General features: G+C 72.9%; 54 protein-coding genes and 1 pseudogene (2 of these 55 running past the window's edge). 32 read left to right on the top strand and 23 right to left on the bottom strand.

From position 1 onward, the window contains the following. On the top strand, positions 1 to 960 hold the 3' portion of the coding sequence (locus tag Nocox_RS11050) for a serine hydrolase domain-containing protein (RefSeq protein ID WP_020545429.1). It extends 276 nt beyond the left edge of the window; the window shows 960 of its 1,236 coding nt (coding positions 277-1,236); its start codon lies beyond the left edge, outside the window; it ends in the stop codon at positions 958 to 960. Between the two features lie 33 nt (positions 961 to 993). On the opposite strand, the gene Nocox_RS11045 is transcribed toward Nocox_RS11050, so the two are convergent. Next, positions 994 to 1,767: an isoprenyl transferase gene (locus Nocox_RS11045; RefSeq protein ID WP_020545428.1), complete on the bottom strand. Its 774-nt coding sequence runs from the start codon at positions 1,765 to 1,767 to the stop codon at positions 994 to 996. Continuing rightward, positions 1,764 to 2,498, bottom strand: coding sequence for a DNA repair protein RecO (recO, locus tag Nocox_RS11040; RefSeq protein ID WP_026214815.1), 735 nt, complete (start codon positions 2,496 to 2,498; stop codon positions 1,764 to 1,766). The genes Nocox_RS11045 and recO overlap by 4 nt, the downstream gene beginning before the upstream one ends. A gap of 151 nt (positions 2,499 to 2,649) precedes the next feature. Here recO and Nocox_RS43675 point away from each other — a divergent pair, with 151 nt between their 5' ends. From Nocox_RS43675 to Nocox_RS11020, 4 genes are all read left to right on the top strand, one after another. Continuing rightward, positions 2,650 to 4,182: a CDP-alcohol phosphatidyltransferase family protein gene (locus Nocox_RS43675; protein WP_020545426.1), complete on the top strand. Its 1,533-nt coding sequence runs from the start codon at positions 2,650 to 2,652 to the stop codon at positions 4,180 to 4,182. Beyond that, on the top strand, positions 4,179 to 4,898 hold the full coding sequence (locus Nocox_RS43670) for a DUF5941 domain-containing protein (RefSeq protein ID WP_020545425.1): 720 nt from the start codon (positions 4,179 to 4,181) through the stop codon (positions 4,896 to 4,898). The genes Nocox_RS43675 and Nocox_RS43670 overlap by 4 nt, the downstream gene beginning before the upstream one ends. A 222-nt stretch (positions 4,899 to 5,120) precedes the next feature. Then, positions 5,121 to 6,533: a glycoside hydrolase family 16 protein gene (locus Nocox_RS11025; protein ID WP_026214814.1), complete on the top strand. Its 1,413-nt coding sequence runs from the start codon at positions 5,121 to 5,123 to the stop codon at positions 6,531 to 6,533. Between the two features lie 129 nt (positions 6,534 to 6,662). Next, complete coding sequence (locus Nocox_RS11020; RefSeq protein ID WP_020545423.1) at positions 6,663 to 7,283, top strand: 2OG-Fe(II) oxygenase family protein; 621 nt, start codon at positions 6,663 to 6,665, stop codon at positions 7,281 to 7,283. Here the strand turns inward: Nocox_RS11020 and Nocox_RS43940 are convergent. Then, entirely contained in the window at positions 7,280 to 9,628 is a 2,349-nt protein-coding gene (locus Nocox_RS43940; protein ID WP_020545422.1) for a GH1 family beta-glucosidase, read from the bottom strand. The genes Nocox_RS11020 and Nocox_RS43940 overlap by 4 nt on opposite strands. Positions 9,629 to 9,721: 93 nt before the next feature. Here Nocox_RS43940 and Nocox_RS11010 point away from each other — a divergent pair, with 93 nt between their 5' ends. The 3 genes from Nocox_RS11010 to rocD all read left to right on the top strand — a co-directional run bounded on the left by Nocox_RS11010 (position 9,722) and on the right by rocD (position 12,325). Continuing rightward, complete coding sequence (locus Nocox_RS11010) at positions 9,722 to 10,195, top strand: Lrp/AsnC family transcriptional regulator (RefSeq protein WP_020545421.1); 474 nt, start codon at positions 9,722 to 9,724, stop codon at positions 10,193 to 10,195. A 113-nt stretch (positions 10,196 to 10,308) separates the two neighbouring features. After that, a complete protein-coding gene (ddaH, locus tag Nocox_RS11005; protein ID WP_020545420.1) occupies positions 10,309 to 11,106 on the top strand; it encodes a dimethylargininase in 798 nt (265 codons plus the stop codon). 1 nt (position 11,107) lies between these two features. Continuing rightward, on the top strand, positions 11,108 to 12,325 hold the full coding sequence (gene rocD, locus Nocox_RS11000) for an ornithine--oxo-acid transaminase (RefSeq protein ID WP_020545419.1): 1,218 nt from the start codon (positions 11,108 to 11,110) through the stop codon (positions 12,323 to 12,325). A gap of 30 nt (positions 12,326 to 12,355) precedes the next feature. Here the strand turns inward: rocD and Nocox_RS10995 are convergent, their stop codons facing one another. Continuing rightward, positions 12,356 to 13,912 (bottom strand): alkaline phosphatase D family protein, encoded by a 1,557-nt coding sequence (locus tag Nocox_RS10995; RefSeq protein WP_063711676.1) that lies wholly within the window; start codon positions 13,910 to 13,912, stop codon positions 12,356 to 12,358. A 214-nt stretch (positions 13,913 to 14,126) separates the two neighbouring features. Between Nocox_RS10995 and Nocox_RS10990 the strand changes: the two genes are divergently transcribed. Further along, entirely contained in the window at positions 14,127 to 15,404 is a 1,278-nt protein-coding gene (locus Nocox_RS10990; RefSeq protein ID WP_020545417.1) for a Glu/Leu/Phe/Val family dehydrogenase, read from the top strand. Between the two features lie 79 nt (positions 15,405 to 15,483). Here the strand turns inward: Nocox_RS10990 and Nocox_RS10985 are convergent, their stop codons facing one another. After that, positions 15,484 to 15,930 (bottom strand): MarR family winged helix-turn-helix transcriptional regulator, encoded by a 447-nt coding sequence (locus Nocox_RS10985; protein WP_020545416.1) that lies wholly within the window; start codon positions 15,928 to 15,930, stop codon positions 15,484 to 15,486. Between the two features lie 152 nt (positions 15,931 to 16,082). Here Nocox_RS10985 and Nocox_RS10980 point away from each other — a divergent pair. The 5 genes and pseudogenes from Nocox_RS10980 to Nocox_RS10960 form a co-directional block, all read left to right on the top strand. After that, positions 16,083 to 17,282, top strand: a pseudogene (locus tag Nocox_RS10980) (RNA-guided endonuclease InsQ/TnpB family protein); the annotation flags it as partial. 87 nt (positions 17,283 to 17,369) lie between these two features. After that, on the top strand, positions 17,370 to 18,449 hold the full coding sequence (locus Nocox_RS10975; RefSeq protein WP_033408419.1) for a substrate-binding domain-containing protein: 1,080 nt from the start codon (positions 17,370 to 17,372) through the stop codon (positions 18,447 to 18,449). A 55-nt stretch (positions 18,450 to 18,504) separates the two neighbouring features. Beyond that, entirely contained in the window at positions 18,505 to 19,872 is a 1,368-nt protein-coding gene (locus Nocox_RS10970) for an APC family permease (protein ID WP_020541877.1), read from the top strand. Continuing rightward, the gene (locus Nocox_RS10965) at positions 19,869 to 20,873 is read left to right on the top strand and encodes an acetamidase/formamidase family protein (protein ID WP_020541876.1); all 1,005 of its coding nucleotides are present in this window, start codon (positions 19,869 to 19,871) and stop codon (positions 20,871 to 20,873) included. The genes Nocox_RS10970 and Nocox_RS10965 overlap by 4 nt, the downstream gene beginning before the upstream one ends. A 55-nt stretch (positions 20,874 to 20,928) precedes the next feature. Beyond that, the gene (locus Nocox_RS10960; RefSeq protein WP_157382898.1) at positions 20,929 to 21,753 is read left to right on the top strand and encodes a trypsin-like serine peptidase; all 825 of its coding nucleotides are present in this window, start codon (positions 20,929 to 20,931) and stop codon (positions 21,751 to 21,753) included. A 28-nt stretch (positions 21,754 to 21,781) separates the two neighbouring features. On the opposite strand, the gene Nocox_RS10955 is transcribed toward Nocox_RS10960, so the two are convergent. Genes Nocox_RS10955 through Nocox_RS10945 form a run of 3 tightly spaced genes read right to left on the bottom strand, consistent with a single transcriptional unit; the run spans position 21,782 to position 23,933 of the window. Beyond that, positions 21,782 to 22,669: a Gfo/Idh/MocA family protein gene (locus tag Nocox_RS10955; protein WP_020541874.1), complete on the bottom strand. Its 888-nt coding sequence runs from the start codon at positions 22,667 to 22,669 to the stop codon at positions 21,782 to 21,784. Further along, positions 22,666 to 23,577, bottom strand: a complete 912-nt coding sequence (locus Nocox_RS10950; RefSeq protein ID WP_026214060.1) for an NAD-dependent epimerase/dehydratase family protein — start codon at positions 23,575 to 23,577, stop codon at positions 22,666 to 22,668. Before Nocox_RS10950 ends, Nocox_RS10955 begins: the two co-directional genes overlap by 4 nt. A 2-nt stretch (positions 23,578 to 23,579) precedes the next feature. After that, entirely contained in the window at positions 23,580 to 23,933 is a 354-nt protein-coding gene (locus Nocox_RS10945; RefSeq protein ID WP_020541872.1) for a YrdB family protein, read from the bottom strand. 119 nt (positions 23,934 to 24,052) lie between these two features. On the opposite strand from Nocox_RS10945, the gene Nocox_RS10940 reads away from it, so the two are divergent. Continuing rightward, positions 24,053 to 24,754 carry a TetR/AcrR family transcriptional regulator gene (locus Nocox_RS10940; protein ID WP_020541871.1) on the top strand — a complete coding sequence of 234 codons (702 nt, stop codon included), beginning with the start codon at positions 24,053 to 24,055 and terminating at the stop codon, positions 24,752 to 24,754. A gap of 62 nt (positions 24,755 to 24,816) precedes the next feature. On the opposite strand, the gene Nocox_RS10935 is transcribed toward Nocox_RS10940, so the two are convergent. Genes Nocox_RS10935 through Nocox_RS10925 form a run of 3 tightly spaced genes read right to left on the bottom strand, consistent with a single transcriptional unit; the run spans position 24,817 to position 29,191 of the window. Continuing rightward, positions 24,817 to 25,413: a TetR/AcrR family transcriptional regulator gene (locus tag Nocox_RS10935; protein ID WP_020541870.1), complete on the bottom strand. Its 597-nt coding sequence runs from the start codon at positions 25,411 to 25,413 to the stop codon at positions 24,817 to 24,819. A gap of 5 nt (positions 25,414 to 25,418) precedes the next feature. Continuing rightward, positions 25,419 to 27,797 carry a PEP/pyruvate-binding domain-containing protein gene (locus Nocox_RS10930; protein WP_020541869.1) on the bottom strand — a complete coding sequence of 793 codons (2,379 nt, stop codon included), beginning with the start codon at positions 27,795 to 27,797 and terminating at the stop codon, positions 25,419 to 25,421. Next, the gene (locus tag Nocox_RS10925; protein ID WP_033408415.1) at positions 27,794 to 29,191 is read right to left on the bottom strand and encodes an MFS transporter; all 1,398 of its coding nucleotides are present in this window, start codon (positions 29,189 to 29,191) and stop codon (positions 27,794 to 27,796) included. The genes Nocox_RS10930 and Nocox_RS10925 overlap by 4 nt, the downstream gene beginning before the upstream one ends. 142 nt (positions 29,192 to 29,333) lie before the next feature. Between Nocox_RS10925 and Nocox_RS10920 the strand changes: the two genes are divergently transcribed. After that, complete coding sequence (locus Nocox_RS10920) at positions 29,334 to 29,903, top strand: dihydrofolate reductase family protein (protein WP_020541867.1); 570 nt, start codon at positions 29,334 to 29,336, stop codon at positions 29,901 to 29,903. Between the two features lie 80 nt (positions 29,904 to 29,983). On the opposite strand, the gene leuA is transcribed toward Nocox_RS10920, so the two are convergent. The 3 genes from leuA to Nocox_RS10910 all read right to left on the bottom strand — a co-directional run bounded on the left by leuA (position 29,984) and on the right by Nocox_RS10910 (position 32,517). After that, complete coding sequence (leuA, locus tag Nocox_RS10915; RefSeq protein WP_020541866.1) at positions 29,984 to 31,690, bottom strand: 2-isopropylmalate synthase; 1,707 nt, start codon at positions 31,688 to 31,690, stop codon at positions 29,984 to 29,986. Between the two features lie 195 nt (positions 31,691 to 31,885). Next, the gene (locus Nocox_RS43935) at positions 31,886 to 32,023 is read right to left on the bottom strand and encodes a hypothetical protein (RefSeq protein WP_020541865.1); all 138 of its coding nucleotides are present in this window, start codon (positions 32,021 to 32,023) and stop codon (positions 31,886 to 31,888) included. Next, a complete protein-coding gene (locus Nocox_RS10910) occupies positions 32,017 to 32,517 on the bottom strand; it encodes a hypothetical protein (RefSeq protein WP_343224377.1) in 501 nt (166 codons plus the stop codon). Before Nocox_RS10910 ends, Nocox_RS43935 begins: the two co-directional genes overlap by 7 nt. Before the next feature lie 37 nt (positions 32,518 to 32,554). Here Nocox_RS10910 and Nocox_RS10905 point away from each other — a divergent pair, with 37 nt between their 5' ends. The 6 genes from Nocox_RS10905 to Nocox_RS10880 all read left to right on the top strand — a co-directional run bounded on the left by Nocox_RS10905 (position 32,555) and on the right by Nocox_RS10880 (position 39,704). Beyond that, positions 32,555 to 32,800 carry a DUF2630 family protein gene (locus Nocox_RS10905; RefSeq protein WP_020541864.1) on the top strand — a complete coding sequence of 82 codons (246 nt, stop codon included), beginning with the start codon at positions 32,555 to 32,557 and terminating at the stop codon, positions 32,798 to 32,800. Between the two features lie 163 nt (positions 32,801 to 32,963). After that, positions 32,964 to 33,938, top strand: a complete 975-nt coding sequence (locus Nocox_RS10900; RefSeq protein WP_020541863.1) for a GNAT family N-acetyltransferase — start codon at positions 32,964 to 32,966, stop codon at positions 33,936 to 33,938. Between the two features lie 41 nt (positions 33,939 to 33,979). Beyond that, positions 33,980 to 36,256, top strand: coding sequence for a glycoside hydrolase family 6 protein (locus tag Nocox_RS10895; RefSeq protein ID WP_051112491.1), 2,277 nt, complete (start codon positions 33,980 to 33,982; stop codon positions 36,254 to 36,256). A gap of 125 nt (positions 36,257 to 36,381) precedes the next feature. Beyond that, a complete protein-coding gene (locus tag Nocox_RS10890; protein WP_020541862.1) occupies positions 36,382 to 37,707 on the top strand; it encodes an MFS transporter in 1,326 nt (441 codons plus the stop codon). Between the two features lie 9 nt (positions 37,708 to 37,716). After that, positions 37,717 to 38,382, top strand: a complete 666-nt coding sequence (locus Nocox_RS10885) for a response regulator transcription factor (RefSeq protein WP_020541861.1) — start codon at positions 37,717 to 37,719, stop codon at positions 38,380 to 38,382. Next, positions 38,379 to 39,704 (top strand): sensor histidine kinase, encoded by a 1,326-nt coding sequence (locus tag Nocox_RS10880; RefSeq protein ID WP_020541860.1) that lies wholly within the window; start codon positions 38,379 to 38,381, stop codon positions 39,702 to 39,704. Before Nocox_RS10885 ends, Nocox_RS10880 begins: the two co-directional genes overlap by 4 nt. Positions 39,705 to 39,812: 108 nt before the next feature. On the opposite strand, the gene Nocox_RS42940 is transcribed toward Nocox_RS10880, so the two are convergent. Then, on the bottom strand, positions 39,813 to 39,998 hold the full coding sequence (locus Nocox_RS42940) for a hypothetical protein (RefSeq protein WP_246649941.1): 186 nt from the start codon (positions 39,996 to 39,998) through the stop codon (positions 39,813 to 39,815). A gap of 51 nt (positions 39,999 to 40,049) precedes the next feature. Between Nocox_RS42940 and Nocox_RS42935 the strand changes: the two genes are divergently transcribed. Then, the gene (locus Nocox_RS42935; RefSeq protein ID WP_246649851.1) at positions 40,050 to 40,190 is read left to right on the top strand and encodes a hypothetical protein; all 141 of its coding nucleotides are present in this window, start codon (positions 40,050 to 40,052) and stop codon (positions 40,188 to 40,190) included. 6 nt (positions 40,191 to 40,196) lie between these two features. Here the strand turns inward: Nocox_RS42935 and Nocox_RS10870 are convergent, their stop codons facing one another. Next, positions 40,197 to 41,105, bottom strand: coding sequence for a TAXI family TRAP transporter solute-binding subunit (locus Nocox_RS10870; protein WP_033408413.1), 909 nt, complete (start codon positions 41,103 to 41,105; stop codon positions 40,197 to 40,199). Between the two features lie 74 nt (positions 41,106 to 41,179). Between Nocox_RS10870 and Nocox_RS10865 the strand changes: the two genes are divergently transcribed. Together Nocox_RS10865 and Nocox_RS43665 are read left to right on the top strand one after the other, a co-directional pair. Further along, positions 41,180 to 41,866 (top strand): Mut7-C ubiquitin/RNAse domain-containing protein, encoded by a 687-nt coding sequence (locus Nocox_RS10865; RefSeq protein WP_246649850.1) that lies wholly within the window; start codon positions 41,180 to 41,182, stop codon positions 41,864 to 41,866. 98 nt (positions 41,867 to 41,964) lie between these two features. Next, a complete protein-coding gene (locus Nocox_RS43665) occupies positions 41,965 to 44,538 on the top strand; it encodes an AfsR/SARP family transcriptional regulator (RefSeq protein ID WP_020541856.1) in 2,574 nt (857 codons plus the stop codon). A gap of 32 nt (positions 44,539 to 44,570) precedes the next feature. Here the strand turns inward: Nocox_RS43665 and urtE are convergent, their stop codons facing one another. Genes urtE through urtA form a run of 5 tightly spaced genes read right to left on the bottom strand, consistent with a single transcriptional unit; the run spans position 44,571 to position 49,055 of the window. Continuing rightward, a complete protein-coding gene (gene urtE / locus Nocox_RS10855) occupies positions 44,571 to 45,263 on the bottom strand; it encodes an urea ABC transporter ATP-binding subunit UrtE (RefSeq protein ID WP_033408410.1) in 693 nt (230 codons plus the stop codon). Continuing rightward, positions 45,238 to 45,990 carry an urea ABC transporter ATP-binding protein UrtD gene (gene urtD, locus Nocox_RS10850; protein WP_020541854.1) on the bottom strand — a complete coding sequence of 251 codons (753 nt, stop codon included), beginning with the start codon at positions 45,988 to 45,990 and terminating at the stop codon, positions 45,238 to 45,240. The genes urtE and urtD overlap by 26 nt, the downstream gene beginning before the upstream one ends. Then, positions 45,974 to 47,005: an urea ABC transporter permease subunit UrtC gene (gene urtC / locus Nocox_RS10845; RefSeq protein WP_020541853.1), complete on the bottom strand. Its 1,032-nt coding sequence runs from the start codon at positions 47,003 to 47,005 to the stop codon at positions 45,974 to 45,976. Before urtC ends, urtD begins: the two co-directional genes overlap by 17 nt. Then, positions 47,002 to 47,850 carry an urea ABC transporter permease subunit UrtB gene (gene urtB, locus Nocox_RS10840; protein WP_026214056.1) on the bottom strand — a complete coding sequence of 283 codons (849 nt, stop codon included), beginning with the start codon at positions 47,848 to 47,850 and terminating at the stop codon, positions 47,002 to 47,004. Before urtB ends, urtC begins: the two co-directional genes overlap by 4 nt. Next, entirely contained in the window at positions 47,850 to 49,055 is a 1,206-nt protein-coding gene (gene urtA / locus Nocox_RS10835) for an urea ABC transporter substrate-binding protein (protein WP_020541851.1), read from the bottom strand. Before urtA ends, urtB begins: the two co-directional genes overlap by 1 nt. A gap of 197 nt (positions 49,056 to 49,252) precedes the next feature. Between urtA and Nocox_RS10830 the strand changes: the two genes are divergently transcribed. Genes Nocox_RS10830 through Nocox_RS10800 form a run of 7 tightly spaced genes read left to right on the top strand, consistent with a single transcriptional unit; the run spans position 49,253 to position 54,318 of the window. Next, positions 49,253 to 49,555, top strand: coding sequence for an urease subunit gamma (locus Nocox_RS10830; RefSeq protein WP_020541850.1), 303 nt, complete (start codon positions 49,253 to 49,255; stop codon positions 49,553 to 49,555). Continuing rightward, positions 49,552 to 49,863: an urease subunit beta gene (locus tag Nocox_RS10825; RefSeq protein WP_020541849.1), complete on the top strand. Its 312-nt coding sequence runs from the start codon at positions 49,552 to 49,554 to the stop codon at positions 49,861 to 49,863. Before Nocox_RS10830 ends, Nocox_RS10825 begins: the two co-directional genes overlap by 4 nt. Then, positions 49,856 to 51,565: an urease subunit alpha gene (locus Nocox_RS10820; RefSeq protein WP_020541848.1), complete on the top strand. Its 1,710-nt coding sequence runs from the start codon at positions 49,856 to 49,858 to the stop codon at positions 51,563 to 51,565. Before Nocox_RS10825 ends, Nocox_RS10820 begins: the two co-directional genes overlap by 8 nt. A 7-nt stretch (positions 51,566 to 51,572) precedes the next feature. Then, positions 51,573 to 52,256 (top strand): urease accessory protein UreF, encoded by a 684-nt coding sequence (locus Nocox_RS10815; protein WP_020541847.1) that lies wholly within the window; start codon positions 51,573 to 51,575, stop codon positions 52,254 to 52,256. 13 nt (positions 52,257 to 52,269) lie between these two features. Further along, positions 52,270 to 52,944, top strand: coding sequence for an urease accessory protein UreG (gene ureG / locus Nocox_RS10810; protein WP_020541846.1), 675 nt, complete (start codon positions 52,270 to 52,272; stop codon positions 52,942 to 52,944). A 59-nt stretch (positions 52,945 to 53,003) separates the two neighbouring features. Then, a complete protein-coding gene (locus Nocox_RS10805) occupies positions 53,004 to 53,837 on the top strand; it encodes an urease accessory protein UreD (RefSeq protein ID WP_020541845.1) in 834 nt (277 codons plus the stop codon). A 4-nt stretch (positions 53,838 to 53,841) separates the two neighbouring features. Continuing rightward, on the top strand, positions 53,842 to 54,318 hold the full coding sequence (locus Nocox_RS10800; RefSeq protein ID WP_020541844.1) for a hypothetical protein: 477 nt from the start codon (positions 53,842 to 53,844) through the stop codon (positions 54,316 to 54,318). On the opposite strand, the gene era is transcribed toward Nocox_RS10800, so the two are convergent. Then, positions 54,309 to 55,217, bottom strand: a complete 909-nt coding sequence (gene era / locus Nocox_RS10795; RefSeq protein WP_246649767.1) for a GTPase Era — start codon at positions 55,215 to 55,217, stop codon at positions 54,309 to 54,311. The two genes, Nocox_RS10800 and era, sit on opposite strands and share 10 nt — an antisense overlap. Positions 55,218 to 55,231: 14 nt before the next feature. After that, positions 55,232 to 55,697 carry the 3' portion of an NUDIX domain-containing protein gene (locus Nocox_RS10790; RefSeq protein ID WP_020541842.1) on the bottom strand. Its footprint extends 14 nt past the window's final position, so only the last 466 of its 480 coding nucleotides appear in the window; its start codon lies off the right edge, out of view; it ends in the stop codon at positions 55,232 to 55,234.

Genomic DNA, 55,697 nt, shown 5'->3' with positions numbered 1-55,697 from the left:
TCGTTGTTCCGGATCGCCAGTCTGAGCAAGAACATCACCTCGGCCGCCGTCATGCGCCTGGTGCAGGACGGCGAGCTGAGCCTGTCGGCCAAGGTCACCCAGGTGCTCGGCCTCACCCCGGCCGACACCCGGATGGAGCAGGTCACCGTGCTCCGCCTGATGCAGCACCTCGGCGGCTTCGACCGCGACGTCTCCAAGGACCCGCTCTTCCTGGACCGCACCATCTCGGCCACGCTCGGCGTGCCGCTGCCGATCGAGCACGACGACATCATCCGGTACGTCACCGCCCGCCCGCTCGACCACGACCCGGGCACGAAGATGGTCTACTGCAACTACGGGTACCTGCTGCTCGGCCGGGTCATCGAGAAGGTCTCGGGGCAGCCCTACGAGACGTACGTCAGGACCAAGCTGCTGGAGCCGCTCGGCATCACTCGCATGAGGCTCGGCAGGAGCCTCAGGAGCGAGGCCGCGCCCGGCGAGGTGATCTACGACTCGCAGTACACCGGCACGACCGTGCTCGACGCCTCGGGCACCGTCGTTCCCTACCCCTACGGCGGCTTCAACATGGTCAACCAGGGCTCCGGCGGCGGCTGGCTGGGCTCCGCCGTGGACCTGGTCCGCTGGACCCTCGCCTTCGACCAGCCGGGCACCGTGCTGAGCTCGACCTCGATCGCCAGGCTCGTCGCCAAGCCGGAGACCGGCGTCAACGAGTACGGCTCCTGGTACGGCGGCGGCTGGTGGTGCCGCCAGGTCACCGGCCATCTCAACACCTGGCACAACGGCTCACTGCCGGGCACGTTCACGTACCTGGCGCGGCTGCAGAACGGGTTCAGCTACGCCGTGCTGTTCAACCGGCGCGAGGAGACCGGCTCGCTCGACTACGACACCATCGACGACGACATGAACAAGGTGACCGTGTCCTCCTGGCCCACCACGGACCTCACCTCGAAGTACTTCTGACCCGCCCCCGCCCTCCCCGGCCTGGCGGGCCGGTCAGACCTGGTTGGGGAGGGCGCCGCCGTAGCGGCGGTCGCGTTTGGCGTAGATCTCGCACGCCTCCCACAGGTCGCGCCGGTCGAAGTCGGGCCAGAGCCGGTCGAGGAAGACCATCTCGGCGTAGGCCGACTGCCACAGCAGGAAGTTCGAGAAGCGCTGCTCGCCCGACGAGCGCACGAACAGGTCGACCTCGGGGATCTCCGGCTCGTCGAGGTAGCGGGCGAAGACCTTCTCGTTCACCTTGCCGGGTTTGACCTTGCCGGCCGCGATGTCCTCGGCCAGCCTGAGCGCCGCCTCGACGATCTCGGCCTGCCCGCCGTAATTGACGCAGAACTGCAATGTGAGCTTGCGGTTGTGGACGGTCATCTCCTCGGCGGCCTGCAGCTCGGAGATCACGCTCTTCCAGAGGCGGCCCGGCCGGCCCGCCCAGCGCACGCGTACGCCCATGGCGTTGAGCTCGTCGCGCCGCCGCCTGATCACGTCGCGGTTGAAGCCCATGAGGAAGCGGACCTCGTCGGGCGAGCGCTTCCAGTTCTCGGTGGAGAAGGCGTACGCGCTGAGGTAGGGGATGCCCAGCTCCAGCGCGCCTTCGATGACGTCGAACAGGGAGGACTCGCCCGCCTTGTGCCCCTCGGTGCGCGGCAGGCCGCGCGTCTTGGCCCAGCGGCCGTTGCCGTCCATGACGATGGCCACGTGCCGGGGCACCAGCTCGCGCGGGATCGGCGGCGGCGTCGCGCCGGACGGGTGAGGGGTCGGAGGACGGACGTTCACACTGGCTCCCTTTCGACGTGTCGGAGAGAGCGTATTCCGTGTTCGAGGTGCCATTGCAGGTAGGCGGCGACCAGGCCGCTGCATTCGTTGCGGTGGCGCGGCTCCGAGGCGTCGGCGACGGCCCAGTCGCCGCGCAGCAGCGCCGTCATGAGCCCGATCGTCTCCCCGGCGGGGACCGCCGCCCCGGCCGGGCGGCACGCGCCGCACACCACACCTCCGGCGACGATGGCGAACGCCCTGATCGCCGGGGTCCGGCAGCGGGCGCACGCCTCCAGGGCGGGCGCGTAGCCGGCGACCGCCAGCGAGCGCAGGAAGTAGGCGTCGAGCACCAGCCGGGGCTCGTGGGTGCGCTCGGCGAGCGTGCGCAGCCCGCCCACGAGCAGCAGGAACTGCCGCAGCGCCGGCTCCTTCTCCCCGTGCGTCAGCCGGTCGGCGGTCTCCAGCATGGCGCTGCCCGCGGTGTAGCGCGGGTAGTCGGCGGCCAGCGCCTCGCCGTAGGGCCTGAGCGTCTCGGCCTGGGTGACGACGTCGAGCGTGCGGCCGGTGTGAAGCTGCAGGTCGACGTGGGTGAACGGCTCCAGCCTGGCCCCGAAGCGCGAGGTGGTCCTGCGCACGCCCTTGGCGACGGCGCGGATCTTGCCGGTGCGCTTGGCCAGGACCGTGACGATGCGGTCGGCCTCGCCGAGTTTCTGCGTACGCAGAACCACGCCTTCGTCACGATAGAGACTCACTCCGACATCTTATGGCCGCACTCCGCGCCGAAGCGTCCCGCGTTACCGGCATGCTCGGATGACGCGACTTTGCGTGACTCTCACTAGACTTTGACGCCTGTCCCCGCATTACCCGTTGTTCAACCCCCCGCTACCGCCTCGAAAGGGAGTCATGACCCGCGTGGTCCTGCTGGGCGCCTCGCCCGGCCCCGACACCTCTCCGACCGGCCTGAGGCTGGCCGCGCTGCCCGGCAATCCCACCGTGGCCGAGCGGCTGCGCGGCCAGTTGGCTTCTTATGACCAGCGGCCCGCCACCATCGCCGGCGGCGACGTGGCCGCCGCCCTGCGCGCGCTGGCCGAGGTCGCCGAGTCGGCAACGGAGAGCCTGCTCATCATCCCCGAGAACTCGCTCATCCACGACGAGCTGATCTACCAGATCACCAAGACCAAGCGCGGTGCGCTGGCGCTCGTCGCCAAGGAGCCGAGACCGGGCAGCACGGACGAGGAGGCTCCGGAGGACACCGCCGAGTCCGAGTCCGAGCTCGTCCCCATCGACGAGGCCGATCCCGAGATCGGGCTCAACCGGCTGGAGGGGCTGCCGGTCCGCGCCCGCGTCGGCAAGTCGCGGGTGGTCTCGGTCGGCACCGCGACCCACGCCGTGACCCGCCCCAACGGCGTGCTGCTCGGCCCGCTGCACGTCAGCGCGCGCAACGCGCAGGTGCTCGCGGAGACCTGCCGCGACCTCGCCGCCCTGGCCCACACCTTCGGCCCCGACGACGACCTGGTGCAGCTCGTCGTGTTCGGCCTGGTGCGCAACGGCGTGTCGGTCGGCATCCGGGGCCGCCGCGACCTCTTCTACCGCCGGGTCACCACCCAGGAGGAGGTCAACGAGGCCGGCCCCGAGATGGCCGCCATGGACGAGGACCGCGCCCGGCTCAACAACGCCGTCAAGGGCGCCGACGGCTTCTTCACCACCTATTTCGTCTCCACCTACTCCCGCTTCATCGCCCGCTGGGCGGCCCGGCGGGGGCTGACGCCCAACCAGGTCACGCTGATCTCGATCGCGCTGGGCGTGGCCGCGGCCGCCTGCTTCGCCACCGGCGACCGGCCGTGGATGGTGCTGGGCGGGGTGCTGATCTACTTCGCGTTCGTCTTCGACTGCGTCGACGGCCAGGTGGCGCGCTACGCCCGCAAGTTCGGCGTCCTCGGCGCCTGGCTGGACGCCACGTTCGACCGGTTCAAGGAATACGTGGTCTTCGCCGGCCTCGCCCTCGGCTACGTGATCGCGGGCAACGGCGAGGACATCTGGATTCTCGCGCTGGCCGCGCTGGGCCTGCAGTCCGTACGCCACCTGCTCGACTTCTCCTTCGGCGCGGCCAACCGCCGCAAGCCGCCCGCGAAGCTGCCCATGCTGGCGCTCGACGCCCCCGACGACCGTGAGCTGCGGGCCGCGCTGTCGCGCCGCCGGGAAGAGCGCAGCCACGGCCTGCGGGGCGTGCTCAAGATGTGGACCAGGGCCGGCAGGTTCCGGGCCCTCCACTGGGCGCGCAAGATGATCGTGTTCCCCATCGGCGAGCGGTTCGCGGCCATCGCGATCACCGCCGCCCTCTTCGACGCCCGGATCACCTTCCTGACGCTGGTGATCTGGGGCTCCGTCGCCGCCGCCTACTCCCTCACCGGACGCCTCATGAGGTCGCTCGTATGATCACCCAACCGCAGGCCATGGCCACCCCCACGCCGGACCCCGACGAGGAGCGCCGGCGCATCCAGACCGCCCGCCTGCTCGCCTACCGCGACGACGGCCCGCTCGTCCAGGCGCTGGCGCCCCGGCTGGGGCCGGGCCTGCCGCCCGTGCCCGCCGCGCTCGTGGCGCTGCTCGCCGTGGCGGGCGTCACGGTCGCCGGGCTGCCGGAGTCGGGCCCCATGCTGCTCGTGCCCGTCGCGATCGCCCTGCTGCTGATCCTGCCGACGGCGTCGCGTGACCACCTGGGCCGCCTCGACTGGCTGACGCCGCCGCTGCTGCGCGGCACCGAGTTCCTGGCCACGATCGCGGTCGGCCTGGCCGCCGACGCGCCGAAGTGGCTGCTGTTCGTGCTGGTGTACGTGGTGGGCTACCACACCTACGACACCGTCTACCGGACGCGGCAGAGCATCTGGCCGCCCGCCTGGGTGTTCCGGGCGGGCCTCGGCTGGGAGCTGCGGCTGCTCATCATCGGCGTGGGCGCGGCGACCGGCTTCGTGACGCCTGTGCTGGCGGTGCTGACGGCCTACCTGTTCGTGCTGTTCGCGGTGGAGAGCGTGACGAGCTGGGTGCGGCTCGACAAGGCGAGCGCGCAGGCGGGGGCCGACGCCGAGCAGGACCTGGAGGCGTCCCCCGAGGAGGCCATGGAGCAGGCCACCGGCGAGGCCGAGAAGGCCTGATCCCCTTTGTCGTTCCGGACGGCGCCGCACCCCTGAGGGCGGCGCCGTCCGTTTTGTCTGGGTATGCGCGTCCCCCGCGCGGAAAGACAGGTGCCGCGCGCCTCCCACGGCGGAGAGCGCTCTCACCGACTGCTTGACGGGAAGTGAGCCGTGTGCTCAGATCATCCCAGAGAGCGCTCTCTGACGTTCCCGCCTCCCCGCACCCCCTAGGAGAGACGCGTCATGACAACCACAGCAAGCAGGCCACGGCGCCGCCTCGCGCCCGTGGCCACGGTGCTCACCGCGCTGGTCGCGCTCACCGGCCTCCTGGTCAACGCCGCCGTCAGCGCCTCGGCCGCCGTGCCGGCCACCCCCTCGGGCTGGTCGCTCGTCTGGTCCGACGACTTCAACGGCTCCGCCGGCACTCTCCCGTCCTCCGACAACTGGATCATCGACACCGGCCACGCCTACCCCGGCGGCCCGGCCAACTGGGGCACCGGCGAGATCCAGAACTACACCTCCAGCACCTCCAACCTCAGCCTCGACGGCTCCGGCAACCTGCGCATCACGCCCCTCCGCAGCAGCTCGGGCGAGTGGACCTCGGCCCGCATCGAGACCCGCCGCGCCGACTTCAAGCCCGCCGACGGCCGGATCCTGCGCATCGAGTCCCGCCTCCAGATGCCGAACGTCACCGGCGACGCCGCCCTCGGCTACTGGCCGGCCTTCTGGGCGCTCGGCGCGCCCTACCGGGGCAACTACTGGAACTGGCCCGCGATCGGCGAGTTCGACATCATGGAGAACGTCAACGGCATCAACTCCGTCTGGGGCGTCCTGCACTGCGGCGTCAACCCGGGCGGGCCGTGCAACGAGACCACCGGGCTCGGCGCGAGCCGCGCCTGCCCCGGCTCCACCTGCCAGTCGGCCTTCCACACCTTCCGCTTCGAGTGGGACCGCAGCGTGAGCCCCAACCAGCTCCGCTGGTACGTGGACGGCCAGCAGTTCCACGGCGTCAACCAGTCCCAGTTCGACGCCACGACCTGGGCCAACATGACCGGCCACGCCGGCTACTTCCTGCTGCTGAACGTGGCGATGGGCGGCGCCTTCCCGAACGCCCTCGGCGGCCAGACCCCGACCGCGGCGACCGTGCCGGGCCGTCCCATGGTCGTGGACTACGTGGCCGTGTGGCAGAGCGGCGCCGGCAGCACGCCAACCCCGACCATCACCCCGACCTCGCCGGGCGGCGTGGACGCCCGCTCCACCATCCAGGCCGAGCGCTACCAGGCCCAGTCGGGCACGATCGTCGAGACCACCACCGACACCGGCGGCGGCCAGAACGTCGGCGCGATCACCAACGGCGACTGGCTGCGCTACGACGGCGTGAACTTCGGCTCCCAGGCGGCCACCCAGTTCAGGGCCAGGGTGGCGTCGGGCGCGGCGGCCGGCGTCAGCGGCCTGGTGCAGGTACGCCTCGACAGCCCGACGGCCCCGCCCATCGGCGACTTCGCGATCGCGAACACCGGCGGCTGGCAGAGCTGGCGCACCGTCCCGGCCAACATCTCCGGGGTGACCGGCACGCACACGGTCTACCTGACCTTCAGCAGCGGCCAGCCCGCCGACTTCGTCAACGTCAACTGGTTCACCTTCTCCACCTCCTGACCGGCGGGCCGCGCCCGCGCAGGGGGGCCCGCGCGGGCGCGGCATCCGTCCGGAGAAGGGGGCGGCGGGGGGACCCGGGTGGCGGCGGTGCGGAAAGGTGAGATCGGCGAAATGGGCAACAATGGTGCGATGAGCGAACTGCCGGTCATCGACATTGCGCCCCTGCTCGGCGAGGACGAGGACGGCAAGGCCGCCGTCGCCGCCGCCATCGGCGCCGCCTGCCGGGACAACGGCTTCTTCTACGTCACCGGCCACGGCGTCCCCGCCGAGCTGATCGCCGGCCTCGACGCCGCCTCCCGCCGCTTCTTCGCGCTGCCGGAGCCGGTCAAGAACGAGATCGCGATGGACCGGGGCGGCGTCGGCGAGCACACCGACTACGGCCTGCTCACGCTGCTCCTCCAGGACGCCAACGGCGGCCTCCAGGTCCGCACCCGGGACGGCTGGATCGAGGCGCCGCCGCTGGAGGGCACGTTCGTGTGCAACATCGGCGACATGCTCGACAAGCTGACCGGCGGCCAGTACCGCTCGACCCCGCACCGGGTGCGCAACCGCAGCGGGAACGAGCGGCTCAGCTTCCCGTTCTTCTTCGACCCCGGCTGGGACAGCGAGGTGCCGCCGCTCCCCTACGCGCCCGGCCACCGCTGGGACGGCCAGGTCGACTTCACCGGCACCTACGGCGAGTATCTGCTGTCGAAGGTCTCCAAGGTCTTCCCCCGCCTGTTCGAGACCCTCGACGAGCGGCCCCGCTAGGCCGACTCCCGCACGACCAGCCGGACCGGCAGCACCACCGACTCGGTGTGGCGGCCCTCCAGCCGGGACAGCAGCAGCCGGGCCAGCGCCAGCGCCTGCTCGGCCACCGGGACCCTGACCGTGGTCAGCCCGGGGACGACGGCCGAGGCGGCGTCCACGTCGTCGAAGCCCACGACCGCCAGGTCCTCCGGGACCCGCCGCCCGGCCTCCCGCGCCGCCTGCAGCGCCCCGAGCGCGAGCTGGTCGGTGGCGGCGAAGACGGCGTCGAGCGCGGGCTCGTCGCCGAGGAGGCGGCGGGTGGCCGCCGCCCCGGAGGAGCGGACGAGGTCGGCGGGCGCGAGCAGCGGCTGCCGGCCGGCCCGCCGCAGCGCGTCCCGGTGGCCGGACAGGCGGTCCTGCATGGCGACCAGGTCCATGGGGCCGCTGACCATGCCGATCCTGCGCCGGCCGCCGGCCAGCAGGTGCTCGGTGGCGGCCACGGCGCCGCCCGCGTTGTCGACGTCCACGTACGGCACCAGCGACGCGATCGCGGGCTTGCCCAGCAGCACGACCGGCACCCCCGTGCGCGAGAGCCGCTCGGCCAGGGTGTCGCCGCGGTCGGGCGGCAGCAGCACGACGCCGTCCACCAGCCGGGCCTCGACGTGCTGGACGATGCGCCGGTGGCTCTCCGCGGTGTCGGCCAGCATGAGCGTGATCTGCTTGCCCGCGCCCTCCAGGAGGCTGGTGACGTACTGGACGACGGCGGCGGTGAGCTGGTCGCCGCCCTGGCGCGGCACGGACAGCACCAGCGCGACGGAGTTGGTGCTGCGGGTGACGAGGCTGCGGGCGGCGGCGTTCGGCACGTAGCCCAACTCCTTGATCGCCAGCAGCACCGTCTCGCGGACCTCGGGGCGGACGGACGCCTCGCCGTTGACCACCCGGGAGACGGTGGCGCGGGAGACGCCCGCGCGGGCGGCGACGGTCTCCAGCGTGGGCCGCTTGGGGCGGGACTCCAGCAGGCCGTTGCGCCGGATGACGTCGCGGTACCAGAGCGCGCTGTCCTTCAGCCGCCGCCGCTGCGTGGCGAAGTCGACGTGCACGAGCCCGAACTTGCGCCGGTAGCCGTCGGCCCATTCGAGGTTGTCCAGCAGCGTCCAGACGAGGTAGCCGCGCACCGGCACGCCCTCCTCGACGGCCGCGCGCAGGGCGCGCAGGTGCTCCTCGATGAAGCTGACCCGCTCGACGTCGTGGATGCCGTCGCCGGTGGCGACGTCGACGAAGTCGGCGCCGTTCTCGGTGACCATCAGCTCGGTGCCGGGGAACTCGGCGGCGAGGCGGCGCAGCACGAGCGACAGGCAGCCGGGGACGATGGGCCAGCCCATGGCGGTGACCGCGGTGGGGACGGTGCAGAACAGCACGCCCTCGCTGCCGGGGTAGGCGGGGTCGGCGGGCTCGCTGGGCTGGGCCTGCACCACGATCGGGGTGTAGTAGTTGACGCCGAGCAGGTCGACCGGCTGACCGATCAGCTCCAGGTCGCCGTCGCGGACGTGGCCGAGCCCGGCCGTGCGCTCGACGATGGGCAGCAGCTCGGCGGGATAGGCGCCGCGCAGCATCGGGTCGAGGAACTGCCGGTTGACCAGGGCGTCGATGCGCGCCACGGCCTCGCCGTCCTCCTCCGACAGCGACCGGCCGGGGTCGCCGACCTGGCCGGGGGTCAGCACCGGCGAGATGTTGAGCACGCCGCCGACCTTCGCCGCCCCGGCCGCGCGCAGGGCCTGGGCGCCGAGCCCGTGCGCGAGCAGCAGGTGGTGGGCGGCGCGGAAGGCGTCGGCGGGCGAGGTGCGGCCGGGGGCGTGGACGCCGGAGCCGTAGCCGAGGAAGGCCGCGACCCAGGGCTCGTTGACGGTGAGCCAGGTGTCCACGCGGTCCCCTAACCGCGCGCCGACGACCGCCGCGTAGTCGGCGAAGCGGCGGGCGGTCTCGCGCTCCGGCCAGCCGCCCGCGTCCTCCAGCGCCTGCGGCAGGTCCCAGTGGTAGAGGGTGGCGTACGGCGTGATCCCCGCCTCCAGCAGCGCGTCCAGCAGCCGGTCGTAGAAGTCGAGCCCGGCGTCGTTGGGCTTGCCCGAGCCCTCGGGGAAGATCCGCGCCCAGCTCACCGAGAAGCGGTAGGCGGCGATGCCCAGGTCCTTCATCAGCCGCACGTCTTCGCGGTAGCGGTGGTAGTGGTCGCACGCCTCGGCGCCGTCGGCGGAGAAGGTCTCCCAGATGGACCGGCCGCGCCCGTCCGCCGAGGTCGCCCCCTCGATCTGGTAAGCCGAGGTGGACACTCCCCAGATGAAGTCCTCGGGGAAGGCTGCGGTGCTCATTGCTGCGGAAACCCTTCGTCATCGGTCGCGACGGTCCAGTCTCCCGCGCGCCGCTCGTCGCGCGCCAGCCTGGCCAGGCGGTATACAGAGCGCGTGGAACTGGACCGGCTCGATCGTGACATCATCGCGGCGCTCGTGGACGACGCCCGCGCGACCTACGCGGAGGTGGGGCAGGTCGTGGGTCTCAGCGCCTCGGCGGTCAAGCGGCGCGTCGACCGGCTGCGCGCGAGCGGCGCGATCACCGGTTTCAGCGCCCGCGTGTCGCCCGAGGCGCTCGGCTGGACCACCGAGGCGTACGTAGAGCTGTTCTGCCAGGGCAAGACCAAGCCGGCCGACATCGCGCTGGCCGTCGCCAAGTTCCCCGAGGTGGTGGGCGCGGCCACGATCACCGGCGAGGCCGACGCGTTACTCCACATCAGGGCCACCGACGTGCGGCACGTGGAGCGGGTGATCGAGCGCATCGCGGCGGAGGCGTTCGTGGTGCGCACGAAGAGCGCGATCGTGCTGTCACGCCTGGTGGACGCCCCTTCCGGAGTGCTGCGCAACGAAACACGGCTGATCGGGTGAAACTCGCAACAGACCCGCGTGAGCGCGCAATGCCACACGCTTGGCCTGCGCAAATGTGATTCCTAGGCTGTGTCCGTCCCCATGTGCCCGCATAAGTGCGACGGAGAAGCCGCATGCCCAGACACTTCCTGATGTGCCGCCCGGACTACTTCACGGTCGAGTACGCCATCAACCCGTGGATGCATCCCGAGGCCGGCGCGGACCGCGACGTCGCGATCCGGCAGTGGGAGGGCCTGAAAGCGGCCTACGAGGAGCTCGGGCACCGGGTCGACCTTATCGACCCGATCGACGGCCTGCCCGACATGGTCTTCGCCGCCAACGGCGCGCTGGTCGTCGGCGGGCGCGTCTACGGCGCCCGGTTCACCTTCCCGCAGCGCGGCCCCGAGGGCCCGGCCTACCTGCGGTGGTTCGCCGAGCGCGGCTACCCGGTGCTGGAGCCGGCGCACGTCAACGAGGGCGAGGGCGACTTCCTCACGCTCGACGACGTCGTGCTGGCCGGCACGGGGTTCCGCACCGACGTGGTGGCCCACCGGGAGGCGCAGGAGTTCCTGGGCCGCCCGGTCGTCTCGCTGACCCTGGTGGACCCGCGCTTCTACCACCTCGACACGGCGCTGTTCCCGCTGGACGGCCGCAACGTCGCCTACTACCCGGAAGCGTTCTCGCCGGGCAGCCAGGAGGTGCTGCGCCGGATGTTCCCCGACGCCGTGCTCGCCGGCGCCGAGGACGCCGAGGTGCTGGGGCTCAACGCGGTCAGCGACGGCAGGAACGTGGTGATCAACGCCGAGGCGTCCTCGCTCCAGTTGGAGCTCAAGCGCCGAGGGTACGAGGTGATACCGGTCGACCTGTCGGAGTTGCGCAAGGCGGGCGGCGGGCCGAAGTGCTGCACACTGGAAATCAGGGGGGAAAACTAACATGACCAGCAGCGCAGAGCTGATCGAGCTGAGCGAGCGCCGCAGCGCGCACAACTACCACCCGCTTCCCGTGGTGATCCACGAGGCCGAGGGGGCCTGGGTCACCGACGTCGACGGCAGGCGATACCTGGACTGCCTGTCCGGCTACTCGTCGCTCAACTTCGGCCACCGCAACCAGAAGATCATCGAGGCGGCCCAGGAGCAGCTCCAGCGGCTGACCCTGACCAGCCGGGCGTTCTACCACGACCAGTTCGCGCAGTTCTGCGCCGGGCTGGGCGACCTCACGGGCAAGGATCTGATCCTGCCCATGAACACCGGCGCCGAGGCCGTCGAGACCGCCATCAAGGTGGCCCGCAAGTGGGGCTACGACGTCAAGGGCGTCGAGCCCGGCCAGGCGAACATCATCGTGATGGAGAACAACTTCCACGGCCGCACCACCACGATCATCAGCTTCTCCACCGATCCCGACGCGCACGACGGCTTCGGGCCGTACACGCCGGGGTTCCGGATCGTGCCGTACGGGTCGATCGAGGCGATCAGGGCGGCGGTGGACGCCAACACCGTGGGCGTGCTGGTCGAGCCCATCCAGGGCGAGGCCGGGGTGCTGGTGCCGCCGGACGGCTACCTGAGCGACATCCGTGACCTGTGCACCGCCGAGGGCATCCTGATGATCGCCGACGAGATCCAGTCGGGGCTGGGGCGCACCGGGCAGACGTTCGCCTGCGACCACGAGGGGGTCGTGCCCGACATCTACGTGCTGGGCAAGGCGCTCGGCGGCGGCGTGGTCCCGGTGTCGGCCATCGCGGCCGACCGCGACGTGCTCGGCGTGATCCACCCGGGGCAGCACGGCTCCACGTTCGGCGGCAACCCGCTCGCCTGCGCGGTCGCCAACGCCGTCATCGAGATCCTCGCCACCGGCGAGTTCCAGGTCAGGGCCGCCAAGCTCGGCGAGGTGCTGCACACGCGGCTGCGCGAGCTGATCGGCAAGGGCGTGGTCGAGGTGCGCGGGCGCGGCCTCTGGGCCGGCGTGGACATCGACCCCGACCTCGCCACCGGGCGCGAGGTGTCGAAGGCGCTGATGAAGCGGGGCGTGCTGGCCAAGGACACGCACGGTTCCACGATCCGGCTGGCGCCGCCCATCGTGATCAGCGAGGACGACCTGGTCTGGGCGGTTGACCAGCTCGCCGACGCCGTCTACGAGTTCAGGAACAAGGGCTAGGACCCGCCGACGCTCCCCGCGCCGGGCGGCTCAGCGCAGCCGCACCGAGTCGATCCGGCGCAGGGTGTCGTTGCGGGACTCGTACCAGCTCACCTCGTCGGGGAGGGTGAGCGTGGCGATGGCGTTCTGGAAGAACGGCCCCTTGGTGATCCGCCAGCGGAACGGCGGCTTCGGGACGCCCGCCAGGCGGGCCAGCACGCCGCCCACCAGGGTGGCGATCGAGAACTGCGTGACCACGTTGGCCCAGCGCAGCAGGCGGCTGAGCGGGTTGCGGATGGGCGAGCAGACGATCTGGAAGATCTGTCCCTTGTTGGTCCTGGCGAGGTAGGAGTAGTGGACGTCGCCGGAGAGGATCACCACCGGCTTGCCGGTCCGCACCAGCAGCCGGGCGAGGTCCTCGAACGAGCGCCGGAACGCCGCCCAGTGCTCCAGGTCGATGGCCTGCCGGAACCGCTCCGACCACTCCCGCACCCGGGACCCCCACTTGCCGTCGGCGAGGGCCTCGTTCCAGTTCTGGACGCCGTGGACGCCCTCGGGCAGCAGGAACGGGATGGACGAGCCGATGATCAGGCGCTCGGCCGGAGCGGCGAGCTGCTCCTCCAGCCAGGCCCACTCGTCGGGGTCGAGCATGCGCCGGTCGCCGGGGGTGAGCTGTCTGGCGCACCGGGTGTCCACCATGATGAGCCGGGCGCCGCCGAGCTCGCGCGCGTAGCTCCAGCGGTTGCTGCTCGGCTCGGCGTCGGCCTTCTCGGCGAAGGCGTCGAGCTCGGCCGCGCCGTCACGGCCGCCGAGGTCGAGGAGCGTGCGCATGAGCGGGTCGGCGGCCCGCTCGGCGGGCGAGAGGTTGCCGATGTGCTGGTAGACCCAGTAGGCGCCGAGCCCGGCGACGACCCGCCGCTGCCACCAGGTGGTGCGGGCCATCTGCTCGCGCCAGGGCTGGGAGGTGTTCCAGTCGTCGCGCAGGTCGTGGTCGTCGAAGATCATCGCGCTCGGCACGGTGGACAGCAGCCACTGGATGTCGGGCTCGGTCCAGGCCTGGCGGTAGAGCTCGGCGTATTCCTCGAAGTCGGCGATCTCGTCCTGCGGCGCGGTGTCGCGGCGGGCCCGGATGAAGGCCAGGATGTCCTGGGAGGGGCTGTCGGCGTAGACCTGGTCGCCGATGAGCAGCAGCAGGTCGGGCCACTCCTCGTCGGGCGCCTCGTAGAGCCGGCGGCCGTAGGAGCGCAGCACGTCCTCGCCGTGGGTGCGCACGGTGGCGGGGTCGTGCGGCACGCTGGTGCGGCACGAGCCGAACGCCAGCCGCCTGGCCCCGCCCTCGGGCGTCAGCCGGATCCGGCTCGGCGGCCGACCCGCCAGGGGCCATACGTGCTCCCCGTCGAGGGTGACGGAATAGGACGGGATATCCTGGGAGAGCTCGACGAGATCCACGATCGCGTAGTGGTGTCCGTGCACGGTGAAGGTAGGCGACCGGTAAGTCCTGCCGCCCGCCTCGATGGCGACCGTGCAGGGTTCGGCGGTCTCCACCCAGATCGAGGCGCTATGGGAATCGACGTGTCTGAGCATCGGCCCCACCACGAGTGCGGGCATCCGACCCTCCGTTTCGATGTTTTGGCATATTGTCGCCGCCCAGCCTGCCAGAGTGGCACGGTCACGGCATCTCGATCATCGGCTTGGATTTCTACCAACGACTAGGCAAGCTGAAACGCCCCGCCCTAGGATGATCGCGACAACATCGCCCTAAGTGGAAGGCAATGGCGCTTTCCCCGCAAAACGGGCGTAAATACCAGGAGGACACTCTTCCATGAGCATCATGGTGCCGTCAAAGACGCCGGCCCTGATCACCCCGGGCCGCCAGGCCCTCGACTCCGCCCTCCACCAGCTCCACCAGGCCGCCGAGCACCTCGGGCTCGACCACGGGCTGCGTACGATGCTGGCGACGCCGCGCCGCTCGCTGACCGTCTCGGTCCCGGTGCGGCGCGAGGACGGACGACTTGACGTCGTGCAGGGCTTCCGCGTCCAGCACAACGTCTCCCGCGGCCCCGCCAAGGGCGGCATCCGCTTCCATCCCAGCACCGACATCCACGAGGTCACCGCGCTCGCGATGTGGATGACCTGGAAGTGCGCGCTGGTCGGCATCCCGTACGGCGGCGCCAAGGGCGGCGTCGCCGTGGACCCGGCCACGCTCACCGTCCGCGAGCAGGAGCGGCTGACCCGCCGCTACGTCAACGAGATCCTGCCGCTGATCGGCCCGGAGAAGGACATCCCGGCGCCCGACGTCGGCACCGACGAGCAGACCATGGCCTGGATCATGGACACCTACAGCGTCAGCGCCGGCTACTCCGTGCCCGGGGTGGTCACCGGCAAGCCGATGACGCTGGGCGGCTCGCTCGGCCGCGCCGGCGCGACCTCGCGCGGCGTGCAGATCGCCGCGCTGGCCGCGCTCGGCCGCTCGCCCGAAGGCGTGAGCGTGGCCGTGCAGGGCTTCGGCAAGGTGGGCGCGCTCGCCGCCCAATACCTCGCCGACGCCGGCTGCAAGGTCGTCGCGGTCTCCGACGCCGGCGGCGCCGTGCACGCCGACGGCGGCCTCGACATCTCTCTCCTGCGTGCCTGGGCCGCGGAGCACGGGAGCGTGCGCGGCTACCCGCACGCCGACGAGCTGCCTCTCGACGACCTGCTGGAGCTGGACGTCGACGTCCTGGTCCCGGCGGCGCTGGAGGGCGCGATCACCGAGGCCAACGCGCCCCGGGTGCGCGCCCGCCTGATCGTCGAGGGCGCCAACGGGCCGCTCACGCCGGAGGCCGACGAGATCGTCAACGCCAACGGCACCACGGTCGTGCCGGACATCCTCGCCAACGCCGGCGGGGTGATCGTCTCCTACCTGGAGTGGGTGCAGAACATGCAGGCCTACTCCTGGAGCTCCGGCGAGGTCGAGGTCAAGCTGCGCGACCTCATGGAGAACGCGTTCGACGAGGTACGCTCGCTCGCCGGGGCCCGCGGGCTCACGCTGCGGCAGGCGGCGCACGTCATCGGCGTCGGCCGGGTGGCCGAGGCCCACCAGATGCGCGGCCTCTACCCGTGAGCTGACCGGGTTTTCGAAGGCTCCGGCCGCCCCCGGAAGCACGGGGGCGGCCGGAGCTGTCATGATCGCGGAAGGCGGCTCAGACGCGCAGCTCGGCGTGGTCGAGCGCGGCCGTCAGCGTCTCCAGGTCGCGCATCAGCCGCTCGGTGCGCTCGTGGCCGAAGGCGTCGGCGATGAGCCGGTGGTGCTCGGCCACCGCGCCGTCGGTGCGGGCCAGCAGCTCGGCCCCCCTGTCGGAGACGAACACCGCCACCCGCCGCCGGTCGCCCTTCGACGGCCCCCGGTAGACCAGCGCCCGGTCGATGAGCCGGTCGACCGCCTTGGTCAGCGTCGGGTGCGGCATCAGCACGGCCTCGGCCAGCTCACCCATGGAGTGCCCGCGGCCGTCGGCCAGCGCCCGCAGGATGCGCCACTGCTCGACGGTGACGTCCTCGCCGGCCAGCACGGCGGCGAGGCCCCGGTTGACGCTCCGCTCCGCACAGCTCAGCAGGTAGGCGAGTGAGGACCCGAGACCGGAGTCGTTCATCAGATACCTCCGTGGAGACCCCCGCCTTGATGCGGGGGAGGAATCGGACTCCTGCCGGGCAGGGCAGGAGCAGGCGATACGCCGTCAGACGGACCGCCGTCGTCTTTCGGATTCGGCCGGTGCGCGGGTGATCTCGCACATATGATCGGAAGGTGGCGCAGCTGGTCAAGCGGGCCTACAAGTACCGCTTCCATCCAACCCCCGAACAGGCCGAGGAGCTTGTCCGGACGTTCGGTTGCGTGCGCCTGGTCTACAACAAGGCCCTGGAGGAGCGGACCCGCGCCTACAAGCTGGAAGGCCGAGGTGTCTCCTACGTGGAGTCGTCGGCTGCGCTGACCGCGTGGAAGAAGACGCCCGAGCTGGCGTTCTTGTGCGAGGTGTCGTCGGTGCCGTTGCAGCAGACGCTGCGGCAGCTGCAGGCGGCGTTCGCGAACTTCTTCGCCCGCCGGGCCAAGTACCCGACGTTCAAGAGCAGGAAGAGGTCGCGGGCGTCGGCCGAGTACACCCGCTCTGGGTTCCGCTGGCGTGACGGCCGGCTCACCCTGGCCAAGATGGGCGCGCCGCTGGACATCGTGTGGTCGCGCCCGTTGCCCGAGGGGGCTGAGCCGTCCACAGTCACCGTGTCCAGGGACGCGGCCGGGCGGTGGTTCGTGTCCCTGCTGGTGGAGGAGAAGATCGCGCCTTTGCCGCCGGTCGAGCGGTCGACGGGCGTGGACGCGGGCCTGACCGCGCTGCTGACGCTGTCGTGTGGCGAGCAGATCGTCAATCCGCGTCATGAGCGTCGTGAGCGGCGCAGGCTGGCCAAGGCGCAGCGGGCGCTGGCCCGTAAGGAGAAGGGGTCGAACAACCGGGCCAAGGCCCGGCTGAAGGTGGCGCGGGTGCATGCCCGGATCGCCGACCGCAGGCGGGACTATCTGCACAAGGTCACCACACGGCTGGTTCGCGAGAATCAAGTGATCGCCGTGGAGGACCTGGCCGTCCGCAACCTGCTGAAGAACCATGCGCTGGCCCGGGCCATCTCCGATGCCGGCTGGCGGGAGCTGCGGTCCATGCTGGAGTACAAGACCGCCTGGTACGGCCGCACGCTGGTGGTCGTGGACCGCTTCTTCCCCTCCTCCAAGCTGTGCTCGGCCTGCGGGACGCTGCAGGAAGAAATGCCGTTGAGCGTCCGCGAGTGGGTCTGTGCGTGCGGCGCGGTCCAGGACCGGGAGGTGAACGCGGCCCAGAACCTGCTGCTCGCCGCCGGGCTGGCGGAGAGCTGAAACGCCTGTGGAGCTGGTGCAAGACCTCAAGCGGGAGTCCTCCTCTCGCGTGGGCGACCGGCGATGAAGCAGGAAGACCGACCGGCGACGGTCGGACTCCCCCTCGTTCACGAGAGGGGAGGATGTCAAGGGCAAGGTCCTTTCGTAGGGGAGCTAACCCGGAGGATACTCGTCGGCGTGGCGGCGGTCGTCGATCCCTTCGAAGCGCGGCTCCTTCCTTCAGGTTCGATCAGGGTCGGCCTGGTCGTGCCGGTGTCCGGGGTGCTCGGACTGGTGGGCCCGTGCGCGATCAACTGCGCCGTGCTGGCCGCCGAGGAGCTCAACGCGGCCGGCGGGGTGCTCGGCAGGCCGCTGGAGCTGGTCCTGGTGGACGGCGGCCGGCCGGCCCGCGTGGTGGCCGCCGAGGTCGCCGGGCTGGTCGCCTCGGGCACGATCCAGGCGGTCGCCGGGACGCACGCCAGCGACGTGCGGGTGGAGGTGGTGGGGGCGATCGCCGGACGGGCGCCGTTCGTGTACGCGCCCCCGTACGAGGGCGGCGGCCACGCCCCCGGCGTCTACTTCCTCGGCGAGACCCCGCGCCGCCAGCTCGAACCGGCCATCGACTGGCTGATCCGCACCCGCCGGGCCCGCCGCTGGTACCTGCTGGGCAACGACTACGTCTGGCCCCGCCTGGTGCACGCCGCGGCCCGCGCCCGGCTGGGCGCGGCCGGGGCGAGCGTGGTCGGCGAGGGCCTCGCCGGCTACGGGCAGGCGACGCGCTGGCTGGACCGGGTGGCCGGCGCCCGCCCCGACGCGATCCTGCTCACGCTGATCGGCAGCGACCTGGTGGCCTTCAACCGGGCCTACGCCGCCGCCGGGCTGGGCGCGGCCCGGCTCTGCGGGGCGCTGGAGGAGCACGGCCTGCTCGGCATCGGCGGCGACGGCACGGGCGAGCTGTACGCCTCCATGGGCTACTTCCGCGACCTCGCGACCGAGCCCGCGCTGGACTTCGCCGAGCGGTACGCGGCCCGCTTCGGCCCCGACGCCCCCATGCTCAACGCGCACGGCCACGGCTGCTACGAGGCGGTCGCCATGCTGGCGGCGCTGTGCGGGCGGGCGGGCTCGCTGGCGGTGCCCGCCCTGGACGCGGTGGCCGACGGCGCCACGATCACGAGCGCGCGGGGCCGGCTCACGCTGCGGGACCGGCAGGTGGCCCACCCGGTCCACCTCGCGCGGGCGGACGGCCTCCAATTCTTTCTGGAGAAACCTTTTCTCTAGAAAGCTTTGGCTCTAAGGTGCCAATCGCCCCCTGACGCAGCTAGGAGCCCCGTCCATGAGCACCGTCGAGCAGTTCGGCTACCGCCAGGAACTACAGCGGTCCCTGGGATTCGCCGACCTCATGATCTACGGCCTGATCTTCATGGTGCCGATCGCGCCGTTCGGCATCTTCGGCAACGTCTTCGCCGTCTCGCACGGCATGGTCGCGCTGGCGTACCTCATCGGCCTGGTGGCGATGGCGTTCACCGCGCTGTCGTACGCGCAGATGGCCCGCGCCTTCCCGATGGCCGGATCGGTCTACACCTACGCCGGGCGCGGCATCGGCGCGCCGGTCGGATTCATCGCCGGATGGGCGATCCTGCTCGACTACCTGCTCGTACCGGCCCTGCTCTACCTGGTCGCCAGCGTCGCCATGAACTCCTTCGTGCCCGCCGTCCCGGTGTGGGGCTGGCTGGCGGCGTTCGTCGTGCTCAACACCGTCGTCAACTACCTCGGCATCCAGATGACCGCCAGGATCACCCGGATCATGCTGGCCGCCGAGCTGGCCGTGCTGGCGATCTTCCTGGTGGTCGGCGGCGTCGCGCTGGCGCAGGGCAAGGCGCAGACCGGCGCGCTCACGCCGCTGTTCGACTCCGCCGGGTTCAGCTGGAGCGTGGTGCTGGCCGCGGCGTCGGTCGCGGTGCTGTCCTTCCTCGGCTTCGACGGCATCTCGACGCTCGCCGAGGAGAACCGCGAGGACGCCCGCAGGCTCGGCCGGTCCATGCTGGCCGCCCTCGCCGTCGCCGCCGTGCTGTTCGTGGTGCAGACGTGGGTGGCCGCGCTGCTCACCCCCGGCAGGGACGCCCTGATCGCGAACGGCGACGCCGCCGGCAGCGCCTTCTACGACACCGCCGAGTTCGCCGGCGGGCCCTGGCTGTCGGTGCTCACGGCCGTGGCCACGGCCGTCGCGTGGGGCTTCGCCAACTCGCTGGTCGCGCAGGCGGCCACCTCGCGGCTGCTGTTCGCGATGGGCCGGGACCGGATGCTGCCGTCGTTCCTCGGCAGGGTGCACCCCAGGCACAAGGTGCCGGTCAACGCCACGCTCGTGGTGGCCGCGATCTCGCTCGTCCTCGGGATCTTCATGAGCACCAGGGAGAACGGCATCGGGGAGCTGGCCTCGCTGGTCAACTTCGGCGCCATGTTCGCGTTCCTGCTGCTGCACGTCTCCGTCGTGGTGCACTACCTGATCAGGAAGCGCAGCGGTAACCTGCTGGCGCACCTGGTCGTGCCCGTGGCCGGCTTCCTCGTGCTGGTCGCCGTCGTCATCAACCAGAACGTCGCGGCCCAGTGGGTCGGTGGCCTGTGGCTGCTGCTCGGCCTGATCCTGCTCGGCACCACCTATGTGATGGGCCGCCGGCCCCAGCTTCCCCAGGAGGTCGTGTGAACGTCGTGTCCTACCGTCCGAAGCCCGAGGAGCTCAGCTACACCTTCGGCGGCCGGCCGCCGGTGGGCAAGGTACGCCCCGGCACGATCCTGGAGATCTTCACCGAGGACTGCTTCGGCGGCCTGGTGCGGACGGTCGACGACCTGCCGTCGCAGGTGTGCGAGTTCCCCTACCTCAACCCGGTGACCGGGCCGTTCCACGTGGAGGGCGCCGAGCCGGGCGACACGCTGGCGCTGCACTTCGTCCGGATCACCCCGGCCAGGGACTGGGCGGTGTCCACGACGTTCCCCCACTTCGGGGCGCTGACCGGCACCCACACCACGGCAATGCTCCAGCCGCCGCTGGAGGAGCGCGTCTGGCGCTACGACCTCGACCTCGACAAGGGCGTGGCCGTCTACCACGCCCGCTCCAGCGACTTCAGCGTGGAGCTGCCGCTCGACCCCATGCACGGCACGGTCGGCGTCGCCCCCGGCGCCAACGAGGCCCGCATGACCATCACCCCCGACGCGCACGGCGGCAACATGGACACCCCCGAGCTGCGCGCGGGCGTCACCGTCTACCTGGGCGTCAACGTCGAGGGCGGCCTGTTCGCGATCGGCGACGGGCACGCCAGGCAGGGCCACGGCGAGGTGTGCGGCACCGCGGTCGAGTCCGCCATGAACACCGTGGTCGCGGTCGAGCTGATCAAGGGCGTGGCCACGCCGTGGCCCCGGCTGGAGGACGACCTCCACCTGATGTCCACGGGCTCGGCCCGGCCGCTGGAGGACGCCTACCGGATCAGCCAGCACGACCTGGTCACCTGGGCCGCCGAGCTGACCGGGCTCGACACCCTGGACGCCTACCAGCTCGTCAGCCAGGCCGGGGAGGCGCCGGTGGGCAACGTGTGCGACACCAACTACACGATGGTGGCCAAGGTGCCCAAGGCATACCTCGGCGGGCCGGGCGTCTACGAGTCCGCGCACGCGCGGCTGCGCGCGCTCGGTTCCCAGTACACGAGTTAGTAAACCCGGATGTCGCAGGTCGGGGCGCTGATCATCTTCTGCTAACTGTTGGAGGGTGCTCAGGTTGGTGCTGTCCCTGCTCCTGCTCGATCCAAGCGCCGTCACCGAGGTGTCGCAACGCAACATCCCCGCTCCGCGCGTGCTCACCCCCGACGGCGACCGTCTCGGCTACGCCCCGGTGCCGCGTCCCCTCACGGGGGCGCGGCTGCTCACCGGCGTGCTGGTCGGGCGGGACCCGGTGACCGGCCAGGACATCATGTGCGGCGGCACCGTGATCGGCTCGCGCAGCCGCAGCCTGGTGCTGACGGCCGCGCACTGCCTCTACCACCAGGGGCGGACGCTCGGGCGGCTGGCCTTCCTGCCCGGCTACGACCAGGGGCGGGCGCGGCACGGCGTGTGGCCGGTCGTGCGCACGTGGGTGCCCGCGCGGTGGCGGAGCCGGCCGTACTCGACGGAGCTGCTGCCGTACGACGTGGGGCTGGTCGGCGTCGTACGGCGGGGCCGTCCCCTGGAGGCGGTCACCGGGCGCGGGCTCAAGGCGATGCCGACCACGCGCGGCACCGCGCTGCGCGGCCTGGAGCTGCTGGGCTACCCGGCCGGCAAGGGCTATCCGGGGCTGCGGTTGTACCGGTGCCTGGGCGACACCGTCGAGGCCATCTCCGAGGGGCCTGGGCTCATGGTCACCCGCAACTGCCACGCCGCCGCGGGCGGCAGCGGCGGGCCCGCGCTGTACGGCGGCGCGGTCGCGGGCGTGGTGTCGTCGTCGAGCCCGCTGAGCGACGCCAAGGGCTACACGGTGCTGACCCGGCTGAACGGCCGGCCCTTCGAGCGGATGCTGGCCAGGGCCGACCGGGCGATGCGCGCCGCGCGCCGCGACTGACCTCACCCGGGCCCCGCCCCGATCGACCTCAGCCGGCCTGCGTCACGATCTCCTCGCACAGGGCGTGGGTGGCGAGGGCGTCGCCCGCGTCCAGCACCCGGCCCTCGCGGACGGCGGCCAGGAACTCCACGCAGACCTGCTCGATGCCGCGCTGGCGGGCCACCGGCACCCAGTCGGGCCGCCGCGTGAGCGTCTCGCCGCCGCGGTAGTCGACCACGTCGCCGAGGTTGACCACCCGCCGCTTGACGCCGTCGCCCATGACCTCGCAGGACTCCTCGCTCGCGCCGCTCACCCTGTTCATGATCCCGAGGGCGGTGCAGCCGTCGCCGGACAGCTCCAGCACGATGTGCTCGATCCGGCCGTCCCTGACCCTGGTCCTGATCGTGGTGTCCGTGACCGGGCCGGGCAGCAGGAACCGCAGCGTGTCGGCGACGTGGATGAAGTCGTCGAAGACGGCCCTGCGGGGGTCGTCGGGGTGGTTGTCGCGGTTCTTCTCCATGACGACCAGATGGCGGGGCAGCGCGGCGAGGGCGGCGTAGCCGGGGGCGCGGCGGCGGTTGAAGCCGACCATGAGCGACCTGCCCTCGGCCCTCGCCAGGCGCACCAGACGCTCGGACTCGGCCAGCGTGTACGCGATCGGCTTGTCCACGTAGACGTGCACCCCGGCGGCCAGCAGCGGCTCGACGATCTCCGGATGGGCCTCGGTGGCCGCGTGCACGAACGCCGCCTCCACCCCCGCCTTGACGACCTCGTCCACGCTGGTGAACCGGTGGGCGACGCGGTAGGCGTCGCCCAGCCGGTCCAGCCGGGCGGTGTTGCGGGTGCACAGGTGCAGGTCGAGGCCGGGCTGGGCGGCGAGCACGGGCAGGTACGCCTTCTCCGCGATGTCGCCCAGGCCGATGATTGCTGTCTTCACAGGCCGAGCGTAGCCTTCAGCGCCTCGTCGACCGGGGTGGGCGCGACGCCGAACGTCCGCTGGAAGGCCGTGGAGTCCAGCACGTACGGCGCGGTGAACTGGTGGCGGACGTGCCCCAGCTCCCCGATCATCGGCGAGAACAGCCCGGCCAGCCGCGTCAGCGGCCACGGGATCGGGACGAGCCGCGGCGCGGGCCGGCCGAGCAGGGCGGCCATCCGCTCCCCCATCTGGCGGAAGGTCAGCGGCTCGGCGGTCGGCACGTGCCAGGGCCGGCCCCAGGCCCGCTCGTCGGCCCCGGCCACGACGAGCGCGTCGGCCACGTCCGGCAGGTACGTCCAGCTGTGCGGCACGTCGGCCGGCCAGACGAGCGGCACGGCCCGGCCGGCCCGCAGCGGCTTGAGGAAGCGGTCGCCGAGGTAGGACTGGTCGGTGGCGCCGGGGCCGTAGTAGTCGGAGCCGCGCACCTCGGTGGCCCTGATCCGGCCGGCCCGGTGGGCGGCGAGCGCGTCCTCCCACATCCGGGCCCGTACCCGGAACTTGGGGTCGGCGGAGGCGAGCGGCAGGTCCTCGGTCATCGGGCCGGTGACCGGGCCGTAGGGGTAGAGGTTGCCGAGCATCACGTAGACGGCGCCGCTCGCCTCGGCGGCGGCCAGGAACGACGCGGCCATCGGCGGCCAGTCGGCCGGCCAGCGGTGGTAGGCGGGGTTGACGCAGTTGTAGAGGACGTCCGCCCCTTCGGCGATCCGGACGAGCCTGTCCCGGTCGGCCACGTCGGCCGCGACCTTGACCGCCCCCTCGGGGCCGCTGCCCGAACGGGTCACGACGACGACCTCGTGTCCCTGGTCGAGGAGCTTGGCGGCCAGATGGCCGCCGACCTGGCCGGATCCGACGACGACGTGCTTACCCATGATCAAACCTGCTTCCAGACGAGACGGAGGACGGCGTTGAGGACGAAGAGGACGGCGAGGACGGCCGCGGGGGTCGCGGCGCCGGCGGCGTAGAACGCGAGCGTGCCGCCGCCGAACCAGGCGATCTCCAGAGCGGCGCGGGCCAGGCCGGTGAGGGGGTAGACGGCGTTCGCGCCGCCGCCCGCGCCGAACAGCGCCCAGGCGGCGATGAACAGCGCCGGGGCGCCGAGCCCGGCCAGCAGCTTCAGCGCCCAGTTCGGGCTGACGGTGAAGCCCCAGTAGCCCGCGGCGACCAGCACGGCCAGCTCCAGGAAGAACATCAGGGCGGCGTTGGCGTGCTTGGCGAGGGTGAGCATCGGGGACTCCAGCGGTTGTGACTGTCGTTCACTTACGAGAGCAATGCTCTCTCAAGAGAGCGTCAGTCGTCAAGAGCGGTGCTCTCGTTTTTTCGCACCGCTCTGATAACCTGCTTGACATGACCGCAAGCCGCACCGCCAGAGAACGCGTCCGGGCCGAGCTCACCAGGGAGATCACCGACATCGCACGCCGCCAGCTCGCCACCGAGGGCGCGGGCGGGCTGTCGCTGCGCGCGGTGGCACGCGAGATGGGCATGGTCTCCTCGGCCATCTACCGCTACTTCCCGAGCCGCGACGACCTGCTGACCGCCCTCATCATCGACGGCTACAACGCCCTCGGCGAGGCCGTCGAGCAGGGCGAGGCCGCCTGCCCCAGGGAGGACCATCTCGGGCGGTGGCTGGCCGCCTGCCACGCGCTCCGGGACTGGGCCGTCGCGCACCCCCACGAGTACGCCCTGCTCTACGGCTCCCCCGTGCCCGGCTACCAGGCGCCGCAGGACACCGTCGTGGCCCGGGAGCGGGACGTCCTCGTGCTCGGGAAGCTCGTCGCCGACGCCTGGGGCGCCGGGGCCGTGCGCCTGCCCGAGCGCCTGCCCGCCCCGCCGCCCGAGCTGGCCGCGGAGACCGGGGCGTTCCGCGAGCTGATGCCCGGCGTGCCCGACGACGTCGTGTGGGCGGCCGCGGCGGCGTGGACGTCGCTGTACGGGTGGGTCAACTTCGAGGTGTTCGGCCAGTTCAACAACGTCCTGGACGACCGCCGCGCCGCCTTCGACCACGCCATGCGCCTCACCGCCGCCACCGTGGGCCTCACCCCCTCTTGAGGAGCGGCACCAGCACTTCGTCCACGATCTGCACCACCAGCTCACCGCGGATGGGGTACCCCTCACCCCCTCCTGAGGAGCGGCACCAGCACTTCGTCCACGATCTGCACCACCAGGTCGTCGGGGATGGGGGTGCCGTTGAAGAGGAAGTGGTGCCGCAGCAGCGCGTGCCCCGCGTCCAGCCGCCTGGGGGTGACCGCGCCCGGATCGACCTCCCCCCGCTCGACCGCCCGCCGCACCACCTCTTCCATGGCCTTCCTGCCCATCCCGTGCGACGTCCTGCGCATCGCGCCGAGCTGCGAGCCGCTGCTCAGGGCCTCCCCGAGGAGCCCGCGCAGCGCCTCCCCCGCCGGCCCCGACAGGACCCGCGCGGCCTGGCTCAGCATCGCCACCAGGTCGCCGCGCAGCTCCCCGGTGTCAGGGACGGACTCGGGCGTCGGCAGCACCGTCCGCACGGCCTCGGCCACCAGCTCCAGGCGTGACGGCCAGCGCCGGTAGAGCGACGCCTTGCTGGCCTTGGCCCGCTCGGCCACCCGTTCCATGGTGAGCCCGGCGTAGCCGCTCTCGGCCAGCTCGTCGAGGGTCGCCCGGTGGATCGCGGCGTTGAGCGCCTCTCCTCTCCGGCGGGGCAGCTTTCTATGATCGGTGACCACGACCACCCATCCTAGGCAGCGGGAACGACCGTGCCGGCGTCGCCGTTCACGGTCACGACCTGGCCGTCCGCCAGCACGGACGTCCCCGCGCCCGTGCCCATGACGGCGGGGATGCCGTACTCCCGCGCCACGATCGCCGCGTGCGAGGCCGTCCCGCCGCTGTCCACGACCACGGCCGCGGCCCGCTGGAACAGCGGCGTCCACGACGGGTTCGTGTAGGGGCAGACGAGCACGTCGCCCGCCTCCAGCCGGCCGAACTCGGCGGGCTCCCTGATCACCTTGACCGGTCCGGTGACGGTGCCCGCGCTCGCCGGGGCCCCGGCGACCAGCACGTCCCCGTCCGCCGCCGCGGGAGGGAAGATCGCGGCGGGGTCGATGAGACGTACGCCGGCCAGTTCCTCCCGTTTCGCCGCCCGCGCCCGCGCGAGCTCACGCAGCCTGGCCCCCTCAGGGCCGGTCAGCGCGACCTCGCCGCCGATCGCCTCCAGCTCCTCCAGCCGCAGGTGGAAGACGTCCTCGGGCCGGTCGAGCACGCCCGCCACGCACAGCCGCCGGCCCAGCTCGACGAGCGAGCGGCGCAGGACGGGCTGCGGCAGCGTGAAGAAGAAGTGGCTGTCCTCGCGGAAGGCGATCCCGGCGCGGGCGGCGGCCACCCAGCGCCGCATCCGCTCCCGCCGCCGCGGAGCCCGCAGGAGCGGGTGGGCGAGCAGCCGGTCGAGGGCGTCGCCGGGCTCCTCGGCCGCCGGGGCAGGGTGCGCGGCCAGCACGCCGACCAGGCCGAGCACGGTCTCCGGCGCGTCCGACCAGGTGGGCGGGGTGACGAGGATCGGGCTGGCGGTCTCGCGGTGGCCGTACTCGCGCAGGAACTCCTCGAACGCGGCCAGGAACGCGGCGGGCTTCGGGTCGGCGTCGAGCGCGCCGGTGCGGACGGCCAGCTCGGCCAGCCGTTCCAGCGCCCGGTTGGTCTCGCTCGTCCGGGTGACCGCCCCGGCCAGCAGCCCGGAGAAGAGCGGGCCCCGGCGCAGCAGCTTGACGGCCACCAGCAGGCGCAGCAGCGCGAGCCCGCTGCCAGGCAGGTAGTCGACGCGCAGGTCGGCGACCGGGGCGACCAGGTCGAGCGCCTTCCTCGGCACGCGGATCAGCTCCTCCCACGGCAGCGCCCCGAGGTCCAGGGCGGCCAGGTCGCGCGCCGCCGCCAGGTAGCCGGTGAAGCGGGTGTCCTCGGTCCAGCGGGCGGGGTCGTACCGCCTGGCCTTGGCCGCGACGCGGAACGGCATGGTCAGCACCCTGGCCGTCGGGCGCGGCGCCGGCGGGACGATCTCGACGACGACGCCGTCCTCCTCGCGCAGGAACCCCTCGAACCCGCCGCGGATCCCGAACGCGCCGGTCACTTTGCCCATCAGCCCCACCGGACCGTACGGCAGCCAGGTCGACATGTCGATCGGGTACGGCCGGACCGGCAGGTATTCGAGCAGGATGCCGGCGAGCCGGCGCCGCACCGGGTTGAGCCGGCCGGGCGAGGGCGGCGGCAGGGCCGTCATGGGCCGGGCCTGGAGCAGGTGGAGGCGGCCGGCGGCGTAGGCCCACTCGATGTCCTGGGGGCGGCCGTAGTGGGCGGCGACCCGGCGGGCGAGCCCGGCCAGCTCCGCCACGACGGCGTCCGGCAGCCGCCCCGCGCCGACCTCGGGGTCGCCCTCGGGGCCGTTTTCTGGGCCGTTTTCTGGGCGGGCCTCGTGGATGACGCCGCCGCCGGGGGCGCTGCGGACGACGACCTCGCCCCGGCCCGGCCGGTAGGTGACGCGGTCCTCGCGGTCCACCTCGTAGTGGTCGGGCGTGACCAGGCCCGACACGACGGCCTCCCCGAGCCCGGCGCCGGCGTCGATGACGATCCGCTCCCGCTCGCCGGTCACCGGGTCGGCGGTGAACAGCACGCCCGCCGTGTCCGGCTCGACCATGCGCTGCACGACCACGGCGATGCTCACCCCGGCGTCGTCGATGCCGAGCCTGGCCCGGTAGGCGACGGCCCGTTCGGTGTGGAGCGAGGCCCAGCAGCGGCGTACCGCGTCGAGCAGTGCCTGCTCGCCCACCACGTTGAGGTAGGTGTCCTGCTGCCCGGCGAACGCGGCCCCCGGCAGGTCCTCGGCGGTCGCGCTGGAGCGTACGGCCACCGGCCCCGCGCCGAGCGCCGCGTACGCGCCGGCGATCTCCCGCCGCAGCTCGCCGGGCAGCTCGCCGTCCCGGCCCGCGAGGTCGTAGGCGTGCGTGGTGACGACGAAGCCGGGCGGCACGGGGAAGCCGTTCCTGATCAGTTCGCCCAGGTTGGCGCCCTTGCCTCCGGCCAGGGGCAGGTCGGCGCGGCCGACGGCGTCCAGGGGCGCGACGAGTTTCACGTGTTCTCCTTCACGGGGATGTCATCGGCGTGCGCCGTGGTGCGGAGCGGGCGCGCGGGCAGCGCCAGCGCCAGCCCGAACGCCACGGCCAGCAGCGGCGCCATGGCCCCGAACACCGGGGGCACGGCCGTCGCGAACGCCTCGCGCACGCCGTCGGGCAGCGCGGCCGGGGTCTCGGTGGCGGAGATCCCGGACCGAAGGGTGATGAAGGCGCCCACGACCGCGACCCCGGCCGACGCCCCGATCTGCCGGACGAACGTGACCGACGAGGTGGCCGTGCCGAGGTCGCCGTAGGGGACGGCGTTCTGCGCGGCCAGCAGCATGACCTGCATGACGAGGCCGACCCCCAGCCCGGTGACCAGCATGGAAGCGGCCAGCGCCGGCGGCGAGCCGGCCGTGAGGCCGACGAGCGCGAGCCCGGCCGCGGCGACGGCGGTCCCGGCGACGGGGAACGGTTTGTACCGGCCGGTCCTGGTGATCAGCCGCCCGGACACGATCGTGGAGGCCAGCACGCCGCCCATGAGCGCGGTCACGAGCAGCCCGGCCTGGGTGGCGCCGGCGCGGTGCGCGATCTGGAGGTAGGCCGGCATGTACGTGATCGTCCCGAACAGCGCGAACCCGATGACCAGGCTGATCGCCACGGGCACGGCGAAGGCCCGCTCGCGGAAGAGCCGCAGCGGCAGGATGGGGTCGGCCGCGTACCGGGCGCTGACCAGCCACCCGGCGAGCCCGCCCCCGGCCACCAGCAGGTACACCGGCTCGCGGGTCTGCCCTGCCAGCACCACGCCGACGACGAGGGCGGCCAGCGCGAGCGCCCCCGCCACGTCCAGGGGCCGCCGCCCGCCCTCCGGCCGCGGCAGCCGCAGCGCCACGGTGAGCAGGACCAGCGCCAGCAGCCCGAGCGGCGGGTATAGCGCGAAGATCCACCGCCAGCTCACCCGGTCGATGAGGAACCCGCCGATCAGCGGACCGCCGACGGCGGCCACGACGTACGCCGAGCCGAAGTAGCCGAGGAAGCGCCCCCGCTCGCGCGGGCTGACCAGCTCGCCGATGGCCGCCTGGGCGCCGATCATCAGCCCGCCGCCGCCCAGCCCCTGCACCACCCGGAACGCCATGAGCTGCGGCATCGAGGTGGCGAGCGCGCACAGGACGGCCCCGGTCACGAACACGACGACGGCGACCTGCAGCGTCGGCTTGCGGCCGTAGCGGTCGCCGAGCTTGCCGTAGACCGGCATGACGACGGTGGCGGCGACGAGGTAGGCGGTGACGACGCCGGGCATCTGGTCGAGTCCGCCGAGGTCGCCGGCCACGACGGGCAGCGCGGGAGCCATGATCGTCTGATCGAGCGCCGCGAGCAGCATGGCCAGGATCAGCCCGGTCACCACCAATCCCATGACGCCTCCCTTAGTGAACGAACCGTTCTCTAAAGGGAGAGTAGATCGATCGCGACCAGAATTCAACACCTCATGAATAGCGGCGATGAGTTGCGGGAGGCCGGCCGGTCCACCTCCGGAGGACAACCTTCAGGAGGCTTCAGTGGGTGTCGTGGTGCTGTACAAGAGCATGTCGCTGGACGGCTTCGTCGCCGGTCCGGAGGTCAGCGCGGAGCATGCCATGGGCAGGGGCGGCACGCGGCTGCACGAGTGGATGTTCACCGACCGGCCCGACCCGCGCGACAAGGAGGTCCTCGCCTCGATGGGCGCGTCGGCCGGCGCGGTCGTGGTCGGCAGGCGCACCTTCGACGTCGGCCTGCCCCACTGGCAGGACACCCCGTACCCGGCGCCGACCTTCGTGCTCACCCACCGGACCCGCGACGACCTCGTCATGAGGAGCGCGACGTTCACCTTCGTCACCGACGGCGTCGAGGCCGCCCTGAAGGCCGCCAGGAACGCGGCCGGCGACCAGGACGTGGTCGTGATGGGCGCGGAGACAGGGCGGCGGTTCCTGCGCGCCGGCCTGCTGGACGAACTGCTGATCAACCTGGTGCCGGTCGTGCTGGGCTCCGGAGTCCGGCTGCTGGACGACCTTCCCCGCATCGAGCTGACCCGCACGCAGGTGATCGCCTCCGACGCGGTCACGCACCTGCGGTACCGGGTCGTGAGGTAACGGCCGGCGGGTCTCGCGGCGCGCGAGGGCCAGGACCGCGCCACGGTCGTCCGTGAGGCGCGGTCCTGGCCAGGCGTGCGTCAGCGGGAGGCGCGGTTGACGGCCGAGATGACGGCCTTCAGGGAGGCGGTGGTGGTGTTGGCGTCGATGCCGACGCCCCACAGCACCTCGCCGTTCACGTCGCACTCCAGGTAGGAGGCGGCCTTGGCGTCGCTGCCCGAGCTCATCGCGTGCTCGGAGTAGTCGAGCACCCGTACGTCGATGCCGACGCCGCCGATCGCGTCGATGAAGGCCGAGATCGGGCCGTTGCCGGTGCCGCTGATCTCGCGGATCTCGCCGTCGAGGCGGATGTCGGCGCTGATGCGGTCCTTGTCGTCGACGGTGGACTCGCTGCGGTGGGCCATCAGGCTCAGCCGGCCCCAGCGGTTGGCCGGGTTGGGGAGGTATTCGTCGCGGAAGATCTCGAACATCTCGGCGGGGCTGACCTCGCCGCCCTCGCTGTCGGTGCGGGCCTGCACGACCTTGGAGAACTCGATCTGCAGCCGGCGCGGCAGGTCGAGCTGGTGGTCGGACTTCATGATGTAGGCCACGCCGCCCTTGCCGGACTGGCTGTTGACCCGGATCACGGCCTCGTAGGAGCGCCCGATGTCCTTCGGGTCGATCGGCAGGTAGGGGACCGCCCACGTGAAGTCGTCCACCGGCGTCCCGGCCACCGCCGCGTCGCGCTCCAGGTGCTCGAAGCCCTTCTTGATGGCGTCCTGGTGGGAGCCGGAGAAGGCGGTGTAGACCAGCTCGCCGCCCCACGGGTGGCGCGGGTGCACGGGAAGCTGGTTGCAGTATTCGGTGACGCGGCGGATCTCGTCGATGTCACTGAAGTCGATCTCGGGGTCGACGCCCTGGGAGAACAGGTTCATGCCGAGCGTGACCAGGCAGACGTTGCCGGTGCGCTCGCCGTTGCCGAACAGGCAGCCCTCGATGCGGTCGGCGCCGGCCATGTAGCCCAGCTCGGCGGCGGCGACGGCGGTGCCGCGGTCGTTGTGCGGGTGCAGCGACAGCACGATCGAGTCGCGGTGGCGCAGGTTGCGGCTCATCCACTCGATCTGGTCGGCGTAGACGTTGGGCGTGGCCATCTCGACCGTGGCCGGCAGGTTGATGATGACCTTGCGGTCGGGGGTGGGCTGCCACACCTCGTTGACGGCGTCGCAGACCTCGACGGCGTACTCCAGCTCGGTGCCGGTGAACGACTCCGGCGAGTACTCGAAGAAGACGTCCACGTCGCTCGCGTCGGCCAGCTTCTTCACCAGCTTGGCGCCCTCGACGGCGATCGCGGTGATGCCCTCCTTGTCCTGGCCGAACACGACCCGGCGCTGCAGGGTGGAGGTGGAGTTGTAGAGGTGGACGATCGCCTGCTTGGCGCCCTCCAGCGACTCGAAGGTGCGCTCGATCAGCTCGGGCCTCGCCTGCGTCAGGACCTGGATGACGACGTCGTCGGGGATGCGGCCCTCTTCGATGATCTGCCGGACGAAGTCGAAGTCGGTCTGCGAGGCGGCCGGGAAGCCGACCTCGATCTCCTTGTAGCCCAGGCGTACCAGCAGCTCGAACATCTGGAGCTTGCGGTGGGAGTCCATCGGGTCGATCAGCGCCTGGTTGCCGTCGCGCAGGTCCACCGCGCACCAGCGGGGCGCCTTGGTGATGACCTGGTCGGGCCAGGTGCGATCGGTCAGCCGGACGGGCTGGAACGGCTGGTAACGATGGATCGGCATCCGGCTGGGCTGCTGAGCGGTCATGGGCGTTGCTCCTCGTCGGGCGGTTCTGAAAGGAAGCGGCCGACGCGCATGACTGGCTCCGCGGCGAGGGAGCCGGCCTTAGAGGCCCCCGCCGCGGCAGCTAAGAAGGAGCCCGCGCAGCATGCTTTGCACGCTACCAGACGTCTGGGGATGCACCGTGCGTCATCTCAGATCCCGAGAAAGATCGTGTCGGGCTCACCCCCCGATGAGCACGCTGAGGCAGGTCACGCAGCCTTCGAGCTTCTCGAACTCCGAGATGTCGACGGCCGTGACGGCGAGCCCGCGCCGCTCCAGCAGTTCGGCGGTACGCGGAGCGGAGGCCGCGATCAGCACGCGCTCGCCGCCCAGCGGGACGACGTGGCGCCCGGCTCCTCCGGCGGCACCAGCAGGCCGGGCAGGTCCACGTGGCGGGGGTCGCCGATGAGGGTGCCGTCGGGCAGCGCGGTCACGGCGGACTTCAGGTGCAGGACGCCGCGGAGGTTCACGGGCACGACCCGGCGCTCCGGCAGCAGGGCCGCGAGCTGGCGGATGCCCTCGTCGTCGGTGCGGGCGGAGCGGCCGACGTACACGGTGGGGCCGGACTGCAGCACGTCGCCGCCGTCGAGCGTGCCCGGCCGGGCGATCATGACGGTCTTCAGCCCGAGGTCGCGTACGGCCCGCGCCACGGACTCCACCTCGGGCCGCCAGCCGGCCGCCTCCAGCGCGGCGACGTACGCCTGGTGCTGGTCGAGGGCCCGTCCGGGATCCACCGGCTCGCGCTGGAGGTGGGTGACGATGCCCTCGGAGATGCGGGGACCGGGCTTCCTTACCAGCGCAATGCCAGACATAGGGCGTGTTCTATCACGTGGAGATTAGAGTCTTCGCATGCGTGATGACGAGATTCTGACGAGGATCAGCGCCCTGGTCGACGAGGAGCGCGTGTTGCGCGACAAGCTCTCCGCCGGCGAGGTGACGACGGACGACGAGCACAACCGCGTCAAGGAGCTGGAGACGGCGCTCGACCAGTGCTGGGACCTGCTGCGGCAGCGCCGGGCCCGGCGCGGCACGGGCGAGGACCCCGACGAGGCCGCGGTCCGCCCGGCCGGCCAGGTGGAGAACTACCGCCAGTGACGCACTCTCCGGCGCAGGCCGGGCATGAGCGGATGAACCCCCGGTTCCCTGGGAAGACCCGATCATGGTTCTCCGTCCGTGCGCGTCGAGCTGACCGCCGGCGAGGTCCGGCCGGCCGGGAAATCGGTGGCCGGCGCCGCCCGGGGTGCGCTTTGCTGACCGGATGACTCTTCAGCGCGTCGATCTCGCCCAGGACGGTGGCCTGATCGCGGGCCTGCACGACGCGTACGTCGCGGCCAACGCCCACGACCCCGGCCCGCTGCTCGCCCTGCCCCGCTTCCGCCTGAACTTCGGCACCGACCGGCCGGGCCAGGCCACGGAGATGTGGGTGGCGGCCGAGGGCGGGACGGTCGCCGGCGGCTACAGCCTCGGGCTGCCGCGCATGGACAACACGCACACCGCCACGATCTACCCGCTGGTCGTACGGCCCGAGCGGCGCGGACGCGGACTGGGCTCCACGCTGTTCGAGCACGCCGTGGGCCGGGCCCGCGCGCACGGCCGGAAGCTGCTGCTCACCGAGACCCCGGCCACGGGCGTGGGTGCGCGGTTCGCCCGCGCGCACGGCATGACGCCCTCGGTCACCGAGGCGCGCCGCACGCTCGACCTGCGCGCGGCCGACCCGGCGGCGCTGGAGGCGCTGACGCCGGCGGTGCCGGGCTACTCGCTCCAGCAGTGGGCGGGCCCGGCGGGACCGGAGCTCCTGGACGACCTCGCCACCCTGTTCGACGGCATGAACGACGCCCCGCGCGACGCCGGCGTCGAGGCGAGCGGCTACGACGCCGAGCGGGTCGGCGAGCGCGAGCGGAGCATCGCGGAGGCCGGCCAGACCTGCTACACGACGATCGCACGCCACGACGCCGACGGCACGCCCGCCGCCTTCACCCGCCTCGTCATCAAGGCCGACCGCTCCGACGGCTGGGCGAACCAGGTGGACACCGTGGTGCTGCGCCCGCACCGGGGCCGCCGCCTGGGCCTGCTCGTCAAGCTCGCCAACCTGCTGTGGCTGCGTGAACGCGAGCCGCACCTCGACCGCGTCCTCACCTGGAACGCCACCACGAACGTCCACATGCTGGCCATCAACGAGACCATGGGCTTCCGGCTGCTCGACGAGTGGCACACCTGGCGGCTTGAGCTGTGACCCCTCCCCAGGCTCCCGCGGCCGGGTTACCCTGACGGTTTATGACCTTGGACGCGCTGCGCGACGGGGATCCTCGACAGGCCGGGCCGTACACCCTGCTGGGCCGGCTGGGCGAGGGCGGCATGGGGACCGTCTACCTCGGCCGGGCGCCGGACGGCACCCGGGTGGCGGTCAAGCTGATCACCGCGCGGATGAGCGCGGACCCCGGGTTCCGCCGCCGCTTCGCCCGGGAGGTCGCCGCGGCGCGGCGGGTCGCCCGCTTCTGCACCGCCCCGGTCCTCGACGCCGACGTGGAGGGCGACCCCGCCTACCTGGTCACCGAGTACGTCGAGGGGCCGAGCCTCGGTGAGGCCGTACGCGCGTCGGGGCCGCTGACGGGATCCGCGCTGGACGGGCTCGCCGCGGCCATGGCGGTGGCGCTGCGGGCCATCCACGGGGCGGGCGTGGTGCACCGGGACCTCAAACCGTCCAACGTGCTGCTCTCCCAGGTGGGGCCCAAGGTCATCGACTTCGGGATCGCGCGCTTCACCGAGACGGAGGTGAGCAGCGCCATCGTGGGGACGCCCGCGTACATGTCGCCGGAGCAGGTGTCGGGGTCGCGGGTCGGGCCCGCGTCGGACATCTTCTCGTGGGGGTGCACGGTGGCGTTCGCGGCGTCGGGGGCGTCGCCGTTCGGGTCGGGCTCGGTGCCGACGATCCTGCTGCGCATCGTGAACGAGGCTCCGGAGCTGCACGGGCTGTCGGGGGTGCTGCGTGAGCTGGTCGAGGCCGCGACCGCCAAGAACCCCGCCCAACGCCCCACCGCCCAGGACCTGCTGGACCGCCTCAGCGCCGCCAACCCCACGGCCCAGGACCTGCTGGCCCAGCTGAGCGCCGCCGACCCCCCGGCCTCGGTGGAGTCGCCGGGCACGCCGGGCGCGGGCGGGGCGGCGGGGGTCGAGGGTGCGGGGAGCCGTGCGCGGGCGGATGTGACGGAGCCGGGCGTGGCGTTCTCGGGGCCCACCCGGCCGGCCCCCGCCCATTCCGACGGTACGCCGGGCCTGTCCGACGGTGGTGGCCGGAGGCGGGGCAGGGTCGTCGCGGGGGCCGCGGCAGCGGCGGTGGCGGTCGCTGGAGTGGCGGTGGCGCTCGTGTGGAACGGGGTGGCCGGGTCCGGCGGTGACGGCGGCGCTCTCGCCGGGAGCACGTCGTCCGCCGTGGCCTCCCGGGCGAGCGGGCAGGGCGACCCCAGGGCGACGGCCACCGGCACCACGGGCACCGGCACCGCCACGCCCGGCGGCGACCAGGCGGCCGGGGGCGGTGCCGGGAACCCGCTGCGCGCCGCCCGTCCCGTCGCCTTCTACTCCCCCGAGGAGCCCAACGCCGCCCGGCAGGCGGACCTCTGGAAGAAGGACCGCCCCCAGGACGCCGCCCTGATGGAGAAGCTCGCGAAGGTCCCGCACGCCATCCGCCTCGGCTCGCCGGAGGTCCGCGCCAAGGTGGCCGACGCCGTGGCGAACGCGGCGGGCATGGGCGGCGTCCCGGTGTTCCTGGTCAACTACCTTCCGGGCACCGACGAGTGCCGTCCGGCGACCCCGGCGGAGCTGGCCGCGTACCAGAGCTGGATCAAGGGGATCGCGGGACAGATCGGCTCGTCCCCGGCCGTGGTCGTCCTGGAGCCTGGCAGCCTGACCAAGCTGCTGGGGACGAAGAACTGCGACCCGCAGGGCTCCCCCGACCAGCGCTACGCGGCCCTGCGCGAGGCGGCCGGCGCCCTGAAGGCGAACCCGCGCACCGCCGTCTACCTCGACGGCGCCCAGGACCTCTACCCCGGCACCGAGATCATGGCCGAGCGCCTGGTCAAGGCGGGCGTCGACAAGACGGACGGCTTCTTCCTCAACGCGGCCTCCTACCAGCGCACCGAGAAGGCCGTCGGGTACGGCAAGCAGCTCTCCGCCTGCATCGCCCTGCGCCGCGCCGGCCGCTCCGGCTGCCCGCTCGACGCGGCGGTGGACCGGGCCACGCTGCCGCACTTCGTCGTCGACACCGCGCGCAACGGCCGGGGATCCTGGGCCCCGGTCAAGCACTACGCGGACCCGCAGACCTGGTGCAACCCGCCGGGCAAGGGCGTCGGCGACCGCCCGACGACCGAGACCGGCGAGGAGCTGGCCGACGCCTACCTGTGGATCGCCCGTCCCGGCACCTCCAGCGGCCACTGCCGGCGCGGCACGAACGGCGACAAGGACCCCGAGTGGGGCGTGGTCGCGCCGAAGGCGGGCGAGTGGTGGGCGGAGCTCGCCCTGGAGCGGGCGAAGCTGGCCGACCCGCCGTGGAGCTGAGGTTTCCGCCGCGAGGCGCCGATGTTAAGCGGACGTTAGATCTCGGCCCGTCCACCTTGTCCGGACTCCTTCCTGGGGTGAGGCTCTGACCTGCCCGTACTCCCCCAGCCCCCAGGAGGTCCGAAGTGAGCAAGCCCCGCGTGCCGTGGAAGGCGGTGGTCGGCGGCTCGGTCGGCAATCTGGTCGAGTGGTACGACTGGTTCGTCTACAGCAGCTTCGCCGTCTACTTCGCCGCGTCCTTCTTCCCGGAGGGCGACGACACGGCCAAGCTGCTCAACACGGCGGCGATCTTCGCCGTCGGCTTCTTCATGCGCCCGCTCGGCGGGTGGCTGCTCGGCCGCTACGCCGACCGCCGGGGCCGCAAGGCGGCGCTCACGCTCACGGTCACGCTGATGTCGGCCAGCGCCCTGCTGATCGCGATCGCGCCCACGTACGAGTCGGTCGGCTACTTCGGCGCGCTGGTGCTGGTCGTCGCCCGGCTGCTCCAGGGCCTGTCGGTGGGCGGCGAGTACGCGGCCAGCGCCACGTACCTGACGGAGGCGACCCCGCGCGGCCGCCGCGGCCTGGCCTCCAGCTTCCAGTACGTCTCCATGACCGCGGGCCAGCTCGTCGGCCTCGGCCTGCAGATCATCCTGCAGAACACGATGTCGAAGGAGGCGCTCGCCTCCTACGGCTGGCGCATCCCGTTCGTCGTCGGCGCGCTCGCCGCCGCGGTCGTGTTCTACCTGCGGCGGAGCCTGCTGGAGACCGAGGCGTACGACGAGGAGCGGCGCGCCGAGGAGCCCTCCGAGCGGGGGACGATCCGCGGGCTGCTCGCCTACAAGAGGGAGGCGCTGCTGGTGATCGCCCTGACGATGGGCGGCACGGTCGCGTACTACACCTACACCACGTATCTCACCAAATACCTGTCCAACACCGCGGGCCTGCCGAAGGAGACGGCCACGCTGGTGAGCTTCTGCGCGCTGCTCGTCTTCATGTGCCTGCAGCCGCTGGCGGGGGCGCTGTCGGACCGGATCGGGCGGCGGCCGCTGCTGATCACGTTCGGGATCGGGTCGATGCTGGGGACGGTGCCGCTGATGACGGCGCTCGGCGGGGCGACCGGGTTCGGCGGGGCGCTGGCGCTGTCGCTGACCGGGCTGGTGATCGTCACCGGCTACACCTCGATCAACGCGGTGGTGAAGGCCGAGCTGTTCCCGACGGGGGTGCGGGCGCTCGGGGTGGCGCTGCCGTACGCGATCGCGAACGCGCTGTTCGGCGGCACCGCCGAGTACGTGGCGCTGTGGTTCAAGAACGCGAAGATGGAGTCCGGCTTCTTCTGGTACGTCGCCGGCTGCGCCGCGGTCTCGCTCGTCGTCTACCTGTTCATGCGCGAGACCAGGGACGCGGCCCTGTCGCGGGCCGAGCAGACGGCGGGGGCCGTCCCGGAGCAGGTGCAGCCGGGGCGCGTCTAACCTGGCGGCATGCGAGTTCTGCTGGTCGAGGACGATGACCGGCTGGCCGCCGCGCTGACGACCGCGCTCGCCCGGCACGGCCACCGGGTGACGCGGGCGGGGCTGGCCGTCGACGCCCTCCGCCTGGCGGGGGGCGCCGACTTCGTCCTGCTCGACCTGGGCCTGCCCGACATGGACGGCCTCGACGTGCTGCGCCGCCTGCGCCGGGTGTCGGCGGTGCCGCTGATCGTGGTGACCGCCCGCACCGAGGAGCGCGAGGTGCTGCGCGGCCTGCGCTCGGGGGCCGACGACTACCTGGTCAAGCCGTTCCGTACGGCGGAGCTGATGGCCCGCATGGAGGCGGTCGTGCGGCGCGGCACCCGCCCCCTGCCGCGCCGCGACGACGTGGTGCGCGTCGGCGACGTGCTCATCGACCTGGAGACGCGGCACGTCACGGTGGCCGGGGAGGCGGTGGCGCTGACCCGGCGGGAGTTCGACGTGCTGGCGCTGCTGGCCAGGGAGCCCGGCGTGGTGCGCAGCAGGGAGGAGATCCTGGACGAGGTCTGGGGCGACCCGCTGCTGTCGGCGTCGCGGTCCCTGGACGTGCACGTGGCGGGGCTGCGCGCCAAGACGGGCCGGCCCGGCCTGGTGGAGACCCTGCGGGGCACGGGCTACCGGCTGGGACCCCCGGGATGAACGGGCGGCTGGTGGTCACGTTCACCACGCTGATCGCGATCCTCATCACGGCGCTGGCGGTGCCGCTCGGCTGGGCGTACGCCTCCCACCGGACGAACCGGCTGCTCCTCGACCGCCGCGCCGACGCCACCCGCTTCGCCGAGCTGGCCGACCAGGCGGCGCGCGAGGGCGACCGCGCGGCCCTGGACCAGGAGGTGCGCCGCTACGCCGACCTGTACGGCGCGGCGGTCCGCGTCCGCGACCGGGACGGCTCGGTCCTCGTCACCGCCGGCTCGTTCGCCGCCGACGACCGCGACGTCACCCGCCTGGCGCTGTCCGGCCGCACCACCGAGCACCTGAGAATGACGACGCCGTTCGGGCCGGCGTACGCGCTGCTGGCCGAGCCCGCCGGGCGGGACGCGCAGCTCTCCGGTGTGGTGCTGCTCCAGGCCCCGACGGGCCGCGCCCGGCTGGACGTGTCGCTGGTGTGGGGCGCGCTGGCGCTCGGCGCGCTGGCCGCGCTCGGGCTCGGCGCGCTGGTGGCCAGGCGGCTCGCCCGGTGGATCCTGCGCCCGGTGACCGAGCTGGACCGCACCACCCGGGCCATCGCGGGGGGCAGGCTCGACGCGCGGGCGCATCCGGGGGCCGGGCCGTCGGAGCTGCGGCGGCTGGAGGAGCGCTTCAACGCGATGGCCGACGCCGTGGCGGGGGCGATGGAACGGCAGCGGGCCTTCGTCGCCGACGCCTCCCACGAGCTGCGCACCCCGCTCACCGTGCTGGGGCTGCGGCTGGAGAACCTGGAGCCGCACATGAAGGTCGAAGGCACGGCCGAGTACGCGGAGGCGATGGCCGAGCTGGACCGGCTGGCGCTGCTGGTGGAGGACCTGCTGACGCTGGCGAAGGTGGAGGCCGGAGCCGGGCCGGCGTCCCGGCCGGTCGCGCTGGGGCCGCGCCTCGCGGTCTGGCGTGAGGTGTACGCGGCCAAGGGCCTCACCCTGGTGGCTCCCGAGCGCCCCGAGGACGGCGAGGTGCCGGAGGCGGCGGCCAGGATCGCCGACATCGCGCTGGACAACGCGCAGAAGTTCGTCCCCGCGGGCGGGACGGTGACCGTCACCCTGGCGGGCGGGGTGCTGCGGGTGGCCGACGACGGGCCGGGGCTGGGCGAGGAGGAACGCGCCGAGGCGCTGGGGCGCTTCTGGCGGGCGGGGCCGCACGCCAACGTGCCCGGGAGCGGGCTCGGCCTGGCCATCGCCGCCGAACTGGCCCGCCATCTCGGCGGCGCCCTCCGCCTCCTCCCCACCGTCCCCCACGGCCTGACGGTGGAACTCCGCCTCCCCCTTTGACCGGACGACGCCCGTGTCAGACGCCGGAGCCGGCCGGCCCGTCGAAGCAGGAAGCCAAGGAAGTGCCGCCGCGTGAACGACAGTGGCACAGGCCAGAATCGTCGGGCTTCAGCCCGGCGAGCGCGTCAATACACGCGCCTGGAGCAGGGGCACGCGGACACCGCCTCGGAGCAGGTGCTCGACGCCCTCGCGCGGGTGCTGCGGCTCGACCCAGTCGAAACCGTCCACCTGCACAACCTCGCCCGGCAGCCCGCGCGGCCCGGCCTCTCGGAACCGCCCCCGGAGGAGCCCCATCCGAGAGTCCTCGCGCTCCTGCGGTCCCTGGCGGACACGACGCCGGCGATCGTGCTCGGGCGGCGGGGCGACGTGCTCGCCTGGAACCGCACCGGTCACGCGCTCGTCGCCGAGCACCTCCACCGACGCCCTACACATCCTGACCCACCAAACCCGCCACCCCCTCAGCCCAGCTTCCCTCCTTCTCCCTGAAGGACCTCAGCCGTAGACGGAGCGGTAGTACCGGATCGCCCCCGGGTGCAGCGGCACCACCCCGGTGCCGATGGCGTACCGCGGGTCGAGGAGCCCGCCAGGCGCCGACGGGGCCTGGAGCCGGTCGCGGGCCCGGAAAACCGTCTCGACCACCGTGTACGCCACGTCCTCCCCCAGCGAGGCCCGGCACATCAGGTAGCTGGGCGTCCCGACGGTGGCCACCGGCCGCGCCGCCCCGTACGCCCCCGCGGGCACGGTGCCGTGCTCGTACACGGGCCCGAACTCCCGCCGCAGCACCGTCACCATGGCCTCCAGCGGCACGAGCCGGATCTCACGTCCGGCCGCCTCAAGCGCGGGCGTCGGCACGCCGCCGGACCAGAAGAACGCCTCCACCTCCCCGGCCCGCAGCGCCGCGATGGACGCGTCCAGCTCCAGCCGTACGGGCTCGGCCGGCCGGGCGAGCCGGGCGGCGGCGAGCACGCGGGTGGCGGTGACCGCGGTGCCCGATCCCTCGGCCCCGATCGCGACCCTGCGCCCGGCGAGTCCGCCGGCGTCGGCGATCGGGGAGCCGGCGGGCACGACGAGGTGGACGTAGTTCATGTAGACGCGCCCGAGCGCCGCGACCGCCTGGCGGCGCACCCGGATCGCGTCGTCGGCGGTGTCGGCCAGCGCGAAGCCGACGTCGGCCCGCCCGTCGGCCATCATCGTCAGGTTCTGCACGCTGGCCGCCGTGGACAGCACCCGTACGCGGAGCCCGTCCCGCCGCAGCTCCCCGGCGAGCCGGTCGCCGAGCTGCCCGTACGCCCCGCCGGCCTGCCCCGTGACCAGCCGCAGCTCGGCCCCGGGCGGGCCGCCGCCCGAGCAGGCGGCCGCCGCCAGGGGCAGCGCGAGCAGCGACCGGCGGGTCATGGACATGAACTCACGGTATCCGGCGGAGCAGAATGGACCTTGTGACCACCGCTCGCCTGCGCATCGCCCCAGAGCTGAGGATGTTCCTGCCCGTGAGCCGCCGCCAGGAGTGGCACGAGGTGACGCCGGACGGCACCTCCACCCTGGGCCATCACGTGGAGTCGACCGGCATCCCGCTGACCGAGGTGGGCCCGCTCACCGTGTCCGGCCGCCTGGTGCCCGTCTCCTACCAGCTCGCGCCCGGGGACGTGGCGGAGGTCGCGGCCATGCCCCGCCCTCAGCCGCTGCCCGGGGACGCCCGTTTCCTGCTGGACGTGCATCTCGGCACCCTGGCCCGCCGCCTGCGCCTGCTCGGCCTCGACGCCGCCTACCACAACGACATGGACGACCCGGCGCTCGTGGCGCAGGCCAACGCGGAGCACCGGGTGCTGCTCACCCAGGACCGGGGCCTGCTGCGCCGCCGCGCGCTGTGGCTCGGCGCGTACGTCCGCGGCTCGGACCCCGCCGACCAGTTGCGCGACCTCCTCGGCCGCTTCTCGCCGCCCCTGCGCCCGTGGTCGCGCTGCACGGCCTGCAACGGCGAGCTGGACCCGGTCGACAAGGGGGAGGTCGCCCCGATGCTGGAGTCGGGCACGCGGCGCAGCTACGACGCCTACGGCCGCTGCCGCGACTGCGGCCAGGTCTACTGGCGGGGCGCCCACAGCGGCCGGCTGGAGGAGATCGTGCGCTCGGCCCTCTCCTGGGCCGGCGGCACGACGCCGGGTTGACGGCACGACGCCGGGTTGACGGCACGACGCCGGGTTGACGGCGGACTGATCGCCCGCTCCGGGTGGCCGGAGCTCCAGCGGCCTGATAAGGAAGGGCGGTGGAGTTCCGCATCATGGGGCCGCTGGAGGTCCGGGACGCCGACGGCGCCGACCGCACCCCGGCCGTGCCCAAGCACCGGGATCTGCTGGCGATGTTCCTGCTCAACGCCGGCCGGCCGCTCACCGCGGAGCGGCTGCGGAGGCTGCTGTGGCCGCGCGAAGGCGGCGAGCGCTCCGACTCGCTGATCCGCGGGTACGTCGGGCAGCTGCGCAAGCTCATCGGCCAGGACACGATCGCGACCGTCTCCGGCGCGTACGTGCTGCACCTCGGCGACGGCCGGCTCGACGTGGACCGGTTCCGGCTGCTCGTGGGCGAGGGCGCGTACGAGGAGGCTCTGGGCCTGTGGCGCGGCGAGGCGCTGGAGGACCTGGACCCCGACGGCGAGCGGTGGGTGGAGACGCGGCGGCTGCGCGAGGAGCTGGAGGAGCTGCGGCTGCTGGCCCTGGAGCGGCGGGTCCAGGCCGACCTGGACGCCGGGCGGCACCGCGAGCTGCTGGCGGAGCTGCGTCAGCTCACCAAGCGGCATCCGCTGTGGCAGCGCTTCCGCGGCCAGTACATGCTGGCGCTCTACCGGAGCGGGCGGCGGGTGGACGCGCTGGCCGCGTACGCGGTGCTGCGCGACCGGCTGGACGGCGGGCACGCGATCGAGCCGGACCCCGACCTGCAGCTCCTCTACCACCGCATGCTGCACGACGACGTGTCGCTGCACGTGTCGGCCGGCCCGCCGGTGCTGCTGCCGCCCGACGTGGCCGACTTCACGGGTCGCGAGGACCTGCTGGGCGAGGTGGTCGGCGGGCTGGTGGTGGTGCACGGGCAGGCCGGGGCGGGCAAGTCGGCGCTGGCCGTGCACGCGGCCTGGCGGGCCCGCGAGCGTTTCGGCGACGGCATCCTCTACGCCGACCTGCGCGAGACCACGGCCCCGGCCGCCGTCCTGGAGGACTTCCTGCGCTGGCTCGGCTGTCCCGCCCAGGCCATCCCGGCCGGGCTGGAGCAGCGCGAGCGGCTGTTCCGCGCCTACACGGCCAGCCGTGAGCTTCTCGTGCTGCTGGACAACGCGACCGGCGAGGCGCAGGTCCGGCCGCTGCTGAGCGCCTGCCCGACGGTGGTGACCAGCCGCTCCCCGCTCGGCGGGCTGCCGGGCGCGCGGCGGCTGCCGGTCGGCGTCCTGGACGACGGGGCGGCGCTGGAGCTGCTGGCCAGGAGCTCGGGCCGGGCCGCGGACGACGGCTTACGCGACCTGGCCCGCTTCTGCGGCGGCCTGCCGATCGCGCTGCGCATCGCGGGCTCGCGCCTCGCGGCCCGCCCGGAGTGGACCGTCGGCTACCTGGTCCGCCTGCTGGAGGACGAGCACGAGCGGCTGGACCGGCTGCACGTCGGCGACCTGGCGGTGCGCAGCGTGTTCGCGATCGGGTTCGACGGGCTGCCGGAGGCGGCCAGGCTGACGCTGCGGGGCCTCGGCGCGCTGTCGGCCCCCGACTTCGCCGACTGGCTGACCGAGCTGCTGGGCGGCCAGGCCGAGGCGCTGGTGGACGCGGGGCTGCTGGAGACGCACGGCGTGGACGTGGCGGGCCAGGTCCGCTACCGGCTGCACGACCTGACCCGGCTGTTCGCCCGCGAGCAGCCGGTGCCGGGGGTGCTGCCGAAGCTCGCGGAGGTGGTGCTGGAGCGGGTCCGCGCCTCGCGCTTCTCCCTGGTGTCCGGCGATCCCGCGACGACCGTGGCGACCCGCGACATCCGGGAGTCGGTGGAGTGGCTGGCGGCCGAGCGGGGGTTCCTGGTGAGCCTGGTGGCCGACCTGCACGCGGCCGGCCTGGACGAGCCGTGCTGGCGGCTCGCGCACCTGCTGGCGCCCTATCTGGAGCGGCAGCGCTTCCTGGACGACTGGCGGGCCGTCACGTCCCTCGCTCTGGTGTCGGCGCGGCGCTCCGGCGACGGTGAGGGGCTCGTCCTGCTGGACCTGGGCGAGCTGCACCTGGCCGAGCGGGACTGGGCGCGGGCGGAGGAAATGCTGATCGCGGCGCTGGCGAAGCTGGCGGGACAGCCCAGGGAGAGCGCCCGCGCCACGCGCCGGCTCGGCCGCGTCCACCTGGAGCTGGGCCGGCTGGAGGAGGCCGAGCGGACGCTGCTGGCGTGCCTGGCGCGGGCGGAGAACCAGCGCGACGCGGCCGACGCCGAGCAGGCGCTCGGCATGGTGCTGCGCCGCGCGGGACGCCTGGACGAGGCCGCCGACCGGCTGACCACCGCCGTGGGCCGGCTGGCCGTGCTGGGCGACCGGCACCGGCAGGCCGACACCCTGCTGGAGCTGTCGGCGGCGCGACTGGCGCAGGGGCGCAAACCGGACGCCCGCACCGCCGCCGAGCAGGCGAGAAGCCTCGCGGTACGCCTCGGCGACCAGCTCCTCGACGCCCAGGCCCTGCTGACCCTCGCCCAGGTGGGCCGGGCGGAGGGCGCGGCCGGGCGGGCGGGCGAGCTGGCCAGGGCGGCGCTGGAGATCTTCGACCGGACGGGCGACCTCCGGGGCGCCGCGAACGCCCGCAGCCTGCTCGCCCTCCTCGGCCGCCCCTCCGCCTGAGCCCCCGCACCGCCGGCAGCCCGTGGGTCGTCCTACACGGCCAGCAGCCTGCGTACGTCGTCGCGCCGCAGCTCCTCGGAGTCCCCCGTCCTGACGACCCGCCCGGCGTCGAGGATGAGGAACCGGTCGGCGAGCCGCAGCGCGATGTCCAGGTACTGCTCGACGAGCAGCACCGCCAGCCCGGCGGCGTGCAGCCGCTCGATGGCCGCCTCGATCTCCAGGATGATCGACGGCTGGATGCCCTCGGTCGGCTCGTCCAGGATGAGCATCCGGGGCCGGGTGACCAGGGCGCGGGCCATGGCGAGCTGCTGCTGCTGGCCGCCGGACAGGTGCCCGGCGCTCCGCCTGAGCATGGGCTTGAGCGCCGGGAACAGGTCCAGGGCCTCGTCCACGGCCTCCTTCGGCTGCTTGGCGGCCTCGACGGTGACCAGCAGGTTGCCGAGCACGGAGAGCTGGGGGAAGCACTGGTGGCCCTGGGGGACGTACCCCATGCCGAGCCTGACCCGCTCGTGCGGCTTCAGCCCGGTCACGTCGCGGCCGTCGAAGGTGACCGTGCCGGCCGTGGCGGGCAGCACGCCCATGACCGTGTTGAGCAGCGTCGTCTTGCCGACGCCGTTGCGGCCCATCACGCAGACGAGCCGGCCGGGCTCCACCTCCAGCGACACCCCGAACAGCACGCGCGCCCGTCCGTACCCCGACTCAAGACCGTTCACCGACAGCAGCATCGCTCGGCCTCCTCCCGAGATAGACCTCCTGCACCCGCGGGTCGGCGCTGACCTGCTCCACCGACCCCTCCACGAGCACCTTGCCCTCGTGCAGCACGGTCACGGTGGACGCGTGCCGCCGCAGGAACTCCATGTCGTGCTCGACCACGATCACCGTGTGGTCCGCGGCGATCTCGGTGAGCAGCCGGCCGGTGCGCTCGCGTTCGTCGCCGGACATGCCGGCCACCGGCTCGTCGAGCAGCAGCAGCCGGGGCCGCTGCGCCAGCAGCATCCCGATCTCCAGCCACTGGCGCTGGCCGTGCGAGAGAACGCCCGCTGAACGTTCGGCGAGCTCTTCGAGGCCGGTCCTGGCCAGGGCCTCGGCGACGGCGTCGGAGACGCCGCGCCGCCGCCGGGCGAGCGACCAGAGCGGGCGGCGGAAGCCGGCCGCCAGGTCGAGGTTCTCAAGGACGGTCAGCTCCTCGAACACCACCGAGGTCTGGAACGTGCGCCCGACGCCGAGCCGGACGATCTGGTGCTCCTTGCGGCCCACCAGGTCGTGGCCGGCGAAGCGCACGCTGCCCGCGACCGGCCGGGTCAGCCCGGTGACCACGTCGATCAGCGTGGTCTTGCCCGCGCCGTTCGGCCCGATGAGGAAGCGCAGCTCGCCTTCCGGGACGGTCAGGTCCACGCCGTCGAGCGCCCGGTAGCCGTCGAACTCCACCCGCACGTCACGCAGTTCGAGCACGGCGCACCCTCCCGAGGAGTCCGGCGATGCCCTTGGGCGCCAGGGTCATGACCAGGATGAACAGCGCGCCCTGAAGATAGAGCCAGCCGTCGGCGAACCGCTCGCTGAAGGCGGTCTTGGCGTAGCCCATGACGACCGCGCCCAGCACGGCCCCCGCCAGGGCGTGCCGCCCGCCGACCGCCACCGCGACCACCAGCTCCAGCGACGGCACGACGCCGAGCAGCGCGGGCGAGATGATGCCGACGACCGGCACGAACAGCGCGCCCGCCAGCCCCGCCATGCCGGCCGAGATCGCGAAGGTGACGGTCTTGACGAGGGCCGGGTCGTAGCCGAGGAAGCGCACCCGGTCCTCGCCGTCCCGCACCGCCACCAGGAGCCGGCCGAAGCGGCTGTTCACGAGCTGCCGGGTGGCCAGGTAGAGGACGCCGAGCACGCCCGCCGTCACCAGGTAGAGCCCGCGCTGCGTGGAGTCCTCGGCGAGGTCCTGGCCGAACAGCTCGAAGAAGTTCGTCATGCCGTTCGTGCCGCCGGTCAGCCCCTGCTGCCCGACCAGCAGGATGACGAGGGCGGCGGCCAGCGCCTGGGTGAGGATCGCGAAGTACGCCCCCCGCACCCGCTGCCGGAACACCAGCGTGCCGAGGACCACCGCGAGCGCCACCGGCGCGAGCACGGCCATCGCGAGCGCGAGGACCGGGCTGGCGAACGGCGCCCACAGCGCCGGCAGCTCCTCCACGCCGCTCCACACCATGAAGTCCGGCAGCCCGCCGGGCCCGGCCTCGGTGAGCTTGAGGTACATCGCCATCGCGTAGCCGCCGAGCCCGAAGAAGACGCCCTGGCCGAGGGTGAGCATGCCGCCCTTGCCCCACGCCAGCCCGATGCCGAGCGCGACGATCGCGTAGCACAGGTACTTCGCCAGCAGGCCCAGCCGGAACGGCTCCAGCAGCAGCGGCGCGGCGACCAGCGCCACCGCGGCGACGACGGCGAACGGCACGTTGCGCCGGATCAGGTCCCTCATGTGAGCACCCGCGACCTGAGCACGAACATCCCCTGCGGGCGCACCTGGAGGAACGCGATGATCACGGCGAACACGATCACCTTCGCCAGCGAGGCGTCCGACCAGAACTCGGCGTAGGAGTTGAGCAGGCCGAGCCCGGCCGCCGCGAGCACCGCCCCTCGGAGCTGCCCGAGCCCGCCCGCGACCACGACGAGGAAGGCGTCCACGATGTAGTACGTGCCGAGCCCCGGCCCGACCGGCCCGATGAGGGTGAGCGCCACCCCGGCCACCCCGGCCAGCCCCGAGCCGATGAAGAACGTCTGCATGTCCACCCGCCCGGTGTCGATCCCGCTGGTCGCGGCCAGCCGCCGGTTCTGCACCACCGCCTGCGTGCGCCGGCCGAGCGCGGTGCGGTTGAGGTAGAGCCAGACCGCGACCACGCCGGCGACGGCCAGCGCCATGATGAACAGCCGGTTGTAGGGCAGGATGCCCACGCCCCCGGCCAGCCAGGAGGGCGCGGGCACCTGCACGTTCGGCGCGCCGAACAGGTCGCGGGCGAGCTGCTGCAGCACCAGGCTGACGCCCCAGGTGAGCAGCAGCGTGTCCAGCGGCCGGCCGTAGAAGTGGCGGACGGCCGCGCGCTCCAGGATCAGCCCCATGATCCCGGCGACGAGGAACGCCGCCGGGAGCGCGAGCACAAGGTCGCCGATCAGGAACGCGGTGTACGCGCCCGCCATGATGAACTCTCCGTGCGCCATGTTGATCACGCCCATCTGGCCGAACGTGAACGTCAGCCCGAGCGCGACCAGCAGCAGCACCGCCCCGATGGACAGCCCGATGGGAAGCTGGTTGACGACGGCCGTCATCAGGAGGCCGCCAGCCCGGCCGCCCACGGGTAGGCCTTCAGGTACGGGTCAGGCTTGATCGGCTCGCCGGAGTCCCACACCTGCTTGATCAGCCCGTCGGGCTGGATGATGCCGATGCGGGCGGTCTTGTACGTGTGCTGGTTGTCGCCGTCGATGGTGACCTTGCCTTCGGGGCGGTCCAGGGAGATGCTGGGCGCGGCCTTCCTCACCGCCTCGACCTCGGTGGTGCCGGCCTTCCTGACGGCCTCTGCCCACAGGTAGACGGCGTTGTAGCCGGCCTCCATGGGGTCGGAGGTGACCTTGGCGGCGCCGTACTTGGCCTTGTACGCCTTGACGAACGCCTCGTTGGCCGGGGTCTCGGTGGTCTGGTAGTAGTTCCAGGCGACCGGGTGGCCGGCGATGTTGTCCACGCCGATGCCGGTGACCTCCTCCTCGGCGACGCTGACCGACAGCACGGGCATCGTCTCCGCGGTCACGCCGGCGCTCTTGAGCTGCTTGAAGAAGGCGACGTTGCTGTCTCCGTTGAGGGTGTTGAACACCACGTCCGGCCTGGCCTGGACGACCTTGTTGACGAGGGTCGAGTACTCGGTGTGGCCGAGCGGGGTGTACTCCTCGCCGAGGATCTCCATGCCGTTGGCGGCCGCGTACGCCTTGATGATCTTGTTGGCGGTGCGCGGGAAGACGTAGTCGCTGCCGACCAGGAAGATCTTCTTCTTGCCCTGCTCCTTCAGGTAGTCGAGGCCGGGGATGATCTGCTGGTTGGTGGTGGCGCCGGTGTAGAAGATGTACGGCGAGCTCTCCAGGCCCTCGTACTGCACCGGATACCAGAGCAGCGCCTTGTAGCGCTCGAAGACCGGGAGCATGGCCTTGCGGCTGGCGGAGGTCCAGCCGCCGAAGACGGTGGCGACCTTGTCCTGCCTGATGAGCTTGGTGGCCTTCTCGGCGAAGGTGGGCCAGTCGGAGGCCCCGTCCTCGACCACGGGGACGAGCTTCTTTCCGAGCACCCCGCCCGCCCGGTTGATCTCGTCGACGGCCAGCAGTTCGGCGTCGCGTACGGTGACCTCGCTGATCGCCATCGTGCCGCTGAGCGAGTGGAGGAGGCCGACCTTGATCTCCTGGGGCTCCGCGGCCGGCTGGGCGTCGGATCCGCAGGCCGCCAAGGCCAGGACGAGGGCGGCTGAGACAATCGGGCGGGAGATGCGCACGGCGGTTCCTTCCTGCCGACGGTTCTGCGAGAAAGGTGACCCCGGCGCGTTTCGCGCGTGGATCCCGGGCGTTAATACGCCTTTGCCGCATCTTCACAAATGCACATGTCCCGTCATGTACGCCTTCGCCGCAGCGCGAAACAGACACGACATCCCCCGGCAACGGCGGCGAAACCCCCGGTTCCTAGGGTCCGGCCATGCGGCTTACCCCACACGAGCAGGAACGGCTGCTCATCCACGTCGCCGCCGGGGTGGCGCGCGAGCGCCAGGCCAGGGGCCTGCGGCTCAACCACCCCGAGGCCACCGCCGTCATCGCCTCGTTCCTCATGGAGGGCGCCAGGGACGGGCGCACCGTGGCCGAGCTCATGGAGACCGGCCGCGCCGTGCTGACCCGCGCCGACGTCATGGAGGGCGTGCCGGAGATGCTGGAGAGCGTGCAGATCGAGGCCACGTTCCCCGACGGCACCAAGCTCGTGACCGTGCACAGGCCGATCCCGTGATCCCCGGCGAGTACGCGCACCCCGACGGCTCCCACCCGCTCAACCCCGGGCGCCCACGGGTGACGCTGCGCGTGGTCAACACGGCCGACCGGCCGGTCCAGGTGGGCTCGCACTACCACTTCGCCGCCGTCAACCCGGGGCTGGAGTTCGACAGGAAGGCGGCGTGGGGGATGCGGCTGGACGTGCCCGCGGGCACCGCGATCAGGTTCGAGCCCGGCGTCGAGCGCGACGTCACGCTCGTGCCGCTGGCCGGCGACCGGATCGTCCCCGGGCTGCGGCCGGAGTGGGCGGGGCCGCTCGATGGCTGACCTCTCCCGGGCCCGCTACGCCGCCCTCTACGGCCCCACCACCGGCGACCGCGTCCGGCTGGCCGACACCGACCTGTTCATCGAGGTCACCGAGGACCTGTCGATGGGCCCCGCGGGCGCCGGCGACGAGGCCGTGTTCGGCGGCGGCAAGGTCATCCGCGAGTCCATGGGGCAGGCCCGCGCCACCCGCGCCGAGGGCGCCATGGACCTCGTCATCACCGGCGCGGTCATCCTCGACCACTGGGGCGTGGTCAAGGCCGACGTCGGCATCCGCGACGGCCGGATCCACGGCCTCGGCAAGGCCGGCAACCCCGACACCATGGACGGCATCGACCTCGTCATCGGCCCGTCCACCGAGATCCTGTCCGGCAACGGCAAGATCCTGACCGCCGGGGCCGTCGACTCGCACGTCCACCTGATCTGCCCGCAGCTCCTCGGCGAGGCCATCGGGTCCGGCGTCACCACGGTCGTCGGCGGCGGCACCGGCCCCGTGGACGGCACCAAGGCCACCACCGTGACCGGCGCCTGGTACCTCGGCCGCATGCTGGAGTCGCTCGACGCCTACCCGCTGAACTTCGCGCTGCTCGGCAAGGGCAACACCGTCAGCGGCGAGGGCCTGATGGAGCAGGTGCGGGCCGGAGCCTCGGGCTTCAAGCTGCACGAGGACTGGGGCACCACCCCGGCCGCCATCGACGCCTGCCTGAGGGTGGCCGACGCGACCGGCGTGCAGGTGACGATCCACACCGACACGCTGAACGAGGCCGGCTTCGTCGAGTCCACGCTCGACGCCATCGGCGACCGCGTGATCCACGCCTACCACACCGAGGGCGCGGGCGGCGGCCACGCCCCCGACATCATCCGCGTCGCCGCCTACCCCAACGTGCTGCCCTCCTCCACCAACCCCACCCGGCCGCACACCGTCAACACGCTCGACGAGCACCTCGACATGCTGATGGTCTGCCACCATCTCAACCCGTCGATCCCCGAGGACCTCGCCTTCGCCGAGTCGCGCATCCGGCCCACCACGATGGCCGCCGAGGACGTGCTGCACGACATGGGCGCGATCTCGATGATCGGCTCCGACTCGCAGGCCATGGGCCGCATCGGCGAGACCGTCATCCGCACCTGGCAGACCGCGCACGTCATGAAGGCCCGCCGCGGCGCGCTCGGCGACGGCCCCGCCGACAACCTGCGGGCCCGCCGCTACGTCGCCAAATACACCATCTGCCCGGCCGTCGCCCACGGCCTCGACGGCGAGGTCGGCTCCGTCGAACGCGGCAAGCTCGCCGACCTCGTCCTGTGGGACCCGGCGTTCTTCGGCGTCAAGCCGGACCTCGTGCTCAAGGGCGGCGTGGTCGCCTGGGCGCAGATGGGCGACGCCAACGCCTCCATCCCGACGCCGCAGCCGGTGCTGCCGCGGCCCATGTTCGGCGCCTCGCCGGTCACCGCCGCGGCCACCTCGCTGCACTTCGTGGCGCCGGCGGCACTGGAGTCGGGGCTCGCCGACCGGCTCGACGTGCGGCGGCGGCTCGCGCCGGTCGCCGACGTACGCCGGCGTGGCAAGGCCGCCATGCCGCTCAACGACGCCCTGCCCAGGATCGAGGTGGCGGCCGACACGTTCGAGGTGCGCGTCGACGGCGAGCTGATCGAGCCCGCCCCGGCCGTACGCCTGCCCATGGCACAGCGGTACTTCCTGTTCTGATGACGCCATGCTGAGCCCGGGTCTGCTGATGCTCGCCGACTCCCGCCTGCCGGCGGGCGGCCACGCGCACTCCGGCGGCGCCGAGCGGGCGATCGCGTCGGGGGCGGTGCACGACGTGCCGTCGCTGGAGCGGTTCCTGCGGGGCCGCCTGCGCACGGCGGGCGCGCTCGCCGCCGCCCTCGCCGCCGCCGCGTGCGCCGCGGCCGTGGACGAGCGTCCCGCGTGGGAGCTGCTGGACGAGGAGGCCGACGCCCGCACCGCCTCCCCCGCCCAGCGCGCGGCGTCCCGCACCCAGGGCCGCCTGCTGCTGCGGGTCGCCCGCCGGGTGTGGCCGGCCGAGGCGCTGGAGGAGCTGGCGCGGCGGACGCCGAGCCCGCACCATCCGGTCGCGCTCGGCGTGGCCGCGCACGCCGCCGGGGCCACGGCAGGGGAGGCGGCGCTGGCGGCGGCGTACCACGCGGTCAGCGGCCCGGCCACGGCGGCGGTCCGGCTGCTCGGACTGGACCCGGTCGCCGTGCACGCCCTGCTCGCCGGCCTCGGCCCCGACCTCGCGGCGGTGGCCGAGCGCTCCCGCCCGCCCGGCTCCCGTTCGCCCGGCTCCTGGGCGGAGTTGCCCGCGTGCTCGGCCCCGGCCCTGGACCTGCTGGCCGAGCAGCACGCCAGGGCCGAGGTCCGGCTGTTCGTCTCCTAGGAAGGACCCTCCCATGGGCGCCCGTCACGACGACCATCACCACGCTCCCGACGGCCACGGCCGGGCGCTGCGCCTCGGCGTGGGCGGCCCCGTGGGCAGCGGCAAGACGGCCCTGGTGGCCGCGCTGTGCCGTACGCTCGGGCCCGCCATGTCCCTGGGCGTGGTGACCAACGACATCTACACCACCGAGGACGCCGACTTCCTGCGCCGGGCGGGCGTGCTCGACCCCGAGCGCATCCTCGCCGTCGAGACCGGCTGCTGCCCGCACACCGCCATCCGCGACGACATCGCGGCCAACCTCGACGCCGTCGAGACGCTGGAGGACCGGTTCGGGCCGCTCGACCTCGTCATCGTGGAGAGCGGCGGCGACAACCTCACCGCCACCTTCAGCCGCGGGCTCGCCGACCGGCAGATCTTCGTCCTGGACGTGTCGGGCGGCGACAAGGTGCCGCGCAAGGGCGGGCCCGGCGTCACCACCGCCGACCTGCTGGTGATCAACAAGACGGACCTGGCGCCGATGGTGGGCGCCGACCTCGGCGTGATGGATCGCGACGCCGCCGCCGTACGCGGCGACCGCCCGGTCCTGTTCACCTCGATCCGCGAACAGCCCTCGGCCACGGCGGTCGCGACCTGGGTGAACGACCAGGTCACCGCCTGGTCCCACACCCACGCGACCCCAGCCCCCTGATGCCCGCCACGCGGCCCTGTGCGCCGTCCGGGGAAGGCGCGCCTGGGCCCTGGGCCGGGATGCGGGCGGCGGCGGCTCTGGCGACGGCTCTCGGGCCGGACGGGCGGACGGTGCTGCGGCGGGTGGCCTCGGCGCCGCCGTTGACGCTGCGCCAGACCGGCCCGCACACCGTGCACCTGGTCTCGACGGCGGCCGGGCCGCTCGGCGGTGACCGCCTGTGGCTGGACCTGGACGTCGCTCCCCGTACGACGCTGGAGCTGGCGTCGGTGGCGAGCACGCTGGTCCTGCCCGGCACCGGCGAGTCGGAGCTGCTGGTCACCGCCCGGGTCGGCGCGGGCGCGCGGCTCCGGTTCGTCCCGGAGCCGACGGTGCTCGCCGCCGGCTGCGCGCACCGGCTGGTCGTCCGCCTGGAGCTGGAGCCGGAGGCGAGCGTGCTGTGGCGCGAGGAGATCGTGCTCGGCCGGCACGGCGAACGGCCCGGCCGCTGCCGCACCCGCTTCGACGCCACGCTCGCCGGCCGCCCGCTGCTGCGGCAGGAGCTCACGCTCGGCGACCCCGGCCTCGACGCCTCCCCTGCGGTGCTGGACGGGGCGCGCTGCCTCGGCACCACGTTCCTCACCGCCACCGCGAAGGAGCCACTGGTGTCCGACGGGCTCGCGGTGCTGCCGCTGGCGGCGTCCGGCACGGTGGTGTCGGCCCTCGCCGCGGACGCCGTGGAGCTGCGCTCCCGCCTGGAACGCGGCGAGCGCGCGGCGTCCGGAGACGCGGAGGGGGCGGCGATGCCAGGAGATGGTGAGCGGGGAGAGTCGGGCGACCCGGAGCGGGCGATGTCCGGAGATGGTGACGACACTGTCGCAGGCCGTGGCCGTGGCGCGCGGCCCGGCATACCCTGATCGTGTGGCCGAAGACCTGCAGCTCGCCCGCCGCCCCGGCCGCGGTTACCCGCTGGCCGTGGCCGCCGTCGCGGCGCTCCTCGTGTTCTGTGCGATCCTGCCCTGGGCCGGTGTCGAGGCCAGGATCGGCCTGCTCGGCGCCGGGGTCTCCGGCGACGTGCGCGGCATCGACGACGGGCTCGGCGTCTCCACGCTGCTGGCCGGGCTGGTGGCGCTCGCCTGCGGGCTGGCCGGGCTGCTGGCCCATCCGCGTCTCGCCGCCCTGGCCGTGCTGCCCGGCGGGGTGGCGGTGGCCGCCACCCTGATGTTCCAGCTCCAGGGGGACGGCCTGCGGGACCGCGTCTCGGTGGACCTCGGCCTGCTGTCGGTCACGCCGGTGATCAGGGCCGGCTGGTTCGCCACGCTGGCCTGCGCGCTCGCGCTCGTCGTGCTCGGGGTGCTGGCGCTGGTCAGGAGGGCCAGGCCCGGCGCTCAGTCGTAGAAGCCGAGGCGGCGCAGCTGCTTGGGGTCGCGCTGCCAGTCCTTGGCCACGCTGATGCGCAGGTCGAGGTAGACGCGGGTGCCGAGCAGCGCCTCGATCTGCTTGCGGGCCTTGGTGCCCACGTCGCGCAGCCGCTCACCCTTGTGCCCGATGACGATGGCCTTCTGCGAGGGCCGTTCGACGAACATGTGGGCGTAGATGTCGAGCAGGTCGTCGCGCCCCTCGCGGGGCAGCATCTCGTCGACGACCACGGCGATGGAGTGCGGCAGCTCGTCGCGCACGCCCTCCAGCGCCGCCTCCCTGATCAGCTCGCCGACCAGCACCTGCTCGGGCTCGTCGGTGAGGGTGCCGTCCTCGTAGAGGGGCGGCGACTCCGGCAGGTGCTTGATCAGCACGTCGCCGACGACGTCGAGCTGCTCGCCGGACTGCGCCGAGACCGGCACCACGTCGGCGAACTCCGCGATCTGCGACACCGCGAGCAGCTGCTCGGCGATCTGGTCGCGCGAGGCCAGGTCGCACTTGGTGACCACGGCCACGACCGGCGTCTTCTTCACCGCCGACAGCTTGTCGGCGATGAACCGGTCGCCCTTGCCGATCGGCTCGTTGGCCGGCACGCAGAAGCCGATCACGTCCACCTCGGTCAGCGTGGACAGCACCAGGCTGTCCAGCCGCTCGCCGAGCAGCGTGCGCGGGCGGTGCAGGCCGGGGGTGTCCACGATCACGAGCTGGGCGTCGGGACGGTGCACGATGCCCCTGATGGCGCGCCGGGTGGTCTGGGGCTTGGACGAGGTGATCGCCACCTTCGCGCCGACCAGGGCGTTCATCAGCGTGGACTTGCCGACGTTCGGCCTGCCCACGAAGCAGGCGAATCCGGCGCGATGGCTGTCTGGCGAAGTCACCCCTGCATTCTGTCCTATCGGCGGGCGTGTTCACGCCACCAGGCGAACGCCTCGGGCGCCACCAGCGGCATCCAGGCGCTGGTGACGAGTCCGGCCAGCTCCTCCTCGCGCACCCAGCGGCACCCGGTGATCTCGTCGCCGTCGGGCTCGGGCTCGCCCGAGACGATCACGCAGGCGTAGCCGGCGTTGACGTAGCCGACCTGGTGGCCGTTGGGGTAGTGGACGCGGAACTCGGGGCCGCCGTAGACGCCGATCAGGCCGCGTACCTCGATCTCGACGCCCAGCTCCTCGCGCAGCTCGCGCGCCACGGCGGCCTGGGGGCGTTCGTCGGGGTCGACGCCGCCGCCGGGCGCCGCCCACACGCCCACGTCGCCGTGCCGGGCCACCAGCAGCCGTCCGGCCGCGTCGAAGACGAACCCGGTCACCGCGGGCAGCATGAGCAGCTCGCCGCCCACCTTCTCGCGCAGCCTGGCGAGGAAC

The organism is Nonomuraea coxensis DSM 45129 (assembly GCF_019397265.1).
Lineage (GTDB): Bacteria > Actinomycetota > Actinomycetes > Streptosporangiales > Streptosporangiaceae > Nonomuraea > Nonomuraea coxensis.
Note: the sequence above shows the minus strand (reverse complement) of the source record. Positions and strands in the feature narration are given on the sequence as shown.

Coding starts and splice junctions, on each gene's coding strand:
- Nocox_RS43675 (WP_020545426.1), top strand. CDS start 2,650: ATGACCCGCGTGGTCCTGCTGGGCGCCTCGCCCGGCCCCGACACCTCT.
- Nocox_RS43670 (WP_020545425.1), top strand. CDS start 4,179: ATGATCACCCAACCGCAGGCCATGGCCACCCCCACGCCGGACCCCGAC.
- Nocox_RS11025 (WP_026214814.1), top strand. CDS start 5,121: ATGACAACCACAGCAAGCAGGCCACGGCGCCGCCTCGCGCCCGTGGCC.
- Nocox_RS11020 (WP_020545423.1), top strand. CDS start 6,663: ATGAGCGAACTGCCGGTCATCGACATTGCGCCCCTGCTCGGCGAGGAC.
- Nocox_RS43940 (WP_020545422.1), bottom strand. CDS start 9,628: ATGAGCACCGCAGCCTTCCCCGAGGACTTCATCTGGGGAGTGTCCACC.
- ddaH (WP_020545420.1), top strand. CDS start 10,309: ATGCCCAGACACTTCCTGATGTGCCGCCCGGACTACTTCACGGTCGAG.
- rocD (WP_020545419.1), top strand. CDS start 11,108: ATGACCAGCAGCGCAGAGCTGATCGAGCTGAGCGAGCGCCGCAGCGCG.
- Nocox_RS10995 (WP_063711676.1), bottom strand. CDS start 13,912: ATGCCCGCACTCGTGGTGGGGCCGATGCTCAGACACGTCGATTCCCAT.
- Nocox_RS10990 (WP_020545417.1), top strand. CDS start 14,127: ATGAGCATCATGGTGCCGTCAAAGACGCCGGCCCTGATCACCCCGGGC.
- Nocox_RS10985 (WP_020545416.1), bottom strand. CDS start 15,930: ATGAACGACTCCGGTCTCGGGTCCTCACTCGCCTACCTGCTGAGCTGT.
- Nocox_RS10970 (WP_020541877.1), top strand. CDS start 18,505: ATGAGCACCGTCGAGCAGTTCGGCTACCGCCAGGAACTACAGCGGTCC.
- Nocox_RS10950 (WP_026214060.1), bottom strand. CDS start 23,577: ATGGGTAAGCACGTCGTCGTCGGATCCGGCCAGGTCGGCGGCCATCTG.
- Nocox_RS10945 (WP_020541872.1), bottom strand. CDS start 23,933: ATGCTCACCCTCGCCAAGCACGCCAACGCCGCCCTGATGTTCTTCCTG.
- Nocox_RS10940 (WP_020541871.1), top strand. CDS start 24,053: ATGACCGCAAGCCGCACCGCCAGAGAACGCGTCCGGGCCGAGCTCACC.
- Nocox_RS10925 (WP_033408415.1), bottom strand. CDS start 29,191: ATGGGATTGGTGGTGACCGGGCTGATCCTGGCCATGCTGCTCGCGGCG.
- leuA (WP_020541866.1), bottom strand. CDS start 31,690: ATGACCGCTCAGCAGCCCAGCCGGATGCCGATCCATCGTTACCAGCCG.
- Nocox_RS10910 (WP_343224377.1), bottom strand. CDS start 32,517: ATGTCTGGCATTGCGCTGGTAAGGAAGCCCGGTCCCCGCATCTCCGAG.
- Nocox_RS10905 (WP_020541864.1), top strand. CDS start 32,555: ATGCGTGATGACGAGATTCTGACGAGGATCAGCGCCCTGGTCGACGAG.
- Nocox_RS10900 (WP_020541863.1), top strand. CDS start 32,964: ATGACTCTTCAGCGCGTCGATCTCGCCCAGGACGGTGGCCTGATCGCG.
- Nocox_RS10895 (WP_051112491.1), top strand. CDS start 33,980: ATGACCTTGGACGCGCTGCGCGACGGGGATCCTCGACAGGCCGGGCCG.
- Nocox_RS10885 (WP_020541861.1), top strand. CDS start 37,717: ATGCGAGTTCTGCTGGTCGAGGACGATGACCGGCTGGCCGCCGCGCTG.
- Nocox_RS10880 (WP_020541860.1), top strand. CDS start 38,379: ATGAACGGGCGGCTGGTGGTCACGTTCACCACGCTGATCGCGATCCTC.
- Nocox_RS42940 (WP_246649941.1), bottom strand. CDS start 39,998: ATGGGGCTCCTCCGGGGGCGGTTCCGAGAGGCCGGGCCGCGCGGGCTG.
- Nocox_RS10870 (WP_033408413.1), bottom strand. CDS start 41,105: ATGTCCATGACCCGCCGGTCGCTGCTCGCGCTGCCCCTGGCGGCGGCC.
- Nocox_RS10865 (WP_246649850.1), top strand. CDS start 41,180: ATGTTCCTGCCCGTGAGCCGCCGCCAGGAGTGGCACGAGGTGACGCCG.
- urtE (WP_033408410.1), bottom strand. CDS start 45,263: ATGCTGCTGTCGGTGAACGGTCTTGAGTCGGGGTACGGACGGGCGCGC.
- urtC (WP_020541853.1), bottom strand. CDS start 47,005: ATGAGGGACCTGATCCGGCGCAACGTGCCGTTCGCCGTCGTCGCCGCG.
- urtB (WP_026214056.1), bottom strand. CDS start 47,850: ATGACGGCCGTCGTCAACCAGCTTCCCATCGGGCTGTCCATCGGGGCG.
- Nocox_RS10830 (WP_020541850.1), top strand. CDS start 49,253: ATGCGGCTTACCCCACACGAGCAGGAACGGCTGCTCATCCACGTCGCC.
- Nocox_RS10820 (WP_020541848.1), top strand. CDS start 49,856: ATGGCTGACCTCTCCCGGGCCCGCTACGCCGCCCTCTACGGCCCCACC.
- Nocox_RS10815 (WP_020541847.1), top strand. CDS start 51,573: ATGCTGAGCCCGGGTCTGCTGATGCTCGCCGACTCCCGCCTGCCGGCG.
- ureG (WP_020541846.1), top strand. CDS start 52,270: ATGGGCGCCCGTCACGACGACCATCACCACGCTCCCGACGGCCACGGC.
- Nocox_RS10805 (WP_020541845.1), top strand. CDS start 53,004: ATGCGGGCGGCGGCGGCTCTGGCGACGGCTCTCGGGCCGGACGGGCGG.